Consider the following 56,991-nt stretch of genomic DNA (forward strand, 5'->3'; position numbering starts at 1 on the left):
GGCCGCCGAGGTCCTCAAGGAGCCGGAGGTGCGGCGGGTCTTTGAGAAGTTCTCCGTCCACAGCGGGGTGGAGTTGGACGCCCGCTATGAGATCGTCCTGGAGACTTACAGCAAAAAGTGCGCCATCGAGGCAAAGACCATGCTCTCGATGTGCAACCGCCAGCTGCTGCCTGCTGTGCGGGCCTACCTGGCCCAACAGGCCAACGAGTTTGTCGCCCTGGGGAAGGCCGAGCTGGAGAGCGGCTTTTTGCGCGAGCACATCTATGACCTGGACGAAAACTGCCGCCAGCTCAACGACCAGACGGCGGTGCTGCGCAACGCCGTGGCCCAGCTGGGGGCCTATGAGGACCCCGCCACCGCCGCCTACTGCCGGGACGTGCTGATCCCCGCCATGCGGGCGGTGCGGGAGACCGCCGACTACCTGGAGACGGTGGTCGACAAGCGGTTCTGGCCCCTGCCCACCTACGACGAGATCCTCTTTGACGAGCAGGCCTGACAGGCGCGCTCCGCGCGGCTGTTTGACAGTCGATTTGCCGCAGCATAGCTGCGGCATTTTGCATTCGCAAAACCGTCGCCTGTCCGGCCTGGGGGCGACAGGCGCGCTTTGCGCGACTGTTTGACATCCGATTTGCCAGGGCGCTGCCCTGGCATTTTGCCTTCGCAAAACCGTTGTCTGTCCGGCCTGGGGGCGACAGGCGCGCTTCGCGCGGCTGTTTGACATCCGATTTGCCGCAGCACCGCTGCGGCATTTTGCGTTCGCAAAACCATCGTCTGTCCGGTCTGGGAGTGACAGACGCGCTTTGCGTGACTGTCTGACATCCAACTTGCCAGGGCGCTGCCCTGGCATTTTGCATTCGCAAAACCATCGTCTGTCTGGCAGCTGACTTGGGGAAAGGAACAGAGGGTTGTGCAAAATTGCCGTCTGTCCAGCACAGGGAAGGTGGGCGGAAGGATTTCGCAAAACCGCCCTCTCCCCGGCGCGGGGTGAAGGGGAACAAAAGCCGCACGGCATTGCGCGTCCGCTCGGCAGAAAAAGGGGAGGTGAGCGCTGCTTGGCCGGGGATGGGGCGGCAGATAGAGGTGCTGTGCGAGATGATGACTGCCTGCCTGGGGGTACCTCCCTTTGCCTCACAGCGGGCAAAACGCCTTTCCGAAGACGGTTCCCGCCCGACGGACAGATGGACACATCTTTCCCTTTTAGTGCCGGCGGCGGGCAACAACATGGCAAAATAGGGGAGAGGGCCGGAGGGATCCCGGCCCTCTTTTCGTTTGCCCCTTTTCCGAGGGCACAAAAAGGGGTAAAATAGGGGAAAAAGACGAGAGAAGGGGCTTTATGTATATCGCCGACCTGCACATCCACTCCAAGTACTCCCGCGCCACCAGCGCCGACTGCGACGCCCCCCACCTGGACCTCTGGGCCCGGCGCAAGGGGATCGGCCTGGTGGGGACCGGGGACTTCACCCACCCGGTCTGGCGGGCATCTCTAAAGGAGTGTCTGGAGCCGGCCGAGGAGGGGCTTTACACCCTCAAGGCGGAATACCGCCTGCCCGACGACACCGCCGGGGTGCGGGAGCCGCCGCGGTTTGTGCTGTCGGGGGAGATCAGCTCCATCTACAAGCAGGGGGGCAAGACCCGCAAGGTGCACAACTGCATCCTGCTGCCCAGCTTGGAGGCGGCCGAAGAACTGGCCCAGAAGTTGGAGGCCATCGGCAACGTCCACTCCGACGGGCGGCCGATTTTGGGCCTCTCCAGCCACGACCTGCTAGAAATCACCCTTGCGGTCTGCCCGGAGGCGGTTTTTGTCCCCGCCCATATCTGGACACCCCACTTCTCCCTCTTCGGGGCCTTTTCGGGCTTTGACACCCTGGAGGAGTGCTTTGGCGAGCTCACCCCCCACATCCATGCGGTGGAGACGGGCCTCTCCTCCGACCCGCCCATGAACTGGCGGGTCTCGGCCCTGGATGGGCTGCAGCTGATCTCCAATTCCGACGCCCACTCCCCCCAGAAGCTAGGGCGGGAGGGCACCTTGATAGAAGGCCCCCTCTCCTTCGCGGGGATGGCCCGCGCCATCCAGACCGGCGAGGGGCTGGCGGGAACGCTGGAATTTTTCCCGGAGGAGGGGAAGTACCACCTGGACGGGCACCGAAACTGCGGCCTTTGCCTCTCGCCGGAGGAGACCATCGCCCTGGGCGGGGTCTGCCCGGTCTGCGGCAAGAAGATCACCATCGGGGTGGAGCACCGGGTGGAGGAGCTGGCCGACCGGCCCCGGGGCGCGGCCCGGCAGGGGGCCAAGCCCTTCGAGAGCGTCTGCCCCCTGCCCGAGGTGATTGCCGCCAGTGTCGGCGCATCGGCGGCGGGGAAGCGGGTGCAGGCCCAGTACATGGAGATGTTGGCGGAGCTGGGCCCCGAGTTCGCCATCCTGCGGGAGGTGCCCCTCTCGCAGATCGGGCTGGCTGCCGGCCCCTGTGTGGAGGAGGGGATCCGCCGCCTGCGGGCGGGAGAGGTGGAGCGCGTCCCCGGCTTTGACGGCCAGTTCGGAACAATCACCCTCCTCTCCCCCTCGGAGATCGAGGTGCTCAGCGGCCAGGTCTCCCTCTTTGGCGCGTCCCGGCCGGGGAGCCGCAAGAGGGCAGCGACCGGGGGGGCAAAGCGGCCCTCCAGACCCCAGAAGGGAGACGGGACGGCAGCCGCCGCACCGCTGGTGCAGGAGGGCCCGGCCCTCAACGAGCAGCAGCGTCAGGCGGTGGAAGCGGGAGAGAAAACGGTGGCGGTGATTGCCGGGCCGGGGACCGGCAAGACCGGCACCCTGGTGGCCCGCATCGCCCACCTGATCGAAAAGAAGGGGGTGCGCCCCACCGAGATCACCGCCGTCACCTTTACCAACCAGGCGGCGGCCGAGCTGCGGGCCCGGTTGGAGGGGCGTCTGGGGGGCAAACGGGCCCTGCGGGGGCTGACGGTGGGGACCTTCCACGCCATCTGCCGGGAGCTGTTGGGGGGCGCCGCCCTCATCGGCGAGGGGGAGGCGTTGGCCCTGTGCGCCCAGATCGCCGGGGAGATGGGACTGAAGATCGCCCCCCGCAAGGTGCTGGAAGGGATCTCCCGCATCAAGGGGGGAAGCGACCCTGCCAGCGCGGGGGTGCCCCTCTCCCTCTTCGAGGAGTACGGCCGCCGGCTGCAATCGGCCGGTCTGCGGGACTTTGATGACCTGCTGCTGGACGCCCTGGCGCTGGACACCGCCGGCAAGCGGTGCTTTCACCACCTGCTGGTGGACGAGTTCCAGGACGTGAGCGATTTGGAGTACCGGCTGGTGGCCAAGTGGAGCCAGGGAGGACGGCTCTTTGTCATCGGCGACCCGGACCAGTCGATCTACGGCTTTCGGGGGGCCGAGGGGCGCTGCTTTGAGCGGCTGCGGGCGGAGTGCCCGGTCCTGCGGGAGATCGCCCTGGTGAAAAACTACCGCTCCACCCCCCAGGTGCTGGGTTGCGCCCTCCCCCTGATCGCCCACAACCCGGGCGGCCCGCGGCGGTTGGAGGCCACACGCCCCGACGGGCCGGCGGTGCGGCTGCTGCGGGCGGGGAGCGAGTTTTCCCAGGGGATCGCCCTGGCCAAAGAGATTGGGCGGATGACCGGGGGGATGGACATGCTCGCCGCCGGGACCCGGGGAAGGGAGCCGGAGCGGCTGCGCGCCTTTTCGGAGATGGCGGTCCTCTGCCGCACCCACCGCCAGCTGGAGACGGTGGAGGAGTGCCTCCGCCACGACGGCATCCCCTGCGTGATTGCGGGGCGGGAGGACTTTTTGCAGGACGAGCGGGTGCGGGGAGCGCTGGGCTTCTTTCGCTCCCTGCTGGAACCGGGAGACGCCCTCTCGGCCGCAGCGGGGCTGCAGTTGGGCTTTGGCTGCCCGGCCGACCTGACGGCGGCCGTCGCCGCCCAGCTGGGGGAGACGGAAGCCTGGGACCTGCCCGCTTTGAGGGCCTCCTTCGGCGGTCAGAGCTGGGTCGACTGCTGGCTGGCGGCCGCCGAGGAGCTGCTGCCCCGGGCGGCCAAGGAGAAGCCCCGCAAGCTGCTGGAGCGGTGGGTCGCCCTCTGCCCGGGCGGAGGGGAGAAGGCGGTGGAGCGGCTGTTGGCAATGGCCGTCTTCTCCCCCACCATGCCCGCTTTTTTGGAGACCCTCCTCCTTGGAAGGGAGGGGGACTTGAAGCGGGCCTCGGGGCGGGAATACGCCTCGGGCGCGGTCTCCCTGATGACCCTGCACGGGGCCAAGGGGCTGGAGTTCCCGGTGGTCTTTCTGGCCGGGTTCAAAGACCGCTCCATCCCCCTGGAATCGGGCCGGGGCCCGGTGGATAGGGAGGAGGAGCGGCGGCTGTGCTATGTGGGGATGACCCGCGCCAAGGAGGAGCTGATCCTCGCCGGATGGGGAGACCCCTCCCCCTTTGAAAAGGAGCTGCCCGCCGGGGCCTGCCAAATCGAGACGGTGGGGGAGGCCCCCGCCGCCAAGCAGATGACCCTGTTTTGAGTCGTGACGGCGGCGATGGATTGCTGTGTGAAAAATCCAGGTGTTGCCGCAGCGGACGAGATGCCGCGTGACGGCAGGGCGAGCGCGCCGTGCCGAAGGGAGAAGCCCACAGATTTCCAGTTTGCAATCAGCTCCTTTCTCGACGGGGAGGACCGGTCGATTGCCCTGCCTGTCAAAAGGAGAAAAAAGCTCTGCACTCCCTGCTGCCTGTCGGGCAGGTTCAAGGGAAGCAGGCGGTATACCGAAAAGGAGAGCAGTGCCCTGGGGGAGAGGTATCCCCCTTTCACGAACCGGTCCCCCTCCGCCGGGAGCGGTGTGACAGCCGGTCTCTCGAACGGGTGAGCAGCGGGAGCGCCCACTGAGGGGGAGGGGGGTGCCCCGCCCTCGACCGGTCGGGGCGGGAACAGGGCCGAGGCCGAACCTACTGAGGCAGTAGGTCGTCCCGCCTGCCGGGGAGAGAGCCCTATTTGGGGCTGTCGGCTTTCCTTCTCTGTGGCGGTGACAAAGACCCTGTATCGGTTGAAAAGAGGGGGCCTCGAGGGATGGCATTGCCCCAATACAGGGGGAGTTTCTTCACAGAGAACGGTCAGCGAAGAAAACGGGCCGAGGCCGAACCTGCCAAAGCAGGAGGCCCTCTTGTCCGCTGAGGCGAGAGAAAATCGTTTGGGGCTGCCAGTCAACCCCTTTCTGTGATGGTGGAAAAGGCTCTGTGCCGCCTGGGAAAGGGAGACCCTACGAGTCGGCGCCGGCCCAGTGCGTGGAACGGTGTTTCCTCAGAGAAGGGTCGGCGCGGAAGCGGGGCCGAGCCTGCCGAAGTGGTAGGCCATCCCGCCTGCCGGGGAGAGAGGAAGCCCGGAGCTGCCAGCTGCCCTTTTCTCTGCGGCGTTGGTGAAGGCCATGCACCGCCTGAAAAGAGGGGGCCCCGCGGGGCGGTACTGGCCCAATGTGTGAAACGGTGTCCCTGCAGAACAAGAGAGCGAACGCCTTTGGGCGCTCGCTCTCTTTGCGCCTTTGGTCGGGGGAGCGGTGCCGCATATCCCTTTCCCCCAGGGCATATAAAAGGGGGAGAAGGCAGTGCGAAGAGGACGGGGGGAAAAGGCGGATGGGCAGCAAAAGCAAGCGGCAGTCGTTTTTGGAGGGGGCGGTCATCCTGGCCGTCAGCACCATTGTGGTCAAGGCCATCGGCGCTCTCTTCAAGGTGCCGCTGATGAACCTCTTGGGCGGGACGGGAATGGCCTATTTCATGACCGCCTACGAGATTTTCAACCCCATCTACGCCCTCTCCATCGCCGGGTTCCCGGCGGCGGTCTCCCGCCTGGTGAGCGAGAGCGTGGCCCAGCGCCGCTACCGGGACGCCCGCAAGATCGTCCGGCTGTCGGTCTGGCTCTTTTTGGCGGTGGGGGGCGTGGGGTTTTGCCTCCTCTTCTTCGGCAGTGGACTGCTGTGCCGGCTGGTGGGCAACCCCGACGCCAGGCTGGCGGTGGCCATGTTGGCCCCCAGCCTCCTCTTCGGCTGCGTCACCTCGGCGGTGCGGGGGTACTACCAGGGGATGCGCAATATGATCCCCACCGCCGTCTCCCAGGTGGTGGAGGCGGTGGCCAAGCTGGTGCTGGGCATCGGCCTGTGCTACGGCACCTTTGTCTACACCCTGCAGGGCTACGCCGACACCGGCGCGGTCTTCGGCCGCCCGGCCGCGGACCTGGCCGCCGCCAAGGAGCTGGCCATGCCCTATGCGGCGGCGGGGGCGATTTTGGGGGTGGCCCTCTCGACCCTGGCCTCGGCGGTCTACCTGGGGTGCAAGTACAAGTTCGGGCGGGAGACCATCTCCCCGGCGGCCATGCGGGCCGCCCCCCGCAGCGAGAGCGCCCGCTCCATCGCCCGCCGGCTGGCCAAGATCGCCCTGCCGGTCTGCCTGGGCACCTTTGCGGTGAGCTTGACCTCGGTCATCGACCTCTTCTCGGTGATGAACAGCCTGGAGGTGGCCGCCGCCTCGGGGGCCGACCTCATCAACCGGATGTACGGCCTCTCCCTCCCCGCCGGCCAGATACCGGCCTTTCTCTACGGGGCCTATTCGGGCATTGGGGTGACCCTCTACAACCTGATCCCGGCCCTGACGGCCACCTTTGCCACCAGTGCCCTGCCGGCGGTCACCGCCGCCTATGTCTCGGGCGGAGGGGAGCCGCTGAAGAAGGGGGTGCGCTCGGTCTTTCGGATGACCTCGGTCCTCTGCATCCCCGCCGGGCTGGGGTTGGCGGCCCTCTCCCGCCCCATCTTGGAGCTGCTCTATGCCGGCCGGCCGCAGGAGATCGCGGCGGTGGCCCCCTCGCTGACCATGCTGGGGCTGGCGGGCGCCCTTCTGGGCTACACCGCCCCCGTTTACAGCATGTTGCAGGGGGTGGGCCGGGCCGAGGTGCCGGTCAAACTGATGGGGGTGGGGGCCCTCATCAAGCTGGGGTGCAACCTGCTCCTCTGCCGGCTGCCCCAGTACAACCTGAAGGGGGCCGCCCTGGGAACCCTGCTGTGCTACCTCTTCATCGCCGCGGCGGCCCTGGTGATCCTCACCCGGCAGGTGGGCTTCTCCCTGGGCTGGGGCCGCTCCTTCTTCGGGCCGCTGCTGGGCGGGGTGCTCTGCGCGGTGGGGGCCCGGCTGAGCTGCCCCCTCTTCGCCCGCCTGGGGCTGGGGCGGATGGCCGCCCTCCCCGCCATCCTGCTGGGGGCGGCCATCTACCTGGTGACCCTCCTCTGCACCGGCTCGCTGGAGGAGGGGGACCTGCTGGCCCTGCCCGGGGGGAAGAAGCTGGTCCCCCGGCTGGCCAGATGGGGGCTGCTCTAGGGCGACCCGGCAAAGCGGTCCCCGCATCTGCGGGGACCGCTTTTTGGCGCGGACAATTGACGGGCCGGCCGCAGGGGGGTACAATGGCAAAAAGAGCGGCGAAAGGAAGTGCGGAAATGGAGTTTTCCACAAAAGAGCGGTACGGGGTGGAGGATCTGCGGGCGCTGGTGGCCTTTCTGCGGGCGCCGGGCGGCTGCTCCTGGGACGCGGCCCAGACCCACCAGTCCATCCGCCGCAACCTCATCGAAGAGACCTACGAGGTCTGCGACGCCATCGACCAGGAGGATGCCCCCCACCTGCAGGAGGAGCTGGGGGACCTGCTCTTGCAGGTGGTGATGCACGCGGCGATGGAGGAGGAGCGGGGCGGCTTCACCTTTGACGACGTGGCCGACGGCATCTGCAAAAAGCTGGTGGAGCGCCACCCCCACCTCTTCGGCGGGGAGAAAAAGGACTGGGAGGAGATCAAGAGGGAAAAGGGGGGCGTGACCTCGGCCGCCGCACACGCCGCGGCGGTCCCCCGCTGCCTGCCGGCCCTGATGCGTGCAAAAAAGGTGCAAAAGCGTCTGGGGTTGGCAATGTTTTCCTCAAAGTCGCCTGAGAATGCGGTTTGCGCCCTAAAAAGTGCGGTGGAGCGGCTTGACAAAGGCGGGCAAAACTGTGATAATGTGAAAGAAGAATTGGGGGATGTGCTCTTTGCAGCCGTCGCGGTGGGCCGTCAGAGCGGCATCGACTGCGAAGAACTGTTGGCCGAGACCTGCGACCGGTACATCCAGGCCGATTCCGAGCGGGAAGCGGGCCAGTGAGCGTGTGAGTGCTCGAGAGGACCCCTTCTTTTTTGCCGGGCGACTTTCCGCCCTCCCAGCCGTCGGCTGGGAATTCTGTCAAAATAAATGACGAAATTATTGGAGGAACGCAACATGACTAAAACCGATCTGATTGCAAAAGTAGCGGAGCAGGCTGAGCTGTCCAAGAAAGACGCCGAGAAGGCTGTCACCGCCACCATCGAAGCCATCTCCGCCGCTTTGGTCGCCGGCGATAAAGTCCAGCTGGTTGGCTTTGGCACCTTTGAGGTGCGCGAGCGCGCCGAGAGAAAGGGCCGCAACCCCCGCACCAAAGAGGAGATCACCATCCCCGCTTCCAAACTGCCCGCTTTCAAAGCCGGCAAGGCCCTGAAAGACGCGGTGGCCAAGTAAGCTTCCGAGATCGGACTGTAAAGGAACTGGTGTGAGCCAGTTCCTTTTTTTGCAGGCGGGCCGCGCGCCCGCCGATGGGCGAGAGGAGGTGTTTTTGTGCGGTTGGACAAGTATCTGAAGGTGGTGCGGCTGATCAAGCGGCGCACCGTGGCCAACGAGGCCTGCGACGCGGGCAAGGTGTCGGTCAACGGTAGGCCGGCCCGGGCCTCCTACGACGTCAAGCCCGGCGATGTCATCGAGATCGACCTGGGCCAAAACCCGCTGAAGGTGCGGGTTTTGGAGGTGGTGGAACACACCCTCAAGGACGACGCGAAAAACTATTACGAGATCCTCTAGCGCCCGCCTCTCAAGAGGGGAGGGCTGAGCGGGGGGCTGCACCGGCGGTGCGGCCCCCCTTTTATCTGTGGGAGGGATTGTCCGGTTCTTTTTAAAAACAGGCCCTCATAGACTGTAGTAAAACAAAGGAGGGCAATGCAATGCAAGAGGAGAGAAAGCCCGCGGGACAAGGCCAAGGGCAGGTGCCCCACAACGTCATCATGGAAAACCGCAAGCACATGACGGTGTCCGGGGTTTTGGATATCGACAGCTTCAGTGAGGACGGCATCGTCCTCTACACCGATTTGGGGGAGCTCAGCGTCACCGGGCGGGACCTGCACCTGGGCAAGCTCAGCGTGGACACGGGGGAACTGACCCTGGACGGGGAGATCGAGTCGCTGACCTACTACGACTCCCAGCCGCGGGAAAAGGGATTTTTCGCCCGGATATTCAAGTAGATGGGCGCCCTGCAGCTGACGGTCTCGGCCCACTTTCAGTTCCGGGTCTTCTGCTACTCCCTGGCGCTGGGGTTTGGGCTGGGGCTGTTTTACGAGGTCTTTCGCATCCTCCGGGCGGTCTTTCCCTGGTGGGGGGCGCTGGTCATCGCCCTGCAGGACGTGCTCTACTGGTCGGTCTGCGGGGTGGCGACCTTTCTCTTTTTCATCCAGTTCACAAACGGCGAGGTGCGCGCCTACGCCCTGATCGGCGAGGGGCTGGGCGCCGCCCTCTACCTGCTGACACTGGGGCGGCTCATCCGCTCTCTGACCCAGGGGATCCTCTCGCTGGTGAGCCGGTTCCTGCACTTTCTCTACAAGATTTTCTGCGCGCCGGTGGTCAAATTGGCCCGCCGGTTGGGGGCAAAGGGGAAGCAGTTGGGGAAAAAAGTTGCTTCCGGGGCCAAAAAGGCGGAAAACAAGAGAAAATTCCACTTGAAAGACAGGCGCGTTTTATTGTATAATTTATTAAAACATTCTCCACCCAACCAGAAACCAAAGAGAGAGCAGAGCAATGAAAAAAAGCCGAGGCGCAAAAACCGCAAAAAAGCGGGCCAATAAACCGCGCGTTCTTGTCCATCTGGCCATTGCAGCAGTGATGGTCTATATTGCTGTGTCCCTCATCACCACCCAGATGCAGATCGTCTCCCGCAAAAACGAGCTGGAACAGGTGCAAAACGCCATCACCGCCACCCAGCAGGAGAACGAGGAGATGAAGCGGGTCCTCGAGAGCGACCAGGAGAGCGAGTTCATCGAGCGGATCGCCCGGGAAAAGCTGGGCTACGCCGCACCGGGTGAGAGAATTTTTTCCGACGCGTCCGGCGCCAATCAATAGCGAGCCGGGGGGCAGGCGGAACAGCCGCCTGCCCCCTTTTGTTTTTCGGCCCCGCGGGGTCGCAGGCAGGATCGGATAGATTTCACAATATTCACAGAAGCAGGAAACTGCGGGGAGGATTCATTTTTTATGCAGCTCGAAGTTGGAAAGATTGTAGAAGGCAAAGTGTCCGGCATCACAAAATTCGGCGCGTTCGTCGATTTGGGTGAGGGAAAGACCGGGATGGTGCACATTTCGGAGGTAGCGGCTGCGTTTGTTCAGGAGATCAAAGACTACGTGAAGGAGGGGGAGACCGTCAAGGTCAAGATCCTCTCCATCGGCGAGGACGGCAAGATCGCCCTCTCCATGAAACAGGCGCTGCCCCAGTCGCAGCAGCGGTCTCTTATACACATCTAGAAGTGTAGAAGAGCCAGTCTACATGGTGACCCTCCTCTGCACCGGCTCGCTGGAGGAGGGGGACCTGCTGGCCCTGCCCGGGGGGAAGAAGCTGGTCCCCAGGCTGGCCAGATGGGGGCTGCTTGTAGGGCGACCCGGCAAAGCGGTCCCCGCATCTGCGGGATCTTCGGGCCCCGCCGGGCGGGTTTGGCGGCGGCCGCTCCGGCGGCTTCAAGCCCCGCAGCGACAAACCCCTCACCTTTGAGGACATGATGGCCAAGTTCAAGCAGTCCAGCGACGAGCGGATGTCCGACCTCAAGCGCTCGCAGGACGGCAAGCGGGGCGGCGGGTACTCCCGCGGCGGCCGCTCCCGGTAGAGACCGGCCCCATCAGAAAGAGACCGTAGAGCACGGCGGCGCGGGAAGCGCCGCCGTGTCTTTTGTGAAGAGAGAGGGGAATTGCCCGTGATACTTGTCAATGCCGCCCTGGTGCCGGTGGAGAGCCCGGCCGTCGAGAGGGGCTATCTGAAAATCGAGGGGGGAAAGATCGCCGCCCTCGGCCCGATGGAGGAGCTGGGTCCCACCGCGGGGGAAGAGGTGATGGACTGCTCGGGCCTCACCGTCTACCCGGGTTTTATCGACTGCCACACCCACATGGGGATGTGGGAGGACGGCCTGGGTTTTGAGGGGGCCGACGGCAACGAGGAGACCGACCCCGCCACCCCCCAGCTGCGGGCCATCGACGCGGTCAACCACCGGGACCGCTGTTTTGCCGAGGCCCGGGCCGCCGGGGTGACCACCGTGATCACCGGGCCGGGCAGCGCCAACTGCATCGGCGGGCAGCTCTGCGCCGTCAAGACCAGGATGAGCCGCATCGACACCGGGGTGCTGCGGCAGACGGCGGCCATGAAGTTCGCCCTGGGGGAAAACCCCAAGACCGTCTACAACGACAAGGAGATGGCCCCCATCACCCGGATGGCCACCGCCGCCATCATCCGCGAGCAGCTCTACAAGGCGCAGCGGTATTTGGAGGACCGGGATCGGGCGGCAGAGGACGAGGACTTTGACGAGCCCGACTGGGACATGAAGTGCGAGGCCCTCCTCCCCCTGCTGAGGGGGGAGATCGGCGCCCACTTTCACGCCCACCGGGCCGACGACATCTTCACCGCCCTGCGGCTGGCGCGGGAGTTCGGGCTGCGCCCGGCCATCGTCCACGGCACCGAGGGACACCTGATCGCCGAGGCCCTGCGGGAAGAGGGGGCGCCGGTCATCTGCGGCCCCCTGCTCTGCGACCGCTCTAAGCCGGAACTGCGCAACCTGACCCCCAAGACCCCGGGGGTGCTGGCGGCGGCGGGGGTGGAGGTGGCCCTCTGCACCGACCACCCGGTGATCCCCATCCAGTACCTGCCGCTGGAGGCGGGGCTGGCCGTCCGCGAGGGGATGGCCCGAGAGGACGCCCTGCGGGCCATCACCCTCACCCCTGCGCGCATCTGCGGGCTCGAGGGGCGGGTGGGTTCGCTGGCGGTGGGGAAGGATGCCGATCTGGCCCTCTTTTCCGGCGACCCCTTCTCGGTCTACGAGACCCCGCGCCATGTCTTTATTGATGGCGAAATCGTGAATAATTTATAAAAACAGAGGTCATCCCCTTTTATTTTTAGGCATCCTGTGCTATACTAAAGCCATCAGATAGGCTGGCTTTCCAGCTTATAAACAAAGGGGTTGTTGGAATGAATATCGAAGTAATCGGGCGCAAAGTCAATCTCAAAGACAGCTTCAAAGAGCGGGTCGACAAGAAGTTGGCCAAATTCAGCCGCCTGTTCCACGAAGATGCCAGCGCCACAGTCACTGTAACGGTCGAAAAAGACCGCCAGACCGTCGAGGTCATGATCCGGGCGGACGGGATGCTCTTCCGGGCCGAGCGGACGGCAAAGGCCATGGAAGAAGCCCTGGACTTGGTGGTCGATGTTCTCTTCAACCAGATCGTCCGCAACAAAGACCGGCTGGAAAGGAAGATGAAGGTCTCCTTCCCCGAATTCAACGAGGAGGAGATCCTCCCCGCCGAGGAGATCGACATCGTCCGGCGCAAGTCCTTCTCGGTCAAACCCATGAGTGTGGAGGAGGCCATCCTGCAGATGAACATGCTGGGACACCAGTTCTTCCTCTACCGGGACGCGGTTGACAACGAGATCAATCTCGTATATGTTAGACGTGACGGAAAATACGGTGTCATCGTCCCCGAATAGAGATCATTTTGGGAGAGCCGCGGCACAGAGGGCCGCGGCCCTCTTTTTTGTGTCATCTCCCCCTGCGCGAAAGCGGGGGGACGGAAGTGGAAAGGGAGAAGAGAGATGGAGTACAAGCTGGTCTGCCCCTGCATCTTTGGGCTGGAAAAGATCGTCGGCTTTGAGCTGCGCCGGCTGGGGGGAGAGGAGATCGCGGTGGAAAACGGCAAGGTCAGCTGCCGGGGCGACGCCCTGACGGTGGCCCGGGCCAACATCGGCCTGCGCTGCGCCGAGCGGGTGCTGGTGGAGGTGGCAGCCTTTCCGGCCCGCAGTTTTGAGGAGCTGTTTCAAGGGGTGCTGGCGGTGGACTGGGCGGCCTACATCCCCAAAAACGGGGCCTTCCCGGTCAAGGGGTGGAGCCTTGCCTCCCAATTGGCCAGTGTGCCCGACTGCCAGGCCATCATCAAAAAGGCGGTGGTGGAAAAACTCAAACAGACCCACCAGGTCTTTTGGTTTGAGGAGACGGGGGAGCGCTACCAAATTCAGTTCTCCATCCACAAAGACCAGGTCTCCATCCTGCTGGACACCTCGGGCGAGGGGCTGCACAAGCGGGGCTACCGGGCCCACGCGGGGGAGGCCCCCATCAAAGAGACCCTGGCGGCGGGGATCGTCGACCTGGCCCGCATCCGCGAGGGGGACATCGTCTACGACCCCCTCTGCGGCTCGGGTACCCTGCTCGTCGAGGCGGCCATGCGGGCGCTGAACATCGCCCCCGGGCTGCGGCGGACCTTTGCCGCCGAGCGCTGGCAGACCTTTGACCAGAAGGCCTTCTCCCTGGCCCGCCAACAGGCCCTGGACGAGGCGGATCCCGGCGGCGACTTCGAGGGCTACGGCTTTGACATCGATCCCCAGGCGGTGGAACTGACCCTGCAAAACGCCAAGCTGGCCGGGGTGGGGGAGAAAATCAGCGCCCGGGTGGAGGACATCACCAGACACAAGTTGCAGGATGCGGGGGGCATCCTCCTCTCCAACCCGCCCTACGGCGAGCGGATGCTGGGCCCGGCCCAGGTGAAGGCCATCCACCAGGCGCTGGGGAAGATGCACCGCTACAACAACCTCAAGTCCTACATCATTACCAGCGCCCCCCACTTTGAAGAGCAGTTCGGCAAGACCGCCGACCGCCGCCGCAAGCTCTACAACGGCGAGCTCAAGTGCCAGCTGTACATGTACTACAAATAGGGCGGGGCGGGCATAAAAATGGCATGAAGAAAAGGGCTGAAAAGGGGACAATTTACAAATTGTTCACACCTGCCCTTTCCGCTCCCGTATAGTAGATAACAGAGCGAGAAAAGAGTTTGAAAAGCGAGGTAAATCATGGTCAAAACCAAACACAAGGTGTGGACGTATGCCGGCATCACCCTGCTGGTGATCCTCTACGTCCTCATCAACAACGTCAACCTAAACCCCCTCTACCAGGGCAGCGCCCTGTTTTACGCGGTGGTCATCACCCTCTACGTGGGCGCCTGGGGTGTTTTGAAGCTGGGCGGAATGCACTTTGCGCGGGATGAAAACAGCCTCCGGGTCAACGTGCAGTTCGGCGACAACCAGAAGTTCCCCAAGTGGGCCAAGTGGCTGCTGATCGCGGTCTGGGCCTTTCTGATCGTAGTCACCGTCGCCTCCAGCGTCATCTTCAACGTCAACGCCTACAAAAACCAGATGACCGAGCCGATCGTGGGCGAGTTCACCGATGACATCCAGCCCATGGATCTGGCGAACATCCCCATCGTGGACAAGGAGCTGGCCAAGAAGCTGGCCGAGAAGAAGCTGGGCGAGAACCCCTCCCTCGGCAGCCAGACCCACATCGGCACCCCCACCATCCAGCAGGTGAACGGCAAGCTGATTTGGGCGGTGCCCCTGCAGCACTCGGGGCTGTTCAAATGGCTGTCCAACCTGGACGGCACCCCCGGCTACATCATCGTCTCGGCCACCGACACCCAGGACGTGCAGTTGGTGGAGGGGCACAAGATCAAGTACCAGCCCGACTGCTACCTCTTTGACGACCTGGAGCGGCACACCCGCTTCTTTGGCGGCGGCCTCTTCACCGGGATGACCGACTACTCCTTCGAGCTGGACGACGACGGCAACCCTTTCTGGGTCATCACCACCTACAAAAACCTGCGGGGCTTCGCCCTGCCCGAGGCCACCGGCGCCATCCTGGTCAACGCCACCACCGGCGAGTCCCACCACTACGATTTGGCCGACGTGCCCGAGTGGGTGGACCGGGTGCAGCCCGAGAGCTTCGTCCTCAACCAGATCAACAACCGGGGCGAATACGTCCGCGGCTTCCTCAACTTCTCCAACAAAGACAAGTTCACCGCCTCCGACGGACACATCATCGTCTACAACGACGGCAACTGCTATCTCTTCACCGGGTTGACCTCGGTGGGGGCGGACGACAGCACCATCGGCTTTATCATGGTGGACATGGTCACCAAGGAGAGCTACCAGTACAACCTGGGCGGAGGCGCCACCGAGGAGGCGGCCCAGAAATCGGCTGCCGGCAAGGTGCAGCAGTACGGCTACTACGCCTCCTTCCCGCTGATCATCAACATCAACAACACCCCCACCTATTTCATGACCCTCAAGGACAACGAGGGGCTGATCAAGCAATACGCCTTCGTCTCGGTGAAAAACTACCAGATTGTCGGCGTAGGCGAGACCATCTCTGCAGCCCAGAAGGACTATGTCAGCGGCCTCACTGCCGCCGGGTCCGAGGACTTGAAGGGGGACGAGACGGCCCAGGAGGAGAAGGTCTCCGGCACTGTCACCCGCATCGCCTCTGAGGTGAAGGACGGACAGACCACCTACAAGTTCCTGCTGGACACCAGCGCGGGGACGATGTACATCAGCTCCGCCAATGTCAGCGAGGAGCTGGCCCTCACCAGCGCAGGCGACGCGGTGGAGGTCACCTTCTCCGGCAAGGTGGACAATGTGGTCACCGTGGTGGGCTTTGACAACAAGGCCATCGGCTAAATAAATGCGCAAAACAGGGGGAGGGCCGAATGGTCTTCCCCTGTTTTTTGTCGGCCAAAGGCCCGGGGCTGTTTTGTCTGAAGGGGCAAAAGGAGGGATAGGGAGGAGCAGACGGGTGCGGGAGGCTTATTGTGGCGGAACTCTCCGCCTTCTTCCCTGCCGTCTGCGGCGCAGAGAGGAGGAAGGGCAGAAAGAGATGGCCGTGTGTGCAAGGACCTCTTGCGGCGTGGTTCTTTCCTCGCCCTCTATGGCACAAAGTGGGAGTGGGAAAGAAGGGGGCGGCCGAATGCGGAAGGCTTGCCGTGGCGAGGTCTTCCATCTATTCTCCTTTTCCGCTGTTGCAGCGCAGAGCAGGCCGGGCACTTGCGGCCCAGCAGAAAGAATTTGTGATTTTTGAAATCTTCTTCCCGCGCGGGTTTATTGGCAGCCTCTTTTTTGGTATGATAGTACCGTAGTCAATTGCCCGCGAAAGGGCGGGCACTATTTTCCGCCCTCGGGGAGAGGGCGAGACGGCGCGGCAGTGCAAAGGCGCCCTGACAAGCTGCCGCCCAACGAGGAGGAACGCGCTCATGCCCGCATTTGTCACCCATCACCTCTTTGCCGACCAGGTGTTTCACGCTCTGCCCGAAGGGCAGGCCAAAACGGCTGTCCGCCGCAATTACGACGCCTTTTTGTGGGGGGCCCAGGGGCCGGACATCCTCTTTTTCAATAAAATTTCTACTGTGCTCCCCCTCTGGGGCTCGGTGATGCACCACAAAAAGGTGAAGGAGAACTTTGCCGCCATGCAGCGCTACCTCATCCGCACCCGACAGGGGTTCTTTTTCGAGGCACAGCTGGCCTACGCCCTGGGCTTTTTGTGCCATTACGCCCTGGACAAGACCTGCCACCCCTATGTCTACTGTGTGCAGGCGGCCTTTCAGGAGGACCCGCGGGTCAGTTCCGGCGCCCACAACCGCATCGAGTCGGACATCGACACCGCCCTCTACCGCCGCCTCACCGGCCGCAGCGTGCGGGAGTACGCCATCCCCCAGTCGATGTTCGCCCCCCATGTGACCAAGGCCATTGCCCTCTATTTGAGCTATCTGCTGCGCGCAGTCTACGGGGCCAAGACCTCGGTGGAGAAGGTGGAGCAGAGTTTTCTCTGTGACGACTTCTTCATCTCCCTCTTTGTGGGGAAGGCGGCCTTCTCCCACAGGGTGGGGCTGGGTTTGGACAAGCTCACCGGCCGCCGGTACGCCTTTTCCGGCTACATGCGCCAGGAGCGGGCCGACTGGGACTGCCTCAACCTGCGGCATCGGCGCTGGTGCAACCTGCAGCGCCCGGTGGAAAAGAGCCGGGAGAGCGTGCCCGAGCTGATGGAGCGCGCCCGGGACGAGGCGGTGGAGATGATCGCCGCCTTCTGCCAAAACGTGGAGCGGATGCGCCCGCGCGCCATCTGCGGGGACGAGACCTTCGACAACGGCCACCCGGAGCGAAAGACCCTGCGGCAGGCGATCGAGGAGCGGGAGCTGGCCCGGTGATTATCCCCATTTTTTGCGCGGGGAATCCGGCAGTTTGCTCTCTTGCAATCCCCTGGGGCATCGGGTAAACTAGAATCATCAATGATTGGGTAAAGGAGCCGTACTATGAAAATATTGGATTTTGGTTCGATCAACATCGACGAGGTCTTTCAGGTAGATCACTTTGTCCGCCCGGGCGAGACCATGTCCACCCTGGGGTACGCCAAGAACTGCGGCGGCAAGGGGCTCAACCAGTCCATCGCCCTGGCGCGGGCCGGGGCCGAGGTCTATCACGCCTGCATGGTGGGCGAGGGGGCCGACTTCCTGGTGGAGACCATGCGGGAGAGCGGGGTCGACGTCTCCCTGATGAAGAAGATCGACGCGCCGGCCGGCCGGGCCATCATCCAGGTCAACGAGAGTGGGCAGAACTGCATCCTCCTCTTTGGCGGTTCCAACCACCAGAACACCGAGGAGTACATCCGCTGGGTCATCGACCAGTTTGAGGCGGGGGACATCCTGCTGCTGCAAAACGAGCTGAATCTGACCGATACCATCATCAACTGCGCTGCCGAGAAGGGGATGCGCATCGTCCTCAACCCCTCGCCCATGAACGAGGCCCTGACCAAGGCCCCGCTGGAAAAGGTGGAGTACTTCATCCTCAACGAGGTGGAGGGCGAGGAGATCGCCGGCGGCCAGAAGGACCCCGAGGCCATCTGTGACGCGCTGCTGAAAAAGTACCCTGGCTGCAAGGTGGTGCTGACCCTGGGCAAACACGGCGTCATGTACAAAGACGCCGAGACCAAGGCCACCCACGGCATCTACGACGTGAAGCGGGTGGACTCCACCGCTGCTGGCGACACCTTTACCGGCTACTTCCTGGCCTGTTTGGCCGAGGGGCTCTCCATTGACGTGATTTTGGAGAAGGCGTCCAAGGCCTCCTCCATCGCCGTGGGCCGCCCGGGGGCCGCCCCCTCCATCCCCACCCGGCAGGAGGTGGACACCACCGACATCGAGCCGCTCAACCTGTAAGGCGACACATCTCCCACTGCCCTTTGGCGGCCGCGGAGAGAGGATCTCCCTCCCTCCGCGGCCGCTTTGTGTTTGGGCAGAGGGTTCTGCAAGAGAGGGCTAAAAAGTACAGATTTTAAAATCTGCTAAGGGTTGTGCAAAGGGGAGCGTTGTAGTAAACTAAAGGGGAAAGAGTGTGTAGGAGAAGGGATGAGGAGAATGGATTTGACGCTTCGCAGCTACCGGCCAGAGGACCTGCCGGAGATGATAGAGATTTGGAACCAGGTGGTGGAACAGGGGGACTCCTTCCCTCAGGACACCCCGCTGGACGCAGCCTCGGCCCAGGCCTTTTTTGCCGCCCAGACCGACACGGTCTGCGCCCTGGACGAGGGGAGCCGGGTGGTGGGGCTCTACATCCTCCACCCCAACGGCGAGGGGCGCTGCGGCCATGTGGCCAACTGCTCCTATGCGGTCAAGGCCGACTGCCGAGGGCAGAAAATCGGCCGCCGGCTGGTGGAGGACTCGCTGAAGCGGGCCAGGGAAGCGGGCTTTTTGCGGCTGCAGTACAACGCGGTGGTGGTGACCAACGAGCGGGCCATCGCCCTGTACGAAAAGCTGGGCTTCACCTGCATCGGGCGGGTGCCCAAGGCCTACCGGGCCAGGACCGGCGAGTACCGGGACACCTATATCTTCAATCGGGCCCTGTGAGGGCCGCCTGACCAAAAAGGGGGAAACGACCGTGCAGATGGCGATCATCATTCTCAGCCGCTTTGAAAAGTTGGAGGAACTGCTGTTTTGTCTGGCAGAGGAGGGGGTGCGGGGCGCCACCGTCGTCGAGTCCAGCGGAATGGCCAAGGTGCTGGGCCGGGAGGGCGGCCGCTTCTTTCAGAGCCTGCACCTCTACATCCCCGACCGGGAGGAAAACCGCACCATCTTCACGGTGGTGCCGGACGAGCAGGTCCCTCTGGTGGAGCGGGTGCTCACCGAGGTGGTGGGCGACCTCTCAGACCCCGATACGGCGGTCCTCTTCTGCGTGCCGGTGGGCTACACCGCCGGGCTGGGGGAGAAAAAGTAGAAAAATGGTGTTGACTGGACAGGGGCCTGACGGCGCAGTATGCGCCCCGGCCCCTTTTTTTGCCCTGTGGGCCAAATACGGACAATCCGCCCCCGCATATAGATGGAAAAGCGGCCCGTTTGCCGCTATCTCATCGAACAGGAGGGGGCTTTTTCATGTATACTGCACTGGTTTGTCTGGTTTTGGCAAACCTCTTGTACTTTGCGCTCCACATCTCCTCACAGGGGACTTTTCCCAAGCCCCTGGACAAGGAGGAGGAGACCGAGCTGTTTCACAAGTTTGCCGCCACCGGCGACCTGGAGGCGCGCAACACCATCATCGAGCACAACCTGCGGCTGGTGGCCCACATCTGCAAAAAGTACTATGCCGCCGGGCAGGTGGACCAGGACGACCTGGTCTCCATCGGCACCATTGGGCTGATCAAGGCGGTGAGCACCTTCAACTGCGACAAGGGCATCCGCTTCGCCACCTATGCCGCCAAGTGCATCGAGAACGAGATCCTGATGAATTTTCGCTCCCAGAAGAAGACGGCGGGGACCCTCTACATCAACGACACCATCGAGTCCGACGGGGACGGCAGCTCCCTGACCTACCTGGACGTGGTGGCCGACTCCACCGACATTGTGGACACCATCGACCTGGGGCTGCGCTCGGCCGCCCTCATCGAGGGGGTCAACACCGCCCTCACCCCCCGGGAGCGCATCATCGTCAAGCTTCGCTACGGGCTGAACAACCAGCGTCCCAAAACCCAGAAGGAGGTCGCCAAGCTGCTGGGCATCTCCCGCTCCTACGTCTCCCGCATCGAAAAAAAGGCCCTCGGCAAGTTGGAGCGGGCCCTCAAAAAACGGGGAGAAAGGGAAGAGGGGTAAAGGGAAAAAGCACGGCTGTTGCAGCCGTGCTTTTTTGAAGAGATGGCTATCTATATGCGCTGCGCCCGCCTTTTCCGGCAGAAGAGGGAGAGGACGACCAGTGCCGCACTGCTTCCCACCGTCAATGAAAGGGGGAGCGCCGTGTGGTCCCCGGTCTGGGGGGCATCGCCGGTTACAAATTTCTCGGTGCGCAGGAGATAGTTTGAGCAGTGGGACAGGGGGTAGCAAAGGGTATTTCCTGAGACGGCCAGCCCTTCTTGAACAAGGGTGGCTTGACCGCCATTTCCCACCTCGTACAGGTAGAAGGTGGTTTTGTCCTTTAAGTCGTCGCCGGTCAGAGAGAACTGGGTGCCGGCGGGTAGGCTGCCGCTGTGCCGGTAGCCCAGCAGGAGTTGTCCCTGTGATTTGAGCTGGTTTTGGATGTTCACATCCAATCGAATGTCGCCTTCAAAGGCATCCATTGCAGCTCCGTCAAAGGTCCAACTGTAGGAGAAGTCACCGCTCTGGGCGGTAATGACAGCGGTCTTTTGCGATTGGCGGATGGCGGTGACAGCGCCGGACGTGAGGGTGAGGGCGGCATTGGGGTCGGACAGCTGCAAATTGATTTGCACGGTGCCGCTGGAAGAGGACAGCACGTCGGCGAGCGCCTCCTCAGAGAGGGCAAGGTCACCCTTGACCGGTAGGTCCAGATGGTCGGAGGGGGTGCCGTCGGGAAGGATGTCGGGGGCGTCCGCACGAACTTGGACGGTGAGGATCTCTTCGGCGTTGTAAGGGATAAAAGCATCTTTATCTGCTCGAAAATCGGGATTAAAAATCATGCTGTAAGTAACTTTTAGTTTGACTGTTCCCTCTTTTGTGAAGGTGAGGTTTTCCCGGCTGTGCAGGGTGTTGCTGTAGTCCCCGTTGGCGCGGGTGACAAGGTCACTCCCCTCCAAAATCTCTACCGAGGGGGCGAAACCGGGCATTTGAGCCCAGGACTGTGCTGCGAGCCACGAGTCCCCAACTTTTGTAAATGGATCCTGCGCAAAGTGGTCTTGAACGTCTTTTACCTTTTTGTCGGTGAGGGCGGTGCCGGTCAGTTTGGTAGAGAAATCAAGCTGGGTGCCGGGCTTGACATCGGTGGGGAGATTGGTCTCGATTTTAGGCTCGTCGATAATCAAATCCATGGTAGGCTGACGTTTTTCGTTATTGCGCCCTGTAGAAGTGTAAACAGTCATCTTTCCTGGGCGAAGGGCGACGGAGAGACCAAGGCACCAATGCGTAGTATCGTAGATTCGGTCAAACGTAAGATTTCCACCCCAACCATAGTCAGTAAAGTAGCGGGATTTATCGCTTTGGTCCAAATACGGGAGAAGCGCTCCATCCCCAATAGGTCCATTTTCCACGTGGAGAGATGCGAGCTTGCCGGCTGCATTTAGCGCATCTACGTCTGACCCAATTTGCAGGTGCTCCTCCGCTTTGGTGAAGGAAACTTTGGGGGTCTTGTCCTGCGGTGGGAGAACGATGTGGTAGATGCGGATAACGGTGTTGGTAGAACCGGCGGAGTCGGTGTAGACTTGCTTGAACCGGTAATCCCCCACCTGGTGGGCGTTTCCAGCCACATCGACCATCTCTTCAACTGCTCCCTCCAAAACGGTGTAGTTTTCGAGAAAGTATTCTCGGCTTCCGATGGGGTCGCCCACCCAATAGGTGTACTCAATTGTGCGGGTGTTGCCGCCCGTGTCGTCGGCGGCCAGCGCGCTGCTGCCAAAGAGAGACAGGGCCAGCACTGCCGCCATTATCAGACTTGCCAATTTTTTCATGATTTTCCTCCTTAAAAGTAGTGGGGCTTTTCTCTATTATATACTCATTTAGAGTTTAGTCAACTCGTATAGAGTATAAAACTGGGGGAAAAGAGAAAGACAACTACAATTAAGAAAGGAGTTGAATGCGATGAAGTTTTGTGACATCTTGAGGAATTTGATTGACGAACGGGAGTTGACCCAGCGGCGGCTGGCCGCCGACCTCTGCGTCGCCCCCTCGACAGTGGGCAGCTATGTGCAGGGGGTGCGGGAGCCGGACTTCGATATGCTCAAGCGGATTGCCACCTATTTTCAGGTGACGACCGATTACCTGCTGGACTGCCAAAGTGGAATCAAGGGCACGCGCGAAGAGGCGGAGTTGCTCCGCATTTTTCGCCAGCTGGGGTCCGAGCAAAAGCGGGTTTTTCTGGAGCAGGGAAAAGTCTTTTTAAAGGTCTCTGCGCAAGAAGGACCGTCATCGCAGTCAACTTCGAGAAGAAGCGGTAGCGCGGGATAGGATTTGTTTTTCAAGCGGGAGGGCCGGACCGGCCCTCCCTTTCCATTCCCCCGGAAATATGGTATCATCGTCACAGACTGATAAGAGAGGGGAGGGGCGGCCGATGGCCAAAAGGCAGACGCGCTATGTGGTGTTGGAGGCCCTGCGCCGGCAGGATGGGGAGTTTCTCTCCAGCACCGCCCTCACCGAGAAATTGGGGGTCACCCGGGCCGCCATCTGGAAGGCGGTGGTCGCCCTGAAAGAGGAGGGCTACCCCATCCGCTCGGTCACGGGGGAGGGCTACGCCCTGGAGGGGGAGCCGGACGTGCTGTCCGAGCGGGAGATTGCCCGTCACCTTGCCACCCGCTGGCTGGGGCGCACCCTCTGTTGCCAGCCCCAAATGGAATCCACCAACGCCCACCTCAAGGCGCTGGCTGCCGGGGGCGAACTCCGCCACGGGCTGGTGGCGGTGGCGGGGGAACAGACCGGCGGCCGGGGCCGGGGCGGGCGCAGCTTCTATTCGCCCCCGGGCGGCCTCTACTTCTCGGCGGCCCTGCAACAGCCCCTTCCCCTCTCAGCGCTGCGGCTGTTGACCCTGGCGTCTGCGGTGGCCATCTGCGAGGGGATCGCCAACTGCTGCGGTCTGCAGGTGGACATCAAGTGGCCCAACGACCTCTACTGGGGGGGAAGGAAGCTGGGCGGCATCCTCACCGAGTGCTCCCTGGTGGGGGAGAGCGGCGAACTGGAATACGCCGTCTGCGGCGCGGGGCTCAACTGCGCCGCCACCCCCTGCCCGCCGGAGCTCCGGGGGGAGATCGTCTCCCTGGAAGAGGCGCTGGGCGGCCCCTCTCCGGCGCGGGCGGCCCTGCTGGCCGCCCTTTTGCAGCGGCTGGAAGGGGCCTTTGATCAGCTGCTGCAAGGGGAGGGGAACCAGTCCCTGCTGGAGGGGTACCGCGCCCGGCTCCTCTGGGTCGGGGAGACGGTGGAGGTCGCGCGGGGAAGCGAGCGGTACCAGGCGGTCTTTGAGGGGGTCGACGGCGAGGGCCGCGCCCTGCTGCAAACGGGCAGGGAGGTGCAGGCGCTCTCCAGCGGGGAGATCCGCCTCAAGAAGAGATAGGAGAAAGAGAGAGGAGCGGCAGCTGTGGCTGGATTGGGATTTTACCCGGGGGACATCTATTTCCCCCTTGTGGAGGAGATGGAGAAGTGGAGCGTGGTGGCCTGTGACCAGTACACCGCCCAGCCCGACTACTGGCAGCGGGTGGAAAAGCGGGTGGGGGATGCCCCCTCGGCCCTGCGGATGATCGTCCCCGAGTGCTACCTGGGCACCCCGCAGGAGGGGGAGCGGGTGGCCGCCACGGCCGCCGCCATGCGCCGGTACGTGGAGGAGGGGGTCTTTCGGGCTGCCACCGGCTTTGTCTACCTGCGCCGCACCCTGCGCTCCGGCCGGGTGCGCCAGGGACTGGTGGGGCTTTTGGATCTGGAGCAGTACGACTACCGCCCGGACGCACAGTGTCCGGTGCGGGCCACCGAGGGCACGGTGCTCGAGCGCATCCCCCCGCGGGTGGCGGTGCGGCGGCAAGCCCTGCTGGAATGTCCCCACATCATGCTGCTGGTGAACGACCCGGAGGGGACGATGATCGAGCCCACGGCCCGGCGGCTGGGGGACTTGAGCCAGGTCTACGACTTCGATTTGATGGAGGACAGCGGCCACCTGCAGGGTTTCCTCTGCGATGACGACGAGGCGGTGCGGGTGATGGGCGCCCTGCGGGCCCTGTCGCTGAAATCCCCCTTCCTCTTTGCCGTGGGGGACGGCAACCACTCCCTGGCGGCCGCTAAGGCCCATTACGAGGAGATCAAACGGTCCCTGCCCGCCGGGGAGGCGGCGATGCACCCGGCCCGCTACGCCCTGGCGGAGGTGGTCAACCTCCACGACCCGGCCCTGGATTTTGAGCCCATCCACCGGGTGGTGTTCGATGTCGACGGCGAAAAACTGCTGGCCGCCCTGCGGGAAGAGCTGGACGCCGCCCCCGGCGAGGGGGGCCAGAGCGTCACCCTCTGCCTGGGAGAGCGGGAGGAGCGCTTTGCCTTTGGCAGACAGTTGGCCAACCTGTCGGTGGGCACCCTGCAGGCCTTTTTGGACGGGTATCTGGCCCGAGAGGGGGGCCGGGTGGACTACATCCACGGGGCGGATGTGGTCCGCCGTCTGTCCCGAGACGAGGGGTGTGTCGGCTTTTTGCTGGAGGGGATGGAGAAGGAGTCGCTCTTCCCCGCCGTGGCGGCGGACGGCGCTCTTCCCCGCAAGACCTTTTCCATGGGCGAGGCGTGGGACAAGCGGTTTTACCTGGAGTGCCGCCCTATCGCCGCGGGGTAGATGGCAGATCGAAGGGACAAAGCCAGGGGGCGGGACCCGGTGCATCGGGTCTCGCCCCCTGGCTTTGTTTGCGCAGAAGTCTTTTGCCGCGAAGGGGGGAGGGGAGCTAATCGGGCCGGGAGGGGGACTTACCCGCCGGGCTTGCGAAAGACGGCGGTAAAGGCCATCTCCCCCTCCCCCACCTGGGCGAAGAGCTCGCCGTCCATCTTCGCCATCAGCTGGCGGCAGATGGCCAGCCCCAGCCCGCTGCCGGGCTGGTCTGCGGCGTTGGAGCCCCGCCAGAAGCTGTCGAAGAGATAGGGCAACTCCCCCTCGGGCAGGGGGGAGCCGCTGTTTTTTACGGTGAGGAGGAGACAGTCCTCCTCCCAATCAAAGGAGAGGGCGACCCAACCGCCGTCTCCGTACTTGATGGCATTTTCCAGCAGGTTCTGCGCCACCTCCACCGCCCGGTCCAGGTCCCCTTTCAAAAGGCAGTCGCTCCAGGGGCCCACCCGAAAGTCGGTCTTTTGCAGGGACAGCTTGTCCGGGTAGTAGGCGGTGAGCGCGCCGACGAGTTGGCGGAGGTAGAACTCGCCTGAACGCACCTCCAACTGCAGCAGATTTTCGCTGGAGGCGGTGACCAGCTGGGAGACAAAGGACTCGATTTCGTCCGCCTTTTGGCCGATGCGCCTGGCGATCTTCCCCCGCCGCTCCGGCCCGTAGAGGTCCTGACGCAGGGCCTTGGCGTAGAGCTTGATGGCGCTCAAAGGGGTCTTGATGTCGTGGGAGAGGGAGAGGAGGAGGGACTTTTTCTCCCGCTGCAAGGAGAGTTCCGCCGCCCGCCGCCGCTCCAGCTCCTCCCGCAGCAGGTCCAGCCCCCAGAGAAAGCGCCCGAAGAGGCGGCCCCGGCTCTCGGGCAGGGGGGATGACAGGTTGCCCTTGGCCAGCTCAAAGGGCAGCTCGCGCAGCCGCTCAAAGGGCCGCAAAACGAGCCGCCAGACGACAAAAAGGAGGGACAGCACCAGGACCGCCATGGCGATCATCCCCCCGTTGGCAGCCCAAAAGAGGGTGCTGTCGCCGCCGGTGGGGAGGCGGTAGTCGAAGCGGTAGCAGGTGTCGCCGATCTGGCGGACGGCCGCGTCCAGGTTTTCGCCGGCAAAGAAGGCGGCCGCGTCCTCTCCGGGCAGCAGGGGGGTCACCCGGGTGACGTAGCGGCAGTCTGTGAGGTCGATGGCCCCCTCGCCCCCGGCGGCGATCGCCCGCGCCAGCCGGCTGATCTCCACCTGGTGGGGGCGCGCCCCACCGCCCCCCTCCCGGGCGGGGAGGAGGAAGGCCAGGTTGACGCCCAGAATGAGGGCGGCCAACCCCAGGACGACGGCGAAAAACAGACGGCTAAAGCGCTTCATCGGCTTCCCCCTCAAAGCGGTAACCCACCCCCCAGACCGTCAGGATGCGGGCAGGGTGTCTGGGATCGCACTCGATTTTTTGGCGCAGCCACTGGATGTGCACCGTCAGGGTCTGGGGCTCGCTGAAGCTGTCTGTTCCCCAGATGCGGTCAAAGATCCACTCCTTGCGCAGGGATTTGCCGCGGTGCTCCACCAGCAGCCAGAGGAGGTCGAACTCCTTGGCGGTGAGGGCCAGGGGCCTCCCCGCCAGGGTGGCGGCGCGGCGCTGCCGGTCCAGGGCGAGGTCGCCGTCGCGCAGGGCAGTGCGCTCGTACCGCCGCTGAAAGATGCCACGGATCTTGGCCAGGAGGATGTCCACGTCGTAGGGCTTTTCGATGTAGTCGTCCGCCCCCAGGCGCAGCCCGGCCAGTTTGTCCTCCTTTTCCGACCGGGCGCTCACCACCAGGATGGGCAGGTCCCCCTCCTGCCGCAGAGCGCGGCAGACGGCGAGGCCGTCCATCCCCGGGAGCATGACGTCCAGTACCACCAGCCGGGCCCCCTCCCGGTGGGCCAGGGCCAGCCCCTCCTCCCCGGTGGGGGCGAGGGCGGTTTGGTAGCCCTCGGCCTTTAAAAAGTCGCAGAGCAGTTCCCCCAGCTCCCGGTTGTCCTCCACCACCAACACGTCGATCACGGCGCGCCCTCCTCTCTTCTGCGGGGTTTTACCAGCCCATCTCGATGAGCCAGTTGCTCAGCGCCCGCTCTCTGGCGCGGGGCTGGCTCTCCTCAAAAGTATACTCCCCTTTGATGTTTCCATCAACGAGGTAAATCACCCGGCCGCAGCGGGAGGCCACTTTCACGTCGTGGGTCACCAGCAGGAGGGTGGTCCCCTCCCGGTTGATCTCCTCCAACTTCTCCATCACCCCGTCCGAGGCGGCGCGGTTGAGGGCGCCGGTGGGCTCGTCGGCAAAGATCATCTTCGGCCGGTTGATGAGGCTGCGGCAGATGCAGGCGCGCTGCAACTGCCCCCCCGAGACCTCGCTGATGTCGCTGTCGGCGGTCTCGACAATGCCCAGTTTGCGCATCAGCCCCTCCCCGCGGGCCACGATCTCCCGCCGGGGGCTCCGCTCCCTTTTGGACTGGCAGGCGGGGAGGATGATGTTGTCCAGCACCGTCAGATTTTTGAGCATGTACATCTGCTGGAAGATGAAGCCCATCTCCTCGAGCCGGGTGTCGGCCAGCTCCCGGGGGCGCATCCCCGCCAACTCCCGCCCGAAAAAGGAGACGCTGCCGGCGGTGATCCAGTCCATCCCCGAGACGGCGTAGAGGAGGGTGGACTTGCCCGAGCCCGAGGGACCCATCACCGCCACCATCTCCCCCTCCTCCACGGTGAGGTCGACGTTTTTGAGGACGTTGTTCTGCCGCTTGTTGACAATATAGGTCTTGCAGAGGTCTTTGGTTTGCAGCGCAGTAGCCATGGTCATTCGCTCCTTTTATTCAATGTTGTTGGTCTCGCGGGGGGAGATGCGGCGGATGGGGAGGGCCGCCAGGGCGCTGACGGCCAGGGTGACGGCCAGCACCAGCAGGGGGTAAAAGAGATAGACTTCCAGCGGGTGGACGACGAACTCGATGTGGCTGGCCCCCATCATCTCAAAGGCCTTGGCCGCCGAGAGCTGGGCGATGGGCCCCGAGAGGGCCGCCCCCAACAGGGTGGCCGCCGCCAGGATGATGCCGATGCGCAGCACCTGCCAGGCGAGGATGGCCCCGTCCCGAAAGCCGATGCTCTTGAGCATCCCGATCTCGCCCTTTTCCCGGGTGAGAAAGCTCTTCATCATTAGCAGGGCCACCAGGGCGTTGATGGCGAGGATGACCGCCACGATCAGCTGCTTGACCTGGTCGACCTGCTCGGCGGTGTCCCCGATCATATAGCTGACGTATCCGGCCCCGGTGTAGATGCGCTCGCGCGGGAAGAGCTCTTTCAGCCGCTGGGCCCGCGCGGCGATCTCCCCCTCGCTGGGGTGGTCGCGAAAGGCCACCTGGGTGGCAAAACCGCCGAACCCGTAGTGGTAGTCGAGATCCTCCTTTTCCGAGAAGCGGATGCCCTCGCCCAAATTGTTCATCGACTGGTAGATGGCGGTGACCAGGAAGGACTTCTCCTCCCCGCCGATCTTGATTTTGACCCGGTCGCCGATCTGGGCGCCGACGGCGTCGGCAGTGATGTGGGTGAGGGCCACCTCGCCGGGCCCGGCGGGGGCGCTGCCGCTGGAATAGGTGTAGCGGCCGGCATCGACGCCGGTGCCCTGAATGGCAAAGGCGGAGGTGCTCTCCTCCCCCAGGGAGATGCGAAAGCGAAAGATGGTCTCGGCCCAGCAGTCGGCGGGCATCCCCTCCTGGGCCAGCGTCTCCTCGGTCTGGCGCAGGTGGGCACGCAGCTTCTCCCGCCCGCCGGGGACCAAAAACTCCATGGTGCGCTCGTCGCTGTTTAGGTAGAGGTCGCTCTCGACCATCCCGAACAGGTCGATGAGATGGCCGCTGCCCAGCGTGTTGACGGTGTTCACCGGCACGATGATGAGGACGATGCCGATGGTAAAGGTGACCAGCAGGGCCGCAAAGCGGCGAAAGCCGCTGAGGATGTCCCCCAGGGCCAGAAAGGGGAGGACCGGCATCCGCCCGCGGGAGAGGCGCAGCGCCCCCTTGCGGTGGAACCGCTCGCCGCTCTTCCCGCTGCGGATGGCGTCGATGGGGGAGAGGGAGCCGATGCGCCGGGTGCAGAGGGAGCAGAAGGAGACGACCACCGCCACGATGAGGACACAGCAGAGCAGGTGGAGGAGGACCCCGCCGCCCCCGGCGGCGGGAAGGACGATGTTTTTGCCCACCCGCTCCAAAAAGAGGTTGCCGAAGGGGATGCTGGCGAAGAAGCCGGCGGTCGCCCCCGCCAGGGCGATGGCCAGGTATTTGACCAGGTAGAGGCCGCGGATCTTGCGGGCGGGGATGCCGATGGCCTTCATGATGCCGATTTCGCGGTACTCCTCCTCCAGGGTGAAGGTGATGGTGAAGCGGAGGATGACCAGGGAGATGAGGATGAGGCAGGCGCTGACGGCCAAGAGGGCCGCGGCGACCACCGTGTCCATGACGTAGGTGGTGGCCACCAGGGAGCGGTCGCAGGCCACCACCGCGGGAAAGCCCAGGCGGTTGTACGCCCGCTGCAGCGCCGGGGCGTCGCCGGTCTTGACCGAGTAGATGGCGCCGGTCTGGTTGTCCCAGTCGCCCTCCCGGGCAAGGGTCTGGTAGTCGCCCCGGCTGATGAGCAGCCGGGAGGAACCCATCATGGAGGAGCCGAGAAAGGCGTCTTTGACGTTGCCGGCGACGGTGAAGTCCATCTCCAGCGCCCCGGTGCGCAGGGTGATGGTGTCGCCCCGGACCAGACCGGCGTCCTCCATCACCTTGAGGGGGAGGTAGATGGTCCCGTCCTCGATGGCGGTGAGGGGGCGGTCGTCGCTGTCGAAAAAGGTCAGCTGGGCGTCGAGGGAGCTGAGGAAGCCGGTGTTTTGCAGTTCCAGCGCCTCGCCGTTTCGCCAGAGGTTTTGCCCCAAGTAGAGGTGCTCGCTGCGGCCCCAGCTCTCCACCAGTTCGCTCTCGTTTAAAAAGTCGATCAACTCGCCGTCATTCCCGCCGTTGTTGGCGGTGACGACTGTAAAATCCCCCAGACCGGCCCTGTCGAAATAGCTGTCCAGGGCGGTGGAGATGGCGATCAAGTTGCCGGCGCTGCTGGCGATGAAGGTCGCCGCCAGGGCGATGAAGACGAGGAGGATGGCGTTCATGGTCTTTTTGCGCCGCAGGTCCTTTTTTAAGATGTGCAGGTACATGAAAAAGCCCCTTTCTGCTCTCGGTAAGACCGAGTATAGGGCAAAAGATATTAAAGAATCCTTAAATCCAAAAAGGACAGAAAAAAAGAGGGCGGCATCGCCCTCCCCCCTTTACGCCCGGCCCAACCACAGCCAGGCGGCCATCCCCGCCAGCCAGAGCAGACTGAGGGCTGGGACCCCCCAGGTGAACTTTCTGTGGCGGGTCTTGTGGTGAAACCAGTGCATCCCCAAATAGAAGCCGGGTCCGCCCCCCAGCGCGCAGAGGGTGAGCAGCGCCCGCTCGGAGATGCGCCAGCGGCCCTTGACGGCGGCGCGCTTGTCCGCCAGGCAGGCAAAGAGGGCCGCCAGATTGACGGCGGCCAGATACCACCAAAAAAAGACCGGCACGGCGCTCGCCCTCCTTTATAAAAGAGATGGTTTTTTACAAGTATACCAGAGGGGGGAGAGGGGGACAAGGGGGAAATACCGGCAGCGGCACACGGAGGGACGAAGAAGGAACCATTTGGTGATGGAGGAATATTTGTCCATTTATCTTGACAAAATCTTCAAAAAGAGGTATGGTGATTGTGCAAAAGTGTAAGTTTTCGTTCTGAATATAAATGTATTTTGTTTATTTTTGTATGCCAACTTGTGTTCGTCACAGGTTGGTTTTTTTGTTTGTTTCAGCCAAAACGGCGGGGCGAACGACAACCTACACCTTTTTAGCAGGGGGCGGCCACTGCGGCCGCCCCCGCCAACAAACTCATTTTACAGGAGGGAAACCATGAAGATGAAGAGAGTGCTGTCGGTCCTGTTGAGCCTGGGACTGGTGGCGGCAGCGGTCCCCGCCCAGACCCTGGCCAAAGGGGAGGAGACGGTCCGCATCTCCAGCTCGCAGGAGCTGGTGGAGGCCATCCACAACCAGAAAGACGGGCAGACCTGGGTGCTGGAAGCGGGTCTTTACGACCTGGGAGACGACTGTCTGGACGTTGTGGCAAACATCAATGGGGTGGAGAAGGGGTTTGTGTTCCCCCTCTTTGTCGATGATTTGAGCATCCGCGGCGAGGGCGAGGTCTCGATCACCAGCTCGTACGACCCCGCCACCGGCAACTGGGCCGGGCAGAACTTCGTCACCGTCGGCGGCGACGGCGTCACCCTGGAGAACCTGACCCTCAAGGGGAACCCCAACAGCTTTTACGACGGCCAGTGCAACAAGGCCGTCGAGCTGATGGGCGGCAAGGACCTGACCCTGAAAGACATTGTGCTGGGCACGCTCCAAGCCCCCGACGGCTCTGTCAGCAGCGGCTCCATCTACATCAGCAGCGCCGATGCGGGCAACACCGTCATCGAAGGGGTGGAGATGGCCTCCTGGATCAGCGCCAAGTCGGTCACCTCGGGCTCGGTGACGGTGAAAAACGTGACCCAGGACTTTGCCAACAACACCTATGCGGGCTATTCCGACGAGGTGTACGGCTATGCCTGGAACCCCGGCGTGAGCGGGGACAAGGTGTCCCTGGAGGGGCTGACCATCAAGGTCGACAACAAGTCGAACTTTGTCAAGCAGATTTCGGACAACCTGCGCCCCGGCACCACGGTGGAGCTGACCGAGGACATCGCCGTGAGCGAGATGGTCTACCTCCGCGCCGACGGGGTGAGCATCCGCGGCGGCGGCCACACCATCACCGCGGCCGACAATTTCCAGATGGGGAGCCACGGCCAGATCAACCTCGTGAAGGTGGAGGCCGACGGCGTGACCCTGGAGGACCTGCAGCTGGTAGCCACCGCGGCCAACAAACACGCCCTGGACATCTGGGGCGCCGACGGGGTGACCCTGCGCAATGTAGAGCTGGACCACAGCGCCGCCAAGACGGGGGCGCCGCTGGTCAACAACAGTTCCAACGTGACCATTGAGGGGACCTTCCGGGCCGTGACCGGGGAACACTCCTGGTACGGCGTGAACCTGGACGACAGATACGGCAAAGCCACCCTCACCTTCGCCGAGGGCGCGGCGGTCAGCTACGAGAGCAAGGCGGCGGAGGAAAAGCCCTTTGTCTACCTGGAACTGGCCACCACCAAGCCCAGCGAGGCCATTGTCAACCCGGAAAACGGCGGTCTGCTGCTGGACCCCGAGAACGGCCAGTTTGTAGAGCACAGCCACCAGTACGGCAGTTGGCAGAGCGATGCGGCCGAGCACTGGAAGAGCTGCGAGTGCGGCGCCGAGAGCGAGCGCGCCGCCCACACCTTTGTCTGGGTGATCGACAAAGAGGCCACCGAGACCGAGGTCGGCAACAAGCACGAGGTGTGTAGCGTCTGCGGCTATGCCCGGGCGGCGGTGGAGATCCCCGCCACCGGTTCCCAGACCACCCCGCCGGACGAGGAGGAGCCCGGCGACACCCCGGAGGAGCAGCCCGGCGAGGGGGAGAAGGCCGACACCCCCATCACCGGCGACAGCGCTATCCTGCTGGGGGCCGGCCTGGCAGCCGCCCTCGGCGCGGCGGCACTGGTGGTGCTGAAGAAGCGGAAGGCCAGCGCCCGCTAGGGAGCGGACAGACAGAGAGCCAAAGGAGAGAAGGGGGACGGCCGTCCCCCTTCTCTTTTTGCGCAAAACGGGGGAGGAGGGCGCTTTACATTTGAAAAACGGGGTCTTATAATACATGTGAACAATACGTTACAGCGAGAAAGACAGGTGATGGACCCATGGCAAGCGAACCTTCCGGCGCGACCGAGGACCGCGCCCAATTCCTCAAGATGACCACCGAACCGGTGGGACGGCTCATCGGCAAACTGGCCGTCCCCACCATCATCAGCATGCTGGTGACCTCTATCTACAACATGGCGGACACCTTTTTTGTCAGCCAACTGGGCACCAGCGCCACCGGCGCCGTCGGGGTGGTGTTCTCCCTGATGGCGATCATCCAGGCGGTGGGCTTTACCCTGGGCATGGGCTCGGGGAGCAACATCTCCCGCCTGCTGGGACAGGAGAAGAAGGACGAGGCCGACCGGGTGGCCTCCACCGCCTTTTTTACCGCCCTGCTCCTGGGGCTCTGCATCACGGTCATCGGCCTTCTGTCCATGAAAAACCTGATGCGGCTGCTGGGTGCCACCGAGACCATTCTGCCCTACGCGCAGGACTACGCCCGCTACATCCTCTTCGGCGCGCCCATCATGTGCGCCTCCTTTGTGATGAACAACGACCTGCGCTCCGAGGGGAAGGCGGTCCTCTCGATGGTGGGGATCGCCACCGGCGGGGTGCTCAACATCGCTCTGGACCCCCTCTTCATCTTTGTCTTCGACATGGGCATCTCGGGGGCAGCCATCGCCACCCTGCTCAGCCAGTGCATCAGCTTTTGCATCCTTCTCTCCAACTACCTCTTTCGCCGCAGCACCGTGCGCATCAACATCCGCAAGGTGAGCCTGCGCTGGGACCTCTACCAAAAAATCGTAGTCACCGGCATGCCGTCCTTTTTCCGGCAGGCGCTGGCCTCCTTTGCCTCCATCTCCCTGAATGTGGCGGCGCGGGCCTACGGCGACCCGGCGGTGGCCGCCATGTCGGTGGTGGGGCGGGTGTTCATGTTCATCCTCTCGGCCATGCTGGGCTTTGGGCAGGGCTTTCAGCCGGTCTGCGGCTACAACTACGGCGCAGGCCGCTATGACCGGGTGAAAAAGGCCTACCTCTTCTGCCTGAAGGTGGGTTTCTGCGGGCTGCTGGTCCTCTCGGCGGCGGGCTTTGCCCTCGCCCCCAAGATCATGGCCATCTTCCGCCGGGACGACCCCGTGGTCATCGCCATCGGCGCCCTGGCCTTTCGCCTGCAATGCTGCAGCCTGCCCCTGCACTCCTTCATCGTCATCAGCAACATGCTCTTTCAGTCCCTGGGCAAACCCCGGCAGGCCACCTTCATCTCGGTGGCCCGGCAGGGGCTGTTCTTCCTCCCCCTCATCTACACCCTGCCCTCCCTCATCGGGGTGCTGGGGGTGCAGTGCAGCCAGCCCATCGCCGACCTGGTGACCGCCCTGGCCTGCGTGCCGATCGTCCTCCTCTTCTTCCGGCAGCTAAACGCGCAGATCGCCGCCATGCCCCGGGAGGGGGTGGCTTCTCCACAGGGAGAGCCCGCACCCCAGCCCCAGAAGGCCGATTGACCCGCCACACGAAAACAAACAGGAGCGCCCCGACGGATAGCAGTCGGGGCGCTCCTGTTTGCCCTTGACTCCCCCCTAAAAGGGTGTAGAATGGCCTTGCGGGGATAAAAACACGGCCTGGTCGGGTAGTCCAGGCGCGGCGCAAGCCGTCAGTAACCTGCCTCCTTTGGTTGTCCCTTCTCCGCTGGGTGCGCCGACAGGCGCCCCGCAGGATATTCTCTTTAAAGGAGGGATCGTCTGTGGTACAGACAAGAGCGAAACTGACCGTGTACTTTGAGGACCCGTTCTGGGTCGGGCTCTACGAGCGGTGGGAGGACGGCCGGGTGGAGGTCTGCAAGATCACCTTCGGCGCCGAGCCCAAAGACTACCAGGTCTACGAGCGGATGCTCGCGGGGTGGGACCGGCTGCGCTTCAGCCCCCCGGTCGCGGGGGAGGACCCAGCGGGTGACAGACGGGTGAACCCCAAGCGGATGCAGCGGGTCATCCGCCGCGCGCTGGAAGGGCGGGGGAACGGCACCAAGGCCCAGCAGGCGCTGCAACTGCAGCGGGAAGCGGGCAAGAAAGAGCGCCGCACCTTTACCCGCCAGCAGCGGGAGGCCGAGCGGGAGCGGCAGTTTGCCCTGCGCCAGGAAAAGCGGCGGGAGAAACACCGGGGCCACTAGGGGCCCGCGCCCACAGGTCAAACGCGCCCGGCGGTAAAAGCCCGCCGGGCGCGTTTGGCGCGTTCCCGCCCCCTTTTGAGAGGCGGGGGATGCAAAAAGGGCCTGCGCAATGTTGCGCAGGCCCTTTGTCGCACGAAAGGGGAAGGTTACTTGTTCAGGTTCTCCTCCAGGATCTCCAGCTGGTGAGCCAGCTCCTTGGGCAGGTGATCGCCGAACTTGCCGTAGAACTCGTGAATGCCCTTGGCCTCCTCTTTCCAGAGGTCCACATCCACGCTCAGCAGACCCTTCAGGGTCTCCAGGTCGATGTCCAGTCCCTCGAGGTTGATGTCCTCGGGCTTGGGCTCGTAGCCGATGGGGGTCTCAACGGCGTCGGCCTTGCCGTCGCAGCGGTTGATGATCCACTCCAGCACCCGCATGTTGTCGCCGAACCCGGGCCAGATAAAGTGGCCTTCGTTGTCGGTGCGGAACCAGTTGACGTTAAAGATTTTGGGGGCCTTGTCGCCCAGCTTCTTGCCCATCTCCAGCCAGTGGGCAAAGTAGTCGCCCATGTGGTAGCCGCAGAAGGGGAGCATGGCCATGGGGTCGCGGCGGACCACGCCGACAGCGCCGGTGGCGGCGGCAGTGGTCTCAGAGGCCATGATGGAGCCGACGAAGACGCCGTGCTCCCAATCTCTGGCCTGGTAGACCAGGGGAGCGGTCTTGGCGCGGCGGCCGCCGAAGACGATGGCGGTCACCGGCACGCCCTCGGGGTTGTCGAACTCAGAGCTGATGCAGGGGCAGTTGATGGCGGGGGCGGTGAAACGGCTGTTGGGGTGTGCGCCCTTGACGCCGCTCTCGGGATCCCACTTGTTGCCCTTCCAGTCCAGGGCGTTTTTCGGCGGGTTCTTGTCCAGGCCCTCCCACCAGACGGTGTTCTCGTCCAGGTTGTGCACCACGTTGGTGAAGATGGTGTCTTTCTGGGTGGAGATCAGGGCGTTGGGGTTGGATTTCATGTTGGTGCCGGGGGCGACGCCGAAGAAGCCGTTCTCCGGGTTGATGGCCCACAGGCGGCCGTCGTCGCCGATGCGCATCCAGGCGATGTCGTCGCCGACAGTCCAGACTTTGTAGCCCTTCTGCTGGTAGATCTCGGGGGGGATGAGCATGGCCAGGTTGGTCTTGCCGCAGGCAGAGGGGAAGGCGGCGGTCACGTACTTGACCTCGCCCTGGGGGTTCTCAAGGCCCAAAATGAGCATGTGCTCGGCCATCCAGCCCTCGTTTTTGCCCTGGAAGGAGGCGATGCGCAGAGCAAAGCACTTTTTGCCCAGCAGCACGTTTCCGCCGTAGCCGGAGTTGATGGACCAGATGGTGTTGTCCTCGGGGAAGTGGACGATGTAGCGCTTCTCCTCGTCGATGTCGGCTTTGGAGTGCAGGCCGCGGACAAAGTCGTTGGACTCGTCGCCCAGGTGATCCCAGGCGGCCTGGCCCATGCGGGTCATGATGGCCATGTTCAGCACCACGTAGGTGGAGTCGGTCAGCTCGACGCCGACTTTGGACAGCTTGGAGCCGACGGGGCCCATGCAGTAGGGGATGACATACATGGTGCGGCCCTTCATGACGCCGTCAAACATGGCGCCCAGCTTCTCGTACATGACCTTCGGGTCCTCCCAGTTGTTGGTCGGACCGGCATCCTCTTTGTTGCGGGTGCAGATGAAGGTGCGGCCCTCGACACGGGCCACGTCGTTTTCAGCGGTGCGGTGAATATAGCAACCGGGGAGTTTTTCCTCGTTGAGCTTGACCATCTCGCCGGTGGAGACGCTCAGCGCGCGGATCTCTTCGAGCTGCTCCTTGCTGCCGTCGATCCAGACAACCTTGTCCGGCTTGCACAGCGCGACCATCTCGTCGACCCAGTTCAAGACATTCTTGTTGTTCGTCATAGGTGATATGCCCCTTTCTAAAGTGCGGTTTTGGTTGTAAAAAAACAACTTTTCCTGTTTACCATTATAGCGAAGAAAAGGTGAGATTTCAACTTGAAAACGCCGTTTTATTAGGTGAATTTGCATAATTATAGTCGTTTCACATTGTAGCAAACGACGAATATGACGGTCATTGACAGAAAATTAACAGCATTCAAAAAATGCTTCTGGCTTTTTGGGGTCGTCTGTGATAGACTAAAAGTTATCGAAAAAACACAGGCGGCCAGGCCCGCCCTGCAAGGAGGACAACCCGTGCTACCTATTTTGTTGGCCGTTGCCATGGCCGCCCTGGGCTATCTCACCCAGACCGGCAAACTCACCCTGTTTGTCACCTACTACAACCCCGACATGAGCGAGGAAGAGATGCAGGAGATGGAGGCAAAGCGCAAGACCAGCGCCGTGCGCAGCCTCTACCTCATGGGAGCGGCGGCCGCTGTCTCGGGGGTGCTGTCCCTGTGCAATCTCTATTTTTATAAAGAGCTGTTCATGGGCATCTACCTGGGGCTGTTTGTCCGCTTTCTCTGCAAGACCTTTGTCAGCGCCGGGACAAAGACCATGAAGCTGGTCTTTGTGCTGGCGGGCATCCTCACCGGATTCCTCTACTTCTCCGTCAGCTTTACCTTTGCCTTCTCCCCCAACAGCTACACCGTGCAGGACGGCACCCTGGTGATCGCCGGGGGCGAAAAGGGGGAGGTGCCCCTCTCCGGGGCCAAAATCACCCTGCAGAGCGAGCTGCCCCGGCGCCAGAAGGCCGAGAGCCAGGTGAAGGAGTTCAACGGCACCTTCCGCGGCCAGTACCTGCTGGCAAACGGCGAGAGCGCCCACCTCTACCTCAACGGCGGCAGCGGCTGCGCCGTCCGCCTGGAGGGGGAGAGCGGCATCTACTACTTCACCGGCGCCAGCGACGAGGAGACCAAGGAACTCTACGCCCTCCTGGGGGGCACCATCGTAGAATAGACGCCCAATGCGTGGGGAGAGGCCGGCCGCAAGGCCGGCCTCTCCTGTTGTGAAGGGATGGCAGCAGAGGAGAGGCAGGCGACCCGGCTGTGGGGCGGAACTTTCAGGCGCGCTCGCTGAAGCGGCGTTTGGGCGGCGCGCTGGCCGCCACCGGCACAGCGCCGCAGAGCAGGGACCCTAAAAAGAGCCTAGAGCGGGTCTTTGCCGCCCTGAGGTGAGCCTCTTGCACTGAGCCTGCCGGGACAGGGCTGCTCCCTGGCGGTGGATATACTCCCGCTCCCTTTACCACTGAGGAGCCAAGGGAGCTGACGGCCGCCGATTGGGAAAAAAGAGAGACTGCCATGACCTTGGACAGCGGACTGTGAGCAGAGCGGGCCGTCCTGGTCCCGGCGCGGGGCGGTAGCAGCCGGGCCCTCTTCCTCTTTGCTTTAGGTCCCCTCGCCTTTAGCGCAAGTGGGGAGGGCCGGGACAGGCCTCCCTGGCCTCAGCGCGGGGTGGCCGCAGCCAGGGCCCCTTCCCCTGTCTCGATGGTCGCTTTCCTTTGCTGCAAACGAGGAGGGCCGAGATGAACCGCCATGGCCCCGGCATGGGGTGGCTGCAGCCGTGGCCCTTTCCCCTGCCTTGTCCGCCGCCTTTCCCTGCCGCAAACGAGAGGACCGAGACGGGCTGCCCCACGGGTGAGAAGGAGTCCACAGAGGTTGGGGTCCCCATCTAAATTCCCGATGGGAAAAGCGATTGCTTCTCCGCCTGGGTCGAGGTATCATGGGGGAAAGGGCCACCAAGACCGCGGCCCGCAGAGAGGAGAGAGATCGTGTACTACACCTGTGGAAGTTGCACCGTTCACGGTTGCCAGTCCGGCGACTTTGAGAAGCTGCCCAAAAACTGCCCCATCCGCAACACCCCGCTGATGGAGGCCGCCTTCGCCAAATACGGCGAAGAGGAAAACCACAAGTTCTACCTGGAGAGCTCCAAGATCGAGGCCACCGGCTACGGCCGCTGGCCCCGGGTGCGGGAGATCACCGAGTTCTGCAAGGCCATGGGCTACCAGAAGTTGGGGGTGGCCTTCTGCGGCGGCCTGAAGGAGGAGGGGCGGATCGCCTGCGAGATCTTTCGCGCCCACGGCTTTACGGTGGTCTCGGCCATCTGCAAGGCCGGCGGGGTGCCCAAGGAGCAGGTGGGTCTGGGGGAGGAGGACAAGGTCCACCCCGGTCAGTTCGAGCCCATGTGCAACCCCATCGCCCAGGCCATGCTCTTAAATGAGCAGCAGACCGAGTTCAACATTGTCATCGGCCTCTGTGTGGGGCACGACTCCCTCTTTTACAAATACGCCCAGGCGCCCACCACCACCCTGGTCACCAAGGACAGGGCCCTGGCCCACAACCCGGCGGGCGCCCTCTACTGTGCCCACTCCTATTTTAAAGATAAGGTCTAGCGCCGGTTCCAAGCCGCTGCCCCCCCTGGGCGGCGGCTTTTTTTGCCTTAATTTTGATAAATTGAATATAAAATTGATATTGACTGATTGAAATATATAAAATATAATGGTGATAACACAAGTGAAGAGTGGAGGGATCGGTTTGCGCTATTACCAGAGCAAACCCGACTGGGACGAGACGGGGCGGCTGCGCCACATCGGCCTTGCGCGGGGAGAGGTGGCGCCAGCGGTGCTGATGCCGGGGGACCCGGGCCGGTGTGAGGCGATGCAGAGGTTGTTTGCTGCGCCCCATTTTGTGGGGCAGCGCGGCGCCTTTGCCACCTATACGGGGGAGACTTCGGGGGGCGCGCCCATCTCGGTCATGTCCTCGGGGATGGGTTGCATGAACGTCTCCCTGGCACTGGAGGAGCTCTCACACCTGGGGGTGGACACGGTGATCCGGGTGGGGACCGGCGGGGCGATACAGCTCCCCTTCTCCCCGGGGACGCTGGTCATCGCCACCGGCTGCGTCCGGGGGGAGGGGGCCTCGCAGGAGTATCTGCCCCCCGAGTTCCCCGCCGTGGCCGACTACCGGGTGGTGAGCGCCCTGCGCCGGGCCTGCCGGGAGCTGGGGGAGGAGCCGGTGGTGGGCCTCTACCGCTCGCACGACTGCTTTTATATGGAGTCCCCCGGGGCGCACCCCGGCCTCTTTGAGCGCATTCAAATCTGGCGGGACACCAATGTGCAGCTGCTCGAGAACGAGAGCGGCACCCTGTTTTCCCTGGGGCACCTGCTGGGGATCAAGACCGGCTCCATCTGCATCGCCATGGGCAGTCTCTTTGACGAGCACCGGGAAGAGGCGCTGGCGGCCGCCGCCCAAAAAGACCCCCAGTGGCTGCAACGGCGGGTGGAGGTCGCCACCAGGGCGTCGATGCGGGCCGTCGAACTGCTGCGAGAGGGAGAGGGGGAGTAGACCGTGCCGTTTGCCAGTAAAAAATTGATGGACGAGAGGGGCAAGATCCACCACCTGGGCCTGGGGGTGGGAGAGGTGGCCCCGTCGGTGATCCTGACTGCGGAGATGGAACAGGTCCCGGTGATCGCCGGGCTGTTGGAGGGCGCCGTGGAGACCGGCCGCAACCGGGAATACCTGACCTACACGGGGACGGCGGGCGGGGTGCCCGTCAGCGTCATGTCCACCGGGAACGGGTGCATGCCCATGGCCATTGCCGCGGAGGAGCTTTTTCACCTCGGCTGTACCGCCCTGCTCAAGGTGGGGGCGGGCTTTGCCCTGCAGCCCGACTGTGCCCCGGGCGCGCTGTTGACGGCCACCGCGAGCGTGCGGGGAGAGGGGACCGTCAGGGAGTATGTGGGCCCCGAATACCCCGCCGTCAGCGACCCGGAGTTGTGGGAGGAGATTTTGGCCGCGGCGGGGGAGCGGGGGGAGCGCCTTCGCTCGGGCATCTTCCGCAGCCACGACGCCTACTACCTGGAAAGCCCCTTTGCCCCGGACGGCGGGGAGCGAGCGGCTCGGTGGCGCGCCCTCGGGGTGGAGCTGATCGAGCACGAGACCTCCGCCCTGTTTGTGCTGGGCACCATTTTGGGGATGCGGACGGGAGCTCTCTACGTGGCAAAGGGCAACCTGTCGGGGGGCGACGCCCTTTCACCGGCGCAGTTGGAGGGGCGGCTGCACACCTGTTACGAGATCGCCGTGCGGGCGATAGAGAGGATGGCGAAGAGAGATGGATAGGGGAACACTGCTCATAAAAAACTGCAAACTGGCTCGGTTCGACGACCTGACGGCGGCGGATGCGGACATCCGCATCGCGGACGGAAAAATCGCCGCGATCGGCCCCCTGACCCCGGGGGAGGGGGAGACGGTGCTGGAGGCGGGGGGGATGCTCTGCATGCCGGCCTTTGTGGACACCCATACCCACCTGGTGCAGTCCCTGCAAAAGGGGCACATGGACGGGCTGGCCATCACCAACTGGCTGGTGAAGATGCTCACCACCGAGCAGATCTTGAGCGAGGAGGAGTACTTTTATGGCACCCTTCTGGGCCTTTTGCAGGGGCTGCGCTTTGGGGTGACCACCTTTCACGACATGATCCAATACCCCTGGGTGGATGCCGCCGCCGAGGCGTACAACAGGGCGGGGCTGCGGGTGGTGATGGGGCTGGGCGCCACCGATGTCGCCGAGAACGAAAAGACCTACATGGTGGGGCTGGACAACTCCCTGCGGCAGGCAGAGGACATCTACACCCGCTTTCACAACACGAACGGCGGCCTGATCCGGACCGATGTGGCGCCGCTGGGACTGCCCGCCTGCAGCAAGGAGCTGATGCAGGCCCTCAAGGCCTTCTCCCGGGAGCGGGGACTCACCTTCCACACCCACCTGGCGGAGGGGCGGATGGAGACGGAGCAGATCCGCGCCCGCACCGGCTGGGGCGAGGGGGAGGCCCTCTACCGCTACGGCATCCTGGACGAAAAGACCATCCTCGCCCACAGCATCTGGCTGGAAGAGCGGGAGCTGGACATGATTGCCGAGAGCGGGGCCACCGTCGCCCACTGCCCCTGCACCAACATGAAGATCAGCGACGGCATCCCCCCCATCGACCGGATGGCGGCCAAGGGGGTGCACCTCGCCCTGGGGTGCGACGGCGAGGCGTCCAGCTCCAACCGGGACATGGTGCGGGAGATGCACGCCGGGGCGCTGCTGCAAAAGGTGGTCACCGGCCGGCCGCAGGCCCTGCCGGAATCCCTGTGCTACCGGATGATGACCGAAAACGGCGCCCGCGCCCTCGGCTTTGACGACCTGGGCCGGGTGGCGGTGGGCAACCGGGCGGATTTGATTTTGGTGGACATGCAGGAGGTCTCCCTGGTGGGGGAGGAGACACAGCTCTCCAACTTCCTGCACGCGGGCACCGGTTTTCAGGTGGACACGGTGCTGGTGGAAGGGGCGGTCCGCCTGCGGGGCAAGCAGTTTGTGGATATCGACGCCGAGGCGATCATGGCCAGGTGCGAACGGGTGATCAGGGGGATCTATGAGAGACAGTGAACTGCAGAGACTGCGTCTGGACGAGGTGGACCGCACCCCCCTCTACCTGTTGGCCTACCGCAGGCTGCGGGAGCTGATCGCCTCCGGCGCGTTTGCCCCGGGTGAAAAGCTGATGAGCGAGGCGAAGCTGGCCGAGGCGATGGGGGTGGGGCGGACCTCCCTTCGCACAGCGCTGGTGCTCCTGCAGGAGGACGACTATGTCAGCACCCGTCACGGCAGCGGCACCTTTGTCACCCAGCGGCTGCCCAGCCCGGAGGACGCGGCCCCCGCCGCCTGCCTGACGGTGCGCGAGCGGCTGGAGCGGCTGCACCTCCCCCTGCAGGTGCAGCCCGGCCCGGTCCGGCTCGGCCAGCGGGACGACTTTTTGGACAGCCAGTTGGAGGCGGGCGGCGAGAGCCTTGCCATGGTGCCGGCGGCCTACTTTTTGGACGGCCAACTGGCGGTGGAGAGCCAGCTCTACGCCTGTGAGCGGGTGGCCCGCTCCCTCGGAGAGCTGGAACTGCTCTTTCACACCCGGGTGGATCACCTGACCAGCAGCTTTTCAGTCACCCATTTAAAGGGGGTGGAGTTTCACCACTCGCCCCTGTGGGGGGAGAAGCCGGCACTGCTGATCTCCTCTCTGTGGTTGAGCGCGGACAACCGGCCGATCTGCTTTGAGAAGGACTATGTGGACACCGACGTCTTTCGCTACAAGATCCGCCTCGGCAGGCAGTCCCTGTAGACAAAAAAGAGAGAGGGTCGGCGCAGCAACGCTGCGCCGACCCTCTCTGACTGCCTTGGGGGCAGGGGAGGCCGTGTCGGGGGAAGGGATCAGCCCAGAAAGGGAAAGATGATGGCGCCCAGGACCCCACAGCCCACCATCACCCAGATGGGGTTGGGTTTCCACTTGCGCAGGACGAAGAGGGCGGCGGCAAACATCGCGGCGCAGATCCAGTCGACGCTGGCGGGCGACCAGCTCACCGCGCCCCCCTGCCAGAGGGAGAGGATGAGGATGGACAGCCCCGCCGAGGCGATGAGGGCCACCACCGCCGGCCGCAGCCCCTTTAAAATCGCCTGCATGGCGTCGAGCTGGCGGTACTTGGTGTAGATTTTGGCCAGGGCGATGACGATGATGCAGGAGGGGATCACGCAGCCGATGGTGGCGACGATGGAGCCCCAGAACCCGGCGATGTGGGTGCCCACGAAGGTGGCCGAGTTGATGGCCACCGGCCCGGGGGTCATCTGGGAGATGGTGATGATGTCGGCAAACTGGGTCATGTCCAGCCAGTGGTGCAGGGTGACCACCTGGTTTTGGATCAGCCGCATGGAGGCGTAGCCGCCCCCAAAGCTGAACAGGCCGATTTGGAAGAAGCTCCACAGCAGCTGCAGGTAGATCATTTGGACACCTCCCCGCTCTTTTTCTGCCGGAAGCAGAGAAAGCCGATGAGGCCGCAGGCCAGCACGATGAAGGCCACGTTGACGTTAAAGACATAGGTCGCCACAAAGGCGGCCGCCATCATCAGGATGGAGAGGATGTTCTTCTCCTTGGCGACCCCCCAGCCCATGGTGACGGTGACATCGACGATGACCGCCGCCACCCCGGCCTGCATCCCCCGCAGGACGTTGGCCACCACCTGGTTGGCCCGAAAGGCCTGGTAGAACAGGGAGATCACCGAGAGGATGATCAGGGGGGGCAGCACCGTGCCCGCAATGGCCACCAGGGCCCCCAACATCCCCGCCAGGCGGTAGCCGATGATGATGGCCGCGTTGACGGCGATGGGCCCGGGGGAGGACTGGGCGATGGCCGTCAAATCGAGCATCTCGTCCTCCTCCAGCCAGTGGTACTGCTGCACAAACTTCTTGCGCATCAGGGGGATGATGACATACCCGCCGCCAAAGGTAAAGGCGCTGAGGGTGAAGGTGGAAGAAAACAGCTTCCAGTAAAACCGCAAATCTCTCTTTGCCAACTGCATGGCCTCCTCTTTCTCTTTTCACCCCCAGTATACGCCTTGCATTTTAATAAGTAAAATAATATAATTTTATAAAATGAATATCGAATCACTTATGAAAGGGAGGGGATCGGGATGACCCTGCGCCACCTGCGCATCTTCACGGCGGTCTGCCAGTGCGGCAGCGCCACCGAGGCGGCCCGCCGCCTCTACATGACCCAGCCGGCGGTGAGCCTGGCCATCTCGGAGCTGGAGAGCCACTACGGCGTCCGGCTCTTCGACCGCATCTCCCGGCGGCTGCACATCACCGAGCCGGGGCGGCAGCTGCTGGCCCGGGCCGGGCAGATCCTCGACCTCATCGACCAGCTGGAGGAGGAGATGCCCGGCGGCCGGGGCGGCCGGCTGCGCATCGGCGCCAGCATCACCGTCGGCAGCGAGTTCCTCCCCGGCTGCGTGGAGCGGTTTTCCGCCGCCTGGCCGGAGGTGGAGGTGCAGGTGCGGGTGGACAGCAGCGAGACCATCGAGGGCCTCCTGCTGGAAAACCGGCTGGATATGGGGCTGATGGACGGCCCCGCCCGGGACGGCCAACTGGCCGCCCACCCCTTTTTGGAGGACGAGCTGGGCCTTTTCTGCCGCCCCGGCCACCCGCTGCTGGCCCGCCAGCCCCTGCCGCCGGGCGAGTTGGCCCACCAGCCCCTCCTGCTGCGGGAGGCGGGCAGTGGCGCCCGCAAGGTCTTTGAGAGCGCCCTCATCACCCGGGGGATGGAGGTGAGTCCCGCCTGGGAATCCAGCTCCACCCGGGCGCTGAAGGAGGCCGCCCGCCAGGGGCTGGGGATCGCCGTGCTGCCGGTGCGGCTGGCCGCCGAAGAACTGGCCTCCGGCGCCCTCTGCCGCCTGGCGGTGGAGGGGATGCCCCTGGTGCGCAGCCTCTGCGCGGTCTACCACAAAAACAAGTACCTGACCCCGGCGGCCACCGCCTTTTTGGAAATCTGCACCGGCGCAAAAAGCGGCCCGGCCAAAGGGCCGGGCCGACAGGGGGGCGGGGGACGCGCTCAGCTGGAATAGTCCTGCAACAGCCCCTCCAGCTCCTGGCGGCTCTCCGCCCAGACGCCCTGCAGCAGGTGTTGTTGCTCCTCTTCCGGCAGGGCGCTGAGGGTCACCTCTCCGCAGAGTTCGGGCTGGCCGGAACCGCCGGCGTAGACGGCCAGCTGCCCGTTTTCCACCCGCAGAAGATAGCGGGAAGGGGCCTCGGTCTGCATAGAGTCGGCGCCGCGGTGCCATCCTACCAACAAGCTGGAAAGAAATAGGGCCGCGCAGCAGAGAAAAGCGGTCACGGTCGAGAGAATCCACCGGTTTTTCGTCACATCAATCACCTCTCGAGTCCAGTATTCTCTTAAAAATAAATGAATATGCAGAAAAATCGGTTTAACAAAATCGACGGTATATGCTATAATAACTTACCATTGGAAGGAGGTTATGCTTGTGCCCAACCAAAAATCGCCGGACGGCGGCAAGTCCCCGTCGGAGAAAAAGAAGGGAACCACCAAGCAGACCGCCGCAAACGCCGCCTCGAAAAAGGGCCAAAAGGGCCCCAAGCGGAAACTGCGGGAGAGAAAATGGTTCAAGGTCTGCCTGACGGTATTCTTTATCCTGGTGATCGTGGTGTCCATTGCGGCCACCTCTTTCATGATGTACGTCTTCAGCACCATGAAAAACGACGACCAGATCTTGAGCCTGGAAAATGTAAAGCTGGCCTTTACCACCATTGTATACGGCAAGGACGGGTCGGGTGAAGAGGTGGAAGTGACCCGCCTCAACTCGGCCGAAAACCGCATCTGGGTGGACTATGAGAACATCCCTGAAAATATGATCCACGCCGTGGTGGCGGTGGAGGACGAGCGCTTTTACAAGCACCACGGGGTGGACTGGAAGCGCACCATCGCCGCCACCGTCAACGAGATCATCCCCATCTACAAGGGGCGGCCGGGCGGTTCCACCATCACCCAGCAGCTCATCAAAAACATCACCCACGACAAGTCCACCAACTTTTTGGAGGGGTATGCCCGCAAGGCGCGGGAGATCTTCCGCGCCCTGAACCTGGAGAAGATGTACTCGAAAGAGGACATCCTGGAGGCCTACCTCAACACCTTCCACCTGGGTAACAACACCGACGGGGTGCAGGCGGCGGCCTATGTCTACTTCGGCAAGGACGTGTCTGAACTCTCCCTGGTGGAGTGCGCCTCCATCGCCGGCATGACCCAGAGCCCCTCCGAGTACAACCCCTTTATCCACCCCGAAAACAACAAGACCCGGCGGGACTACGTGCTCAGCAAGATGCTGGAACTGGGCTACATCACCCAGGAGGAGTACGACGAGGCGGTCAATACCGAGCCCGAATTCAAGAGCGAGGAGTACGCCGCCAACGCCCAGAAGATCGAGAGCTACTTCACCGACTACATGATCGACGACGTCATCGACCACCTGATGGAGAAATACGGCTACACCAAAGAGGAGGCCACCAACTACCTCTACACCGGCGGCCTGCGCATCTACTCCACCGTGGACACCTCGGTCCAAAACACCCTGGAATCGGTCTACGAAAACGACAAGAGCTTCCCCAACGTGTCCAGAAAAGAGACCGTCACCGACGAGGAGGGCAACAAGAGCGAGGTCACCATCCGCCCCGAATCGGCGGCGGTGGTGATGGATTTCGAGGGCAACATCCTGGGCCTGGTGGGCGGCCGGGGCGAGAAGACGGTCAACCGGGCCCTCAACCGGGCGGTAGTGGCCGGCCGCTCCAACGGCTCCACCATGAAACCCCTGGCGGCCTACGGGCCGGCCATCGAGCAGGATCTGATCACCTACTCCACCGTCATGGACGACTCCCCGGTCAAGACCCTCAACGGCCGCCCCTGGCCCAAGAACTACTACGCGGGCTACAAGGGGAAGATGACCGCCGAGACCGCCTTGAAAAAGTCGGTCAACACCGTGGCGGTGCGGACCATCCAGAAAGTCGGCGCCAAAAACAGCTATGAGTTCTTGAAGGAAAAGCTGGGGATCACCACCCTCACCGAGAGCGATGTGGACGACAGCCTGGCCCTGGGGATGCTGACGGACGGCATCTCCCCCCTGGAGGTGACGGCCGCCTACGCCGTCTTCGGCAACGGCGGGGTCTACTACGAGCCCCGCACCTACACCCGGGTGGAGGACCAGTTCGGCAACGTGGTGCTCGACGGCAGCGAGTTCGGCAGCAACCGCGCCTTCTCCGAGTCCACCGCCAAGGTGACAAACCAGATGCTCCAGCAGGTCCTGCAGTCGGGGGGCACCGCCGCCTCGTTCCGCTACGGCTCCATGCCCCTGGCGGGCAAGACCGGCACCACCGACTCCGACACCGACAACAACCTGCCCCGCGACGTGTGGTTTGTGGGGATGAACCCCTATTACGTGACCGGCGTCTGGTGGGGTTACGACTCCAAGTACGGCGTGTCCGAGAGCGGCTATCCCCCTGCCGCCATCTGGAAGAACATCATGAGCCAGATCAGTTCTGGCAAGGCCTACAAGAACTTCCCCAACGCCTCCGGCGTGGTGCAGAAGACCTACTGCGTCAAGAGCGGGCTGCTGGCCTCCGACAAGTGCACCGAGACTGCGGTGGGCTGGTACAAGACCTCCAATATCCCCGAGACCTGTTCCGGGGTGCACGAGGGCGATCCCCCGGTAGAGGAGGAGCAAAAGCCGCAGAGCAGTTCGGCGGCCTCGTCGAGCGGGTCCAGTTCGGCCAGTTCCAGCGCCTCCAGCTCTTCCAATTCCTCCAGTTCAGCCAGCTCTTCCAGCAAACCGGTGGTGCCGCCGGTGAGTTCCAGCCAGGCGGCCCCCAAGCAGTGATTTCCCCCGCCTGGGAGCGGACGGCACACAGTTGACAGATTTTGAGGACCGGGCGGCAGCCAAGCCGCTCGGCCCTCTTTTTTTGCAGCTTTGGCACCCCAAGGCCCCGGTCCTGCCGGGGAAGATAGCTGCTTTGACACAGGGCATCCTGAACAGAGGGGCGCCAAAGGTGCAAGCGAAAGGCCGGGGGATGGGCGATGCGCAATAAACTCCGACGGCATCGCTTTACCGGCGACAGTGCGATGAAAAAATGCGACGCCCCTTGCGGGGGCGAAGCCCGTATCGCGCCCTTTCGGGCTGGTGTGTGCCCCGCCAGTTTCGCCGGGGAGATCCGTCGGGGACCCCGACGGTGATACCGCCCGTCCTCACCCCCCAATCCGCCATTTTTTTGGGGGAATCGCCGAAGTCAACAAAAGGAAACGAGTTTTGGAGGGTTTCGGCAAAAAAATGGTTGTCAATTTGGGCAGATGGCGCTATACTGTATCTTACAGAAAAACAACAGTGTTTGTGAGGTGGACTTATGCAGGACACACCCAAGTTTCTGCTGGTGGATACCGGGGCGCTGCCCCCGGTGTTTTTAAAGGTGGTGGAGGCCAAGGAGATGCTGGCCCAGGGCCTTGCCAAAAATTCCAGCGAGGCGGTGAAGAAGGTGGGCATCTCCCGCAGCGCCTTCTACAAGTACAAAGACCGGGTCTATCGCCCAGCGGGGGACAGCCGGCAGCTGTGCACCTTCTCCTTCTCCCTGCGGGATGAGCCGGGGGTCCTCTCCCGGGTCATCAACACCATCGCAAACAGCGGCGCCAACATCCTCACCATCAACCAATCCATCCCCATCGACGGGGTCGCCCCGGTGACCATCTCCTTTCGCATGGGCAGCGCCTGCCTCCCGCTGGAGGAGCTGACCGAGGAGATCGGGCAGTTGGGTGGGATCGTGGAATTAAAGCAATTGTTAGGAGAGTAGCAAATGATACAGGTAGCAATCATCGGGTACGGCACCGTTGGCTCCGGCGTGGCCGAGGTCATTGAGAGAAACGCCGAGGGCATTGCCCGCAAGGCCGGGCAGCCCATCGCCGTCAAATACATCTGCGACATCCGCGACTTCCCCGGCGACCCCAACGAGGGGAAGCTCTGCAAGGATTTCGGGGTGGTCTTGAAAGACCCCGAGGTCTCGGTGGTGGTGGAGTCCATCGGCGGGCTGAAACCCGCCTACCAGTTTGTAAAGGACAGCCTGCTGGCCGGCAAGAGCGTGGTCACCTCCAACAAGGAGCTGGTGGCCACCCACGGCTGGGAGCTGCTGCAGATCGCCAAGGAGAGGGGGATCCAGTTCCTCTTTGAAGCAAGCGTGGGGGGCGGCACCCCCATCATCCGCCCCATCTACCAGTGCATGGCGGCCAACGAGTTCACCGAGATCGCCGGCATCCTCAACGGCACCACCAACTTCATGCTCACCAAGATGAAGCGGGAGGACCTCTCCTTTGACGAGGCGCTGAAGCTGGCCCAGAGCCTGGGGTACGCCGAGACCACCGACCCCTCGGCCGACGTGGACGGACACGACGCCTGCCGCAAAATCTGCATCCTCGGCTCCCTGGCCTTTGGGCGGCACATCTTTCCCGCCCAGGTGCCCACCGAGGGGATCCGCGCCATCACCACCGCCGACATGGCGGCCGCCGAGCGCCTGGGCTACGCCATCAAACTCATCGGCCGGGCCAAGCGGCTGGAGGACGGGCGGGTGTTGGCCGAGGTCTGCCCGGCCCTGCTGCCGGGGGAGAGCCAGCTGGCCTCGGTGAGCGACGTGTACAACGGCATCCTGGTGCGCTCCGACATGCTGGGCGACGTCCTCTTTTACGGCCGGGGGGCGGGCAAGCTGCCCACTGCCAGCGCCGTGGTCAGCGACATCATCGACTGCGTCAAGAGCGAGGACGTCCACCGCACCCTCTTCTGGGTCAAGAGCGAGGAGGAGTTCCTGGCCGACCCGGCGGAGGACGTGCTGCGCCGCTACCTGCGGCTGGAGGGCGGCTCACAGGAGGCCCTCTCCAAGGCCGCGGCCGCCGCCTTTGGCGCGCCCGAACTGGTGCAGCCCAGCGGGGAGGGGATCGTCTGCATCCTCCCCGCCCAGAGCGGCAAGGCCTTTGCCGCCGGCATCGCCGCCCTGCCCGATTGGGCCAAGGTGGCCACCGCCCTGAAGGTGCTGCCCTACTGATCCGACGCCCCGCGAGGGGATGCAAATTTTGACCATTGGAGGGACTCATTCGTGATCCACATCACCGTGCCGGCCACCAGCGCCAACATCGGCGCAGGCTTTGACTCGCTGGGGCTGGCCCTCAATTTGCAAAATGAAATCTACATGGAGGAGTGGGACGGCCCGGCCATCTCCTCCCGCGACGGGCGGCCCGTCCCCACCGGGGAGGACAATCTCATCTACCGCACCGCCAAGGCCCTGTATCAGCGAGTGGGCCGCCCCTTTCGGGGGCTGCGCATCGAGCAGGTCAACAACATCCCCATGACCCGGGGGCTGGGTAGCAGCTCGGCCTGCATCGTGGGGGGGCTGTTGGGGGCCAACACCCTGCTGGGCGAGCCCCTCACCAGAGATGAGCTGGTGGATATGGCCGCCCATCTGGAGGGGCACCCCGACAACTCCACCCCGGCCATCCTGGGGGGCTTTGTCTCCGCCGTGCTCGAGGAGGAGCACGTCTACTACGTGAAAAAGGAACTGGACGAGGGGATGCACTTTGCGGCCTTTATCCCCAATTTTAGCCTCTCCACCGAGGTGGCCCGGGCGGCGCTGCCGCCCCAGGTCAGCCACAAGGACGCGGTCTATAACCTCTCCCGGGCGGCGCTGATGGCCACCTCCATCTGCACCGGCAAGCTGGAAAACATCCGGGTCGCGGCGGGGGACCGGCTGCACCAACCCTACCGGCTGGGGCTGATCGAGGGGGGGCAGCGGGTCTTCGACATCGCCTACGAGTGCGGGGCCCTGGCGGTCTTTGTCAGCGGCGCCGGCCCCACCATCCTCGCCCTGGTGGACGCGCAGAACGCCGCCTTTGGCGACCGGGCGGCCGCCCTGCTCCAGGCCCAGCGAGAGACCCGGGCCTTTGAACTGGTCAAACTTCGCCCCGACAATCAGGGGGCAACGGTGCGCGTCTGCGAATAGATATAAGAGTGATGAGAAGAAAGAGGAGGGATTCCCATGGCTTTGGTCGTGCAGAAATTCGGCGGTAGCTCGGTGCGGGATGCCGAGCGGGTGCGCAATGTGGCGCAGATTGTCACGGATACTTACAAAGCGGGCAACAGTGTGGTGGTGGTGGTCTCCGCCCAGGGGGACACCACCGACGACTTGATCGAAAAGGCGGCGGAACTCAATCCCAACGCCTCCAAGCGGGAGATGGATATGCTCCTTTCCAGCGGGGAGCAGCAGAGCTGTGCCCTGCTGGCCATGACCATTGAGGCCATGGGCTATCCGGCCATCTCCCTGACCGGCTGGCAGGCGGGCTTTTTCACCACCAGCAACTACTCCAACGCCCGCATCCACCGGGTGGACACCGAGCGGCTGCAGGCCGAGTTGGATCGGCGCAGCATCGTGGTGGTGGCCGGTTTTCAGGGGCTCAACAAGTTCGACGACATCACCACCCTGGGCCGGGGCGGGTCCGACACCTCGGCGGTGGCGCTGGCGGCCTCGCTCCACGCCGACACCTGCCAGATCTACACCGACGTGGACGGGGTCTACACCGCCGACCCCCGCAAGGTGAAAAACGCAAAGAAACTCGACGAGATCTCCTTTGACGAGATGTTGGAGCTGGCCACCCTGGGCGCCCAGGTGCTGCACAACCGCTCGGTGGAGATGGCGAAAAAATTTGGGGTGCAGATCGAAGTGCTCTCCAGCCTGAGCCGGGTGCCGGGCACCATTGTGAAGGAGGATGTAAAGATGGAAAAGATGTTGATCAAGGGCGTGGCCAAGGACGAGCACGTGGTGCGCATCACGGTGGACGGGGTGGCGGACCAGCCGGGCACCGCCTTCAAGATTTTCTCTTTGCTCTCCAACCACAAGATCAACGTGGACATCATTTTGCAGACCCCCCCAAAGGACGGCTTCCAGGCCATCAGCTTTACCATCTCCGACGACCAGAAGGACGAGGCCCTGGCGGTGTTGGAGCGGCACGGCCACCGCTACCCCGGCGCCAAGATCTACAGCGAGGACGACATCGCCAAGGTCTCCATCGTGGGGGCGGGGATGCAGTCCAACCCCGGCGTGGCCGCCGACATGTTCGCCGCCCTGGGGGATGCGGGCGTCAACATCAAGATGATCTCCACCAGCGAAATCAAGATTTCGGTCATCATCGACCGGGCGGACGCCGACCGGGCGGTCTCTGCCATCCACGGCGCCTTTTACGACTAATCGGGAGAGAAAAGAGGGGGGAGCGCCCCCTCTTTTTTTGTGGCAACGCCACCGCCCCAACCCCCGATTTTGCCGGGGAGACAGATCGTTTTTGCACAGGGCTTCCTGAAAGAAAGGGCCGGAGGTGCAAAAAGGGAAGCGGCTGTGGGGACGGATGACGCAAAACGGCATCCGAAATTGCCGATTTGCCGGCGGCGCGCGCAGCGCAGGCAAACATTTGCGATTCCCCCTTGCGGGGCCGATGCAAGCCGCCCATTTTACCGGTGGTTTCGATTGCCAAAATGCCCTGCTGCGGACAGGGTGCTCACAGAGAGGAGAGAGATGAGATGAATTGGACGATACAGGCCGTTGGCGATGGGTCCATCGCCGTGTTGGAAGGGGTGCAGGGGGCCATTTGTGACCTGCCGTCCGCCCTAGACGTGATTGCGGCGACGGCATTTGAGATGGGGTGTCACAAGCTCGCCATCGAGAAGGAAGCCCTCGCCGAATCCTTTTTTGACCTCCGCACCGGATTGGCGGGCGAGGTGCTGGAGAAGTTTGTCCAGTACCGGGTGCAGGTGGCCATCTGGGGGGATCATTCGGGGTATGCCAGCAAGGCCCTGAAGGACTTTATTCGCGAGAGCAACCGGGGGAGGGCGGTCTTTTTTGCCGACAGCAGGGAAGAGGCCCTGTGCAAACTGGGACAGCCTGCCTCGGCGAGATAGAGCGGCTGTCTTCGCTGAAATAAAAAAGCCACCCGGATGGGTGGCTTTTTTGCGATTGGGAGGGGCCGAGTGATGGCCGCCACCCTTTTTCGCTGGCTTCAAGGGATATGCAACGCAGCCCCGCAAACGGGCTCCGTTTGCTTGGCGGCATCAGCCTTGCCAAAGCGCTGCTTTGGCATTTGCTCCGCAAACCGGCCGCTGCCCTTTCGCTGGTTTTTCAGACTCTGTAGCGCAGCCCCGCAAACGGGCTCCGTTTGCTTGGCGGCATCAGCCTTGCCAAAGCGCTGCTTTGGCATTTGCTCCGCAAACCGGCCGCTGCCCTTTCGCTGGTTTTTCAGGCTCTGTAGCACAGCCCCGCAAACGGGCTCCGTTTGCTTGGCGGCATCAGCTTTGCCAAAGCGCTGCTTTGGCATTTGCTCTGCAAACCAGCCGCTGCCCGTTCGCTAGTTTTTCAGGCTTTGGAGCGGGGCCGGGATGCGGCCGCCGCGGGCGATCATCTTGGCGGGGGAGGCGTAGTTGACCTTCATGATGGGGGCGCTGCCGAAGAGGCCGCCGAATTCCAGCTCTTCGCCCTCCTTTTTGCCGATGGCGGGGATGATCCGCACGGCGGTGGTCTTGGAGTTGACCATCCCGATGGCGGCTTCGTCGGCGATGATGGCGCTCAAGATGTCGGCGGAGGTGTCGCCGGGCACGGCGATCATGTCCAGCCCCACCGAGCAGACGGCGGTCATGGCCTCCAACTTTTCCAGCAGCAGACAGCCCGAGCGGGCGGCGTCGATCATCCCCGCGTCCTCCGATACCGGGATAAAGGCGCCCGAGAGGCCGCCCACGGCGGAGGAGGCCATGACCCCGCCCTTCTTCACTGCATCGTTGAGCATGGCCAGGGCGGCGGTGGTGCCGTGGGCGCCGCACTGCTCCAGCCCGATTTCCTCCAGGATGTGGGCCACGCTGTCCCCCACCGCCGGGGTCGGGGCGAGGGAGAGGTCCACAATGCCGAAGGGCACCCCCAGGGCGCGGGAGGCCTCGGCCCCCACCAGCTGGCCCATGCGGGTGATTTTAAAGGCGGTCTTTTTGATCAGGTCGGCCACGTCGGTCAGGTCGCCCCCCTCCATCTTGGAGAGGGCGGCCCGCACCACGCCGGGGCCGGAGACCCCCACGTGGATGACGCAGTCGGGCTCGCCCACCCCGTGGAAGGCGCCGGCCATAAAGGGGTTGTCCTCCGGCGCGTTGCAGAAGACCACCAGCTTGGAGGGGCCCACGCAGTCGCGGTCAGCGGTGTTCTCGGCACTCTGGCGGATGATCTGGCCCATCAGCCGGACGGCGTCCATGTTGATGCCCGCCTTGGTGGAGCCGATGTTGACCGACGAGCAGAGCCGGTCGGTGACCCGCAGCGCCTCGGGGATGGACTCGATGAGCTCCAAATCGCCGGGGCCAAAGCCCTTTTGCACCAGGGCGCTGTACCCGCCGATGAAGTTGACTCCCACCGTCTCGGCACAGCGCTGCAGGGTGCGGGCGTACTTCACCGGGTCGCCGCCGCTGGCCCCCAGCAGCATGGCGATGGGGGTGACCGAGATGCGCTTGTTGATGATGGGGATGCCGTACTTGCCCTCGATCTCCTCCCCCACCTTGACCAGGTCGCGGGCGCGGGTGGTGATTTTTTGGTAGATCTTTTCGCAGGAGCGGTCGATGTCGGAATCGGCGCAGTCCAGCAGGGAGATGCCCATGGTGATGGTGCGGATGTCCAGGCTCTCCTCCTGGATCATCTTGATGGTCTCGAGTATTTCGTTGGTGCTGATCATGAGCCGCCCTCCCTAAATGCGGTGCATCGAGTTGAAGATGTCCTCGTGCATCAGGTTGATTTGCAGGCCCCGCTCCTGGCCCAGGGTCTCCAGACGGGCGCGCAGCTCGGAGAGCTCCAGGTTGCACTTGGAGATGTCCACCACCATGATCATGGCGAAGATGTCCCCCAGGATGGACTGGGTCACATCCTGCACGTTGGCGTTGGCCTCGGCGCAGACGGTGCTGACGGCCGCCAGGATGCCCACGGTGTCCTTGCCGATAACAGAGATAACAGCTTTCATCTTTTCTTCCTCACTTTGCTTCTATTTTGAAAGGCCGCCCGCCGGGGCGGCGAACAGACGGGTGACGGGGGTCAGACCGAAATGGCCTCCACCGCCTCTAAAAAGGTTTTGGAGCCCATGTCGCCGGGCATGGCGAAGGCCCCGCCCGAGAGGGTGACGTCGGTGATGACGGCGCACTCGGGGGCGCAGACCCGCTTGAATTGCGAGGCGCAAAACCGCTTGTAGAAGAGGCCCAGCTTCTCCTTGATGTAGGCGCCGGTATAGCGCTCGCCAAAGGCCGCGCAGGCGTAGTAGAAGATCTTCTCCGGCGGCAGGCCGTAGCGCAGGTGGTGGTAGAGGATGAAGTCCAGCAGGTCGTACTCCCCCAAAATCTCCTCGGTCTTCTGGGCGATGTTGCCGAACTCGTCGGGGGGGAGCAGCTCCGGGCTGACCGGGGTGTCCAGGATGTCCTGAATGAAGGGGGCGGCCTTGGCAAAGCGCTCCTTCAGCCGCCGGCAGACGGCCCGCACCAGGGTCTTGGGCAGGCAGATGTTGACGTTGAAGTTGGCCAGGGCGTCGCCACCAAAGGTGCAAAAGCCCAGCGCGGCCTCCGACAGGTCGCCGGTCCCCACCACCAGGGCCCCGGTCTCGTTGGCGATGTCCAGGCAAATTTGGGTGCGCTCCCTGGCCTGGGCGTTTTCAAAGGTGACGTTGTGGCTTTGGGGGTCGTGGCCGATGTCGGCAAAGTGCGCCTCCACCGCCGGGCCGATGGGGATCTTGCGCAGTTTTGCGCCCACCGCCTCGCAGAGCTTTTCGGCGTTTGACTTGGTGCGCTGCGAGGTGCCAAAGCCGGGCATGGTCACCGCGGTGACGGCCGAGCGGGGCAGCCCCAACCGGTCGCAGGCCCCGGCGGCCACCAGCAGTGCCAGGGTGGAGTCCAGCCCGCCGGAGAGGGCCACCACCAGCTCCTTGATGCCGGTGTTCTCCATCCGCACCGCCAGGCTCTTGACCTGCAGGGAGAACAGCTCGTCGAGCTGCTCAGGGCGGGTGATGAAGGGGTTTTGCCCCAGGGGGCGCAGCAGCTTTTTGCCGCCGGTGCGCACCGGCACCGAGAAGGCGGGCTCAGGCCGCCGGAAGGCGGGGAGGGTTTGCCCCCGCCGGTACCCGGCGATGATGTCCAGATCCACATCGCAGACGGCTGCGGGGGGCCCGCTCACCGCCTGGGCAAAGGCCAGCAGCCGGTCGCACTCGAAGACGGCGGTCTGGGCGGTGAAGAGCCGGGGGGCGGACGAGTCGCCCTCGCCTCCCTGGGAGAGGACACAGCAGACCCCCAGGGCGGCGCTGACCTCCTTGATCTGGCGCAGCACCCGGTCGCCGTAACCCAGCCGGTCGGGCTCGCAGGCGCAGAGGAGGAGGAGGTCGGCCCCGCTCTCCACGATCTCCCGCGCGTAGAGGGAGAGGTGCGCCGGGTCGCCGAAGAAGAGGGCGGCGGTGCCGCCGCCCACCGAGAAGGTGGGGAGGGGACGGCCCAGTTCGGTCTCGGCGGGGAGGTCCAGCAGCAGCTGTCCTTCCCGGTAGAGATAGGCGTGCTCCCCGCCGGGGGAGGGGGCGGTGAAGAGGAACAGCCCCCCCAGCGCCGCCAGCTTGGCGCCGAGATAGGGGTGCAGCTCCCCGGCCGTCTTGGCAAACTGGCCGTTTTGGGCCAGGTCGCCAAGCGAGCCGCCGGTGAGGG

The 56,991-nt window shown here is 63.6% G+C and carries 51 protein-coding genes (2 of these 51 only partly in view); 38 read left to right on the plus strand and 13 right to left on the minus strand.

Annotated features, from left to right (window positions below):
- The 19 genes from BN3266_RS08505 to sigK form a co-directional block, all read left to right on the plus strand.
- Window positions 1-496: the final stretch of a glutamine synthetase III family protein gene (locus BN3266_RS08505; protein WP_059004826.1), read on the plus strand. It extends 1,625 nt beyond the left edge of the window; only the last 496 of its 2,121 coding nucleotides appear in the window; its start codon lies off the left edge, out of view; its stop codon occupies window positions 494-496.
- An 837-nt stretch (window positions 497-1,333) separates the two neighbouring features.
- Window positions 1,334-4,516 (plus strand): UvrD-helicase domain-containing protein, encoded by a 3,183-nt coding sequence (locus BN3266_RS08510; RefSeq protein WP_059004827.1) that lies wholly within the window; start codon window positions 1,334-1,336, stop codon window positions 4,514-4,516.
- Between the two features lie 1,102 nt (window positions 4,517-5,618).
- Entirely contained in the window at window positions 5,619-7,349 is a 1,731-nt protein-coding gene (locus BN3266_RS08515) for a putative polysaccharide biosynthesis protein (RefSeq protein WP_059004828.1), read from the plus strand.
- A gap of 116 nt (window positions 7,350-7,465) precedes the next feature.
- Complete coding sequence (locus tag BN3266_RS08520; protein WP_052537626.1) at window positions 7,466-8,152, plus strand: MazG family protein; 687 nt, start codon at window positions 7,466-7,468, stop codon at window positions 8,150-8,152.
- Between the two features lie 87 nt (window positions 8,153-8,239).
- Window positions 8,240-8,542 (plus strand): HU family DNA-binding protein, encoded by a 303-nt coding sequence (locus BN3266_RS08525; RefSeq protein WP_021659072.1) that lies wholly within the window; start codon window positions 8,240-8,242, stop codon window positions 8,540-8,542.
- A 96-nt stretch (window positions 8,543-8,638) separates the two neighbouring features.
- Window positions 8,639-8,878, plus strand: coding sequence for an RNA-binding S4 domain-containing protein (locus tag BN3266_RS08530; protein WP_021659071.1), 240 nt, complete (start codon window positions 8,639-8,641; stop codon window positions 8,876-8,878).
- Window positions 8,879-9,018: 140 nt separating this feature from the next.
- Window positions 9,019-9,315, plus strand: coding sequence for a sporulation protein YabP (gene yabP / locus BN3266_RS08535; RefSeq protein ID WP_021659069.1), 297 nt, complete (start codon window positions 9,019-9,021; stop codon window positions 9,313-9,315).
- A complete protein-coding gene (gene yabQ, locus BN3266_RS08540; RefSeq protein ID WP_059004829.1) occupies window positions 9,316-9,912 on the plus strand; it encodes a spore cortex biosynthesis protein YabQ in 597 nt (198 codons plus the stop codon). It abuts the gene before it with no gap.
- 37 nt (window positions 9,913-9,949) lie between these two features.
- A complete protein-coding gene (locus tag BN3266_RS08545) occupies window positions 9,950-10,186 on the plus strand; it encodes an FtsB family cell division protein (RefSeq protein ID WP_021659067.1) in 237 nt (78 codons plus the stop codon).
- Window positions 10,187-10,315: 129 nt separating this feature from the next.
- A complete protein-coding gene (locus tag BN3266_RS08550) occupies window positions 10,316-10,582 on the plus strand; it encodes a S1 RNA-binding domain-containing protein (protein ID WP_082671750.1) in 267 nt (88 codons plus the stop codon).
- Window positions 10,583-11,025: 443 nt separating this feature from the next.
- On the plus strand, window positions 11,026-12,189 hold the full coding sequence (locus BN3266_RS08555; RefSeq protein ID WP_059004830.1) for an amidohydrolase: 1,164 nt from the start codon (window positions 11,026-11,028) through the stop codon (window positions 12,187-12,189).
- A gap of 98 nt (window positions 12,190-12,287) precedes the next feature.
- Window positions 12,288-12,803 (plus strand): ribosome hibernation-promoting factor, HPF/YfiA family, encoded by a 516-nt coding sequence (gene hpf / locus BN3266_RS08560; RefSeq protein ID WP_059004831.1) that lies wholly within the window; start codon window positions 12,288-12,290, stop codon window positions 12,801-12,803.
- A 105-nt stretch (window positions 12,804-12,908) separates the two neighbouring features.
- Window positions 12,909-14,021: a THUMP domain-containing class I SAM-dependent RNA methyltransferase gene (locus tag BN3266_RS08565; protein ID WP_059004832.1), complete on the plus strand. Its 1,113-nt coding sequence runs from the start codon at window positions 12,909-12,911 to the stop codon at window positions 14,019-14,021.
- A 135-nt stretch (window positions 14,022-14,156) separates the two neighbouring features.
- Window positions 14,157-15,815, plus strand: a complete 1,659-nt coding sequence (locus BN3266_RS08570; RefSeq protein WP_059004833.1) for a hypothetical protein — start codon at window positions 14,157-14,159, stop codon at window positions 15,813-15,815.
- A 569-nt stretch (window positions 15,816-16,384) separates the two neighbouring features.
- The gene (locus BN3266_RS08575; RefSeq protein ID WP_059004834.1) at window positions 16,385-17,335 is read left to right on the plus strand and encodes a zinc dependent phospholipase C family protein; all 951 of its coding nucleotides are present in this window, start codon (window positions 16,385-16,387) and stop codon (window positions 17,333-17,335) included.
- A 105-nt stretch (window positions 17,336-17,440) separates the two neighbouring features.
- Entirely contained in the window at window positions 17,441-18,343 is a 903-nt protein-coding gene (locus BN3266_RS08580; RefSeq protein ID WP_021660888.1) for a ribokinase, read from the plus strand.
- 198 nt (window positions 18,344-18,541) lie between these two features.
- The gene (locus BN3266_RS08585) at window positions 18,542-19,030 is read left to right on the plus strand and encodes a GNAT family N-acetyltransferase (protein WP_059004835.1); all 489 of its coding nucleotides are present in this window, start codon (window positions 18,542-18,544) and stop codon (window positions 19,028-19,030) included.
- 31 nt (window positions 19,031-19,061) lie between these two features.
- Window positions 19,062-19,397 (plus strand): P-II family nitrogen regulator, encoded by a 336-nt coding sequence (locus BN3266_RS08590; protein ID WP_044993187.1) that lies wholly within the window; start codon window positions 19,062-19,064, stop codon window positions 19,395-19,397.
- Window positions 19,398-19,552: 155 nt separating this feature from the next.
- Window positions 19,553-20,266, plus strand: a complete 714-nt coding sequence (gene sigK / locus BN3266_RS08595) for an RNA polymerase sporulation sigma factor SigK (RefSeq protein WP_021660885.1) — start codon at window positions 19,553-19,555, stop codon at window positions 20,264-20,266.
- A gap of 50 nt (window positions 20,267-20,316) precedes the next feature.
- Here the strand turns inward: sigK and BN3266_RS08600 are convergent, their stop codons facing one another.
- Window positions 20,317-22,068: a hypothetical protein gene (locus BN3266_RS08600; protein WP_059004836.1), complete on the minus strand. Its 1,752-nt coding sequence runs from the start codon at window positions 22,066-22,068 to the stop codon at window positions 20,317-20,319.
- Window positions 22,069-22,198: 130 nt separating this feature from the next.
- Here BN3266_RS08600 and BN3266_RS08605 point away from each other — a divergent pair, with 130 nt between their 5' ends.
- From BN3266_RS08605 to BN3266_RS08615, 3 genes are all read left to right on the plus strand, one after another.
- Entirely contained in the window at window positions 22,199-22,564 is a 366-nt protein-coding gene (locus BN3266_RS08605; protein ID WP_059004837.1) for a helix-turn-helix domain-containing protein, read from the plus strand.
- A 103-nt stretch (window positions 22,565-22,667) separates the two neighbouring features.
- Complete coding sequence (locus tag BN3266_RS08610; RefSeq protein ID WP_059004838.1) at window positions 22,668-23,660, plus strand: biotin--[acetyl-CoA-carboxylase] ligase; 993 nt, start codon at window positions 22,668-22,670, stop codon at window positions 23,658-23,660.
- Between the two features lie 24 nt (window positions 23,661-23,684).
- Window positions 23,685-24,914 (plus strand): DUF1015 domain-containing protein, encoded by a 1,230-nt coding sequence (locus BN3266_RS08615; RefSeq protein ID WP_059004839.1) that lies wholly within the window; start codon window positions 23,685-23,687, stop codon window positions 24,912-24,914.
- A gap of 128 nt (window positions 24,915-25,042) precedes the next feature.
- On the opposite strand, the gene BN3266_RS08620 is transcribed toward BN3266_RS08615, so the two are convergent.
- From BN3266_RS08620 to BN3266_RS08640, 5 genes are all read right to left on the minus strand, one after another.
- Window positions 25,043-26,299 carry a sensor histidine kinase gene (locus tag BN3266_RS08620; protein WP_059004840.1) on the minus strand — a complete coding sequence of 419 codons (1,257 nt, stop codon included), beginning with the start codon at window positions 26,297-26,299 and terminating at the stop codon, window positions 25,043-25,045.
- Window positions 26,286-26,969: a response regulator transcription factor gene (locus BN3266_RS08625; RefSeq protein ID WP_059004841.1), complete on the minus strand. Its 684-nt coding sequence runs from the start codon at window positions 26,967-26,969 to the stop codon at window positions 26,286-26,288. The genes BN3266_RS08620 and BN3266_RS08625 overlap by 14 nt, the downstream gene beginning before the upstream one ends.
- Before the next feature lie 28 nt (window positions 26,970-26,997).
- A complete protein-coding gene (locus BN3266_RS08630; RefSeq protein ID WP_059004842.1) occupies window positions 26,998-27,753 on the minus strand; it encodes an ABC transporter ATP-binding protein in 756 nt (251 codons plus the stop codon).
- A gap of 15 nt (window positions 27,754-27,768) precedes the next feature.
- Window positions 27,769-30,141, minus strand: a complete 2,373-nt coding sequence (locus BN3266_RS08635; protein WP_059004843.1) for an ABC transporter permease — start codon at window positions 30,139-30,141, stop codon at window positions 27,769-27,771.
- A gap of 111 nt (window positions 30,142-30,252) precedes the next feature.
- The gene (locus BN3266_RS08640) at window positions 30,253-30,528 is read right to left on the minus strand and encodes a DUF1294 domain-containing protein (protein WP_059004844.1); all 276 of its coding nucleotides are present in this window, start codon (window positions 30,526-30,528) and stop codon (window positions 30,253-30,255) included.
- Between the two features lie 376 nt (window positions 30,529-30,904).
- Between BN3266_RS08640 and BN3266_RS08645 the strand changes: the two genes are divergently transcribed.
- The 3 genes from BN3266_RS08645 to BN3266_RS08655 all read left to right on the plus strand — a co-directional run bounded on the left by BN3266_RS08645 (window position 30,905) and on the right by BN3266_RS08655 (window position 34,919).
- Window positions 30,905-32,659 carry a right-handed parallel beta-helix repeat-containing protein gene (locus tag BN3266_RS08645; RefSeq protein WP_059004845.1) on the plus strand — a complete coding sequence of 585 codons (1,755 nt, stop codon included), beginning with the start codon at window positions 30,905-30,907 and terminating at the stop codon, window positions 32,657-32,659.
- Between the two features lie 158 nt (window positions 32,660-32,817).
- Complete coding sequence (locus BN3266_RS08650; RefSeq protein WP_059004846.1) at window positions 32,818-34,257, plus strand: MATE family efflux transporter; 1,440 nt, start codon at window positions 32,818-32,820, stop codon at window positions 34,255-34,257.
- 239 nt (window positions 34,258-34,496) lie between these two features.
- Window positions 34,497-34,919, plus strand: coding sequence for a YjdF family protein (locus tag BN3266_RS08655; RefSeq protein WP_021660441.1), 423 nt, complete (start codon window positions 34,497-34,499; stop codon window positions 34,917-34,919).
- A gap of 146 nt (window positions 34,920-35,065) precedes the next feature.
- On the opposite strand, the gene BN3266_RS08660 is transcribed toward BN3266_RS08655, so the two are convergent.
- Window positions 35,066-36,832: a phosphoenolpyruvate carboxykinase (GTP) gene (locus tag BN3266_RS08660; RefSeq protein WP_059004847.1), complete on the minus strand. Its 1,767-nt coding sequence runs from the start codon at window positions 36,830-36,832 to the stop codon at window positions 35,066-35,068.
- Window positions 36,833-37,123: 291 nt separating this feature from the next.
- Between BN3266_RS08660 and BN3266_RS08665 the strand changes: the two genes are divergently transcribed.
- From BN3266_RS08665 to BN3266_RS08690, 6 genes are all read left to right on the plus strand, one after another.
- Complete coding sequence (locus BN3266_RS08665; protein WP_154669038.1) at window positions 37,124-37,828, plus strand: hypothetical protein; 705 nt, start codon at window positions 37,124-37,126, stop codon at window positions 37,826-37,828.
- An 811-nt stretch (window positions 37,829-38,639) separates the two neighbouring features.
- Window positions 38,640-39,260 carry a DUF1847 domain-containing protein gene (locus BN3266_RS08670; protein WP_044993021.1) on the plus strand — a complete coding sequence of 207 codons (621 nt, stop codon included), beginning with the start codon at window positions 38,640-38,642 and terminating at the stop codon, window positions 39,258-39,260.
- Window positions 39,261-39,402: 142 nt separating this feature from the next.
- Window positions 39,403-40,212 (plus strand): nucleoside phosphorylase, encoded by an 810-nt coding sequence (locus BN3266_RS08675; protein ID WP_059004849.1) that lies wholly within the window; start codon window positions 39,403-39,405, stop codon window positions 40,210-40,212.
- A 3-nt stretch (window positions 40,213-40,215) separates the two neighbouring features.
- The gene (locus BN3266_RS08680; protein ID WP_059004850.1) at window positions 40,216-40,986 is read left to right on the plus strand and encodes a phosphorylase family protein; all 771 of its coding nucleotides are present in this window, start codon (window positions 40,216-40,218) and stop codon (window positions 40,984-40,986) included.
- The gene (locus BN3266_RS08685) at window positions 40,979-42,292 is read left to right on the plus strand and encodes an amidohydrolase family protein (RefSeq protein ID WP_059004851.1); all 1,314 of its coding nucleotides are present in this window, start codon (window positions 40,979-40,981) and stop codon (window positions 42,290-42,292) included. The genes BN3266_RS08680 and BN3266_RS08685 overlap by 8 nt, the downstream gene beginning before the upstream one ends.
- Window positions 42,279-43,013 carry a GntR family transcriptional regulator gene (locus BN3266_RS08690; RefSeq protein ID WP_082671753.1) on the plus strand — a complete coding sequence of 245 codons (735 nt, stop codon included), beginning with the start codon at window positions 42,279-42,281 and terminating at the stop codon, window positions 43,011-43,013. The genes BN3266_RS08685 and BN3266_RS08690 overlap by 14 nt, the downstream gene beginning before the upstream one ends.
- Window positions 43,014-43,102: 89 nt before the next feature.
- Here BN3266_RS08690 and BN3266_RS08695 read toward each other — a convergent pair whose 3' ends face one another.
- The gene (locus tag BN3266_RS08695; protein ID WP_059004853.1) at window positions 43,103-43,669 is read right to left on the minus strand and encodes a chromate transporter; all 567 of its coding nucleotides are present in this window, start codon (window positions 43,667-43,669) and stop codon (window positions 43,103-43,105) included.
- The gene (locus BN3266_RS08700; protein WP_059004854.1) at window positions 43,666-44,244 is read right to left on the minus strand and encodes a chromate transporter; all 579 of its coding nucleotides are present in this window, start codon (window positions 44,242-44,244) and stop codon (window positions 43,666-43,668) included. Before BN3266_RS08700 ends, BN3266_RS08695 begins: the two co-directional genes overlap by 4 nt.
- A 111-nt stretch (window positions 44,245-44,355) precedes the next feature.
- Here BN3266_RS08700 and BN3266_RS08705 point away from each other — a divergent pair, with 111 nt between their 5' ends.
- A complete protein-coding gene (locus BN3266_RS08705) occupies window positions 44,356-45,285 on the plus strand; it encodes a LysR family transcriptional regulator (protein ID WP_075109723.1) in 930 nt (309 codons plus the stop codon).
- Here BN3266_RS08705 and BN3266_RS08710 read toward each other — a convergent pair.
- Window positions 45,273-45,479, minus strand: coding sequence for a hypothetical protein (locus BN3266_RS08710; RefSeq protein ID WP_059004855.1), 207 nt, complete (start codon window positions 45,477-45,479; stop codon window positions 45,273-45,275). The genes BN3266_RS08705 and BN3266_RS08710 overlap by 13 nt on opposite strands.
- A 223-nt stretch (window positions 45,480-45,702) precedes the next feature.
- On the opposite strand from BN3266_RS08710, the gene BN3266_RS08715 reads away from it, so the two are divergent.
- From BN3266_RS08715 to BN3266_RS08740, 6 genes are all read left to right on the plus strand, one after another.
- Entirely contained in the window at window positions 45,703-48,102 is a 2,400-nt protein-coding gene (locus BN3266_RS08715; RefSeq protein WP_052537744.1) for a transglycosylase domain-containing protein, read from the plus strand.
- A 520-nt stretch (window positions 48,103-48,622) separates the two neighbouring features.
- Entirely contained in the window at window positions 48,623-49,063 is a 441-nt protein-coding gene (locus BN3266_RS08720; protein WP_021661525.1) for an ACT domain-containing protein, read from the plus strand.
- Between the two features lie 3 nt (window positions 49,064-49,066).
- Complete coding sequence (locus BN3266_RS08725) at window positions 49,067-50,302, plus strand: homoserine dehydrogenase (protein ID WP_021661524.1); 1,236 nt, start codon at window positions 49,067-49,069, stop codon at window positions 50,300-50,302.
- Between the two features lie 51 nt (window positions 50,303-50,353).
- Complete coding sequence (gene thrB / locus BN3266_RS08730; protein ID WP_059004856.1) at window positions 50,354-51,253, plus strand: homoserine kinase; 900 nt, start codon at window positions 50,354-50,356, stop codon at window positions 51,251-51,253.
- 36 nt (window positions 51,254-51,289) lie between these two features.
- A complete protein-coding gene (locus BN3266_RS08735) occupies window positions 51,290-52,495 on the plus strand; it encodes an aspartate kinase (RefSeq protein ID WP_021661522.1) in 1,206 nt (401 codons plus the stop codon).
- A gap of 326 nt (window positions 52,496-52,821) precedes the next feature.
- Window positions 52,822-53,199 carry a DUF4180 domain-containing protein gene (locus BN3266_RS08740; RefSeq protein ID WP_059004857.1) on the plus strand — a complete coding sequence of 126 codons (378 nt, stop codon included), beginning with the start codon at window positions 52,822-52,824 and terminating at the stop codon, window positions 53,197-53,199.
- 443 nt (window positions 53,200-53,642) lie between these two features.
- Here BN3266_RS08740 and BN3266_RS08750 read toward each other — a convergent pair whose 3' ends face one another.
- From BN3266_RS08750 to nadE, 3 genes are all read right to left on the minus strand, one after another.
- Window positions 53,643-54,998 (minus strand): PFL family protein, encoded by a 1,356-nt coding sequence (locus BN3266_RS08750; RefSeq protein ID WP_021661518.1) that lies wholly within the window; start codon window positions 54,996-54,998, stop codon window positions 53,643-53,645.
- Between the two features lie 12 nt (window positions 54,999-55,010).
- Window positions 55,011-55,280, minus strand: a complete 270-nt coding sequence (locus BN3266_RS08755) for an ACT domain-containing protein (protein ID WP_021661517.1) — start codon at window positions 55,278-55,280, stop codon at window positions 55,011-55,013.
- Window positions 55,281-55,351: 71 nt separating this feature from the next.
- A protein-coding gene (gene nadE / locus BN3266_RS08760; protein ID WP_059004859.1) for an NAD(+) synthase crosses the window boundary here: on the minus strand, window positions 55,352-56,991 show its 3' portion. Its footprint extends 139 nt past the window's final position; 1,640 of the gene's 1,779 nt are visible here — the last part of the coding sequence; the start codon falls outside the window, past its right edge; the stop codon is at window positions 55,352-55,354.

It is taken from the genome of Bittarella massiliensis (ex Durand et al. 2017), assembly GCF_001486165.1.
In the GTDB taxonomy this organism is placed as follows: domain Bacteria; phylum Bacillota; class Clostridia; order Oscillospirales; family Ruminococcaceae; genus Bittarella; species Bittarella massiliensis.

What these genes read in the sequence shown, in the direction of transcription:
- BN3266_RS08510 (WP_059004827.1), top strand. Translation starts at nt 1,334, where the DNA reads ATGTATATCGCCGACCTGCACATCCACTCCAAGTACTCCCGCGCCACC.
- BN3266_RS08515 (WP_059004828.1), top strand. Translation starts at nt 5,619, where the DNA reads ATGGGCAGCAAAAGCAAGCGGCAGTCGTTTTTGGAGGGGGCGGTCATC.
- BN3266_RS08520 (WP_052537626.1), top strand. Translation starts at nt 7,466, where the DNA reads ATGGAGTTTTCCACAAAAGAGCGGTACGGGGTGGAGGATCTGCGGGCG.
- BN3266_RS08525 (WP_021659072.1), top strand. Translation starts at nt 8,240, where the DNA reads ATGACGAAATTATTGGAGGAACGCAACATGACTAAAACCGATCTGATT.
- yabP (WP_021659069.1), top strand. Translation starts at nt 9,019, where the DNA reads ATGCAAGAGGAGAGAAAGCCCGCGGGACAAGGCCAAGGGCAGGTGCCC.
- yabQ (WP_059004829.1), top strand. Translation starts at nt 9,316, where the DNA reads ATGGGCGCCCTGCAGCTGACGGTCTCGGCCCACTTTCAGTTCCGGGTC.
- BN3266_RS08545 (WP_021659067.1), top strand. Translation starts at nt 9,950, where the DNA reads ATGGTCTATATTGCTGTGTCCCTCATCACCACCCAGATGCAGATCGTC.
- BN3266_RS08550 (WP_082671750.1), top strand. Translation starts at nt 10,316, where the DNA reads ATGCAGCTCGAAGTTGGAAAGATTGTAGAAGGCAAAGTGTCCGGCATC.
- hpf (WP_059004831.1), top strand. Translation starts at nt 12,288, where the DNA reads ATGAATATCGAAGTAATCGGGCGCAAAGTCAATCTCAAAGACAGCTTC.
- BN3266_RS08565 (WP_059004832.1), top strand. Translation starts at nt 12,909, where the DNA reads ATGGAGTACAAGCTGGTCTGCCCCTGCATCTTTGGGCTGGAAAAGATC.
- BN3266_RS08570 (WP_059004833.1), top strand. Translation starts at nt 14,157, where the DNA reads ATGGTCAAAACCAAACACAAGGTGTGGACGTATGCCGGCATCACCCTG.
- BN3266_RS08575 (WP_059004834.1), top strand. Translation starts at nt 16,385, where the DNA reads ATGCCCGCATTTGTCACCCATCACCTCTTTGCCGACCAGGTGTTTCAC.
- BN3266_RS08580 (WP_021660888.1), top strand. Translation starts at nt 17,441, where the DNA reads ATGAAAATATTGGATTTTGGTTCGATCAACATCGACGAGGTCTTTCAG.
- BN3266_RS08585 (WP_059004835.1), top strand. Translation starts at nt 18,542, where the DNA reads ATGGATTTGACGCTTCGCAGCTACCGGCCAGAGGACCTGCCGGAGATG.
- sigK (WP_021660885.1), top strand. Translation starts at nt 19,553, where the DNA reads ATGTATACTGCACTGGTTTGTCTGGTTTTGGCAAACCTCTTGTACTTT.
- BN3266_RS08600 (WP_059004836.1), bottom strand. Translation starts at nt 22,068, where the DNA reads ATGAAAAAATTGGCAAGTCTGATAATGGCGGCAGTGCTGGCCCTGTCT.
- BN3266_RS08605 (WP_059004837.1), top strand. Translation starts at nt 22,199, where the DNA reads ATGAAGTTTTGTGACATCTTGAGGAATTTGATTGACGAACGGGAGTTG.
- BN3266_RS08610 (WP_059004838.1), top strand. Translation starts at nt 22,668, where the DNA reads ATGGCCAAAAGGCAGACGCGCTATGTGGTGTTGGAGGCCCTGCGCCGG.
- BN3266_RS08620 (WP_059004840.1), bottom strand. Translation starts at nt 26,299, where the DNA reads ATGAAGCGCTTTAGCCGTCTGTTTTTCGCCGTCGTCCTGGGGTTGGCC.
- BN3266_RS08630 (WP_059004842.1), bottom strand. Translation starts at nt 27,753, where the DNA reads ATGGCTACTGCGCTGCAAACCAAAGACCTCTGCAAGACCTATATTGTC.
- BN3266_RS08635 (WP_059004843.1), bottom strand. Translation starts at nt 30,141, where the DNA reads ATGTACCTGCACATCTTAAAAAAGGACCTGCGGCGCAAAAAGACCATG.
- BN3266_RS08645 (WP_059004845.1), top strand. Translation starts at nt 30,905, where the DNA reads ATGAAGATGAAGAGAGTGCTGTCGGTCCTGTTGAGCCTGGGACTGGTG.
- BN3266_RS08650 (WP_059004846.1), top strand. Translation starts at nt 32,818, where the DNA reads ATGGCAAGCGAACCTTCCGGCGCGACCGAGGACCGCGCCCAATTCCTC.
- BN3266_RS08660 (WP_059004847.1), bottom strand. Translation starts at nt 36,832, where the DNA reads ATGACGAACAACAAGAATGTCTTGAACTGGGTCGACGAGATGGTCGCG.
- BN3266_RS08685 (WP_059004851.1), top strand. Translation starts at nt 40,979, where the DNA reads ATGGATAGGGGAACACTGCTCATAAAAAACTGCAAACTGGCTCGGTTC.
- BN3266_RS08690 (WP_082671753.1), top strand. Translation starts at nt 42,279, where the DNA reads ATGAGAGACAGTGAACTGCAGAGACTGCGTCTGGACGAGGTGGACCGC.
- BN3266_RS08695 (WP_059004853.1), bottom strand. Translation starts at nt 43,669, where the DNA reads ATGATCTACCTGCAGCTGCTGTGGAGCTTCTTCCAAATCGGCCTGTTC.
- BN3266_RS08700 (WP_059004854.1), bottom strand. Translation starts at nt 44,244, where the DNA reads ATGCAGTTGGCAAAGAGAGATTTGCGGTTTTACTGGAAGCTGTTTTCT.
- BN3266_RS08705 (WP_075109723.1), top strand. Translation starts at nt 44,356, where the DNA reads ATGACCCTGCGCCACCTGCGCATCTTCACGGCGGTCTGCCAGTGCGGC.
- BN3266_RS08710 (WP_059004855.1), bottom strand. Translation starts at nt 45,479, where the DNA reads ATGCAGACCGAGGCCCCTTCCCGCTATCTTCTGCGGGTGGAAAACGGG.
- BN3266_RS08720 (WP_021661525.1), top strand. Translation starts at nt 48,623, where the DNA reads ATGCAGGACACACCCAAGTTTCTGCTGGTGGATACCGGGGCGCTGCCC.
- BN3266_RS08725 (WP_021661524.1), top strand. Translation starts at nt 49,067, where the DNA reads ATGATACAGGTAGCAATCATCGGGTACGGCACCGTTGGCTCCGGCGTG.
- BN3266_RS08735 (WP_021661522.1), top strand. Translation starts at nt 51,290, where the DNA reads ATGGCTTTGGTCGTGCAGAAATTCGGCGGTAGCTCGGTGCGGGATGCC.
- BN3266_RS08740 (WP_059004857.1), top strand. Translation starts at nt 52,822, where the DNA reads ATGAATTGGACGATACAGGCCGTTGGCGATGGGTCCATCGCCGTGTTG.
- BN3266_RS08750 (WP_021661518.1), bottom strand. Translation starts at nt 54,998, where the DNA reads ATGATCAGCACCAACGAAATACTCGAGACCATCAAGATGATCCAGGAG.
- BN3266_RS08755 (WP_021661517.1), bottom strand. Translation starts at nt 55,280, where the DNA reads ATGAAAGCTGTTATCTCTGTTATCGGCAAGGACACCGTGGGCATCCTG.